Genomic DNA, 57,537 nt, shown 5'->3' with positions numbered 1-57,537 from the left:
CCAGAGGATGAAATGAAATCACGCTGGAGTGAAATTAAAAGTAAACAAGTTAAATACAGTCTAAGTGAAGATGAACTTAAGAACATAATCAAAGTCAATTTCAATAAAGTAGCGAAAGAACTTACACTGCAGCAATTGGTTGGCTTATCAAAACTAATCGATTTAGAGGGCAAGAAAAAGAAAACTTCAGAACCAGAAGAGATTACTTTTGATGATTTAGACGAGTTTTAATCCACAACTTAGAAGGAGGATCATATGGCTGGTTGGATATCACTTCATAGGAAGGTCAGAGACCATTGGCTCTATAAAGAAAAAAGAGTCTTCTCTAAATTCGAAGCGTGGGTTGACCTTCTTATGGAGGTTAACCACCAAGATAATAAAGTTCTCTTAGGGAATGAATTAATCGAGGTAAAACGCGGTCAAACAATCACTTCAATGAGGAAATTATGTGACCGTTGGGGATGGAGTAATACGAAAGTAAAACAGTTTTTAACTCTGTTACAAAATGATGGGATGATTGCCTATAAAAGCGACACAAAAAAGACGGTTATAACCATTGCTAATTATGAGCATTTCCAGAATATGAGTGATGAAAAAACATCACAAAACACTCACGGAAACGACACGAAACAGACACGAAAACATACAAACAATAATGATAATAATGATAACAATGAAAATAAGGATATATCTACTACTACTGGAATTAATCCTGAATACGGAGAATTAATAACTATTTTTGAAAACAACATCGGAATGATTGCAGGAACGATTAATGAAGAAACTTATTATGAATTTTATCAATTGCTCGGAAAAGATTTAGTAGTACATGCCATAAGAAAAGCTACTGAAAGAAATAAAAGAAGTTTTGGATATGTTAAGTCCATATTAAATAGTTGGATAAAAGCTAACTGCAAAACGGTAGCTGATGCTAACGCATTTGATCAACAACATTTTAGTCAAAATAAAAAAGGGGTGAACCGAGTTGGAAAGCCTACAATCGATACTAAAAAATACGACTTCTCAAACATCACCGTCAACACAAGGGAATAGATGTGATGAGTGTGGTAGGAAAGTAAAGATTCAAATAGATGGTGAAGAAAAGTGCTGGTACTGCGAAGTTGTTCTAAGAGAAGACAAGCAAATTGTATCATCGATGAATCTTCAAAACGAGAAACAAAAAATTATTAATCTTTATCGTGGTTTTGAAGACAGCAGTTTTATTAATCCAGAATTAAAGAAAGCAACGTTTAATAACTACAAAGTGGAAACTAAAGACCAAATTAATGCATTAAGGTTCTGTGAATCCTATGTAAGTCGTTTTAAAGGTGATAAACCAGAAAACTTATTTTTATATGGAACTCCTGGTATTGGTAAAAGTCATTTATCTGTATCTATTACGAAAGAATTGATGAAAAAAGGGATCGCAGCTGCATTCATTCCAGCTCCTAAAATATTCACTAAGATTAAAGAAACGTGGTCGAAGAATTCAATTATAAGTGAATCGGAATTTTTAAGGTCGTTAGCAACTATTGATTGTTTAGTAATTGACGATATTGGAACGGAATACAGAAGTAACAAATTGGATGAAGAAGATTCGTGGGCAAAGAAAAAGCTATTTGAAGTAATAGATAGTCGAGTCGGTCGTTCAACAATTTATACAAGTAACTATGATCCTAACAATCTATTAGAAATGTATGGTGAACGGGATTTTAGTCGAATGATTCAGCATACAACGATTTTGGAAATGTATGGTCAAAATAATCGAATGAAAAATATTAAAGAGGGTTAAGGTATGTGCTCAAAAGTAATTGAAGTTTATCCAGGTGTAATTCAATTTCAATCATGTTCGTGTAGTGATTGCTTAGCAAAGAAAGAAGCATCTAAAGAGTTTTATAAAAAATTCGATACTCTTTATGAGCAATTCCAACTTAAAAAAGGAAGCTCCTGATGAGCCAATCAATCAGGAGCTAGGAGTTGCGTGATAAATGCCTCTTGGACAAGGCTTGGTCTAATTATATACAAGAAAACTTTAAAATATACCTAATTTTTCGGAGGAGTTCATGAAAAAGAAGGGCTGGAATGACTTATTCAAAACAGATGAGATAAAAACGGATGAACAAGAAATTGTTCGTCCAGGCATCTGTACAAATTGTGAACATGGTTCTTTCAAATTAAAAATTGTTAAACATCGCTTACTTAGAGGTTGTAAGAAGTGTGGCGAGGTTATAGATCCGGAAAATATGAAGGTACTTAGGAAGGGGAAAATTCAATGATTATTACTACAACTACTGAATTAATTGCTAAATGCTTATCCCGTACAGAAAGTTTTGCAGTAAAAGAATTCTTCAACGCGATTAAAGGTGAAGAAAAAGGAAAAATGAGCATGAGAACCTTATCAGCAACTAATTCAATAACTGTAGCTGCACTTAGAAAATTAGAGATAGTTGGAATTCTTAAGACTCGTAGTTTAGGAGCTAAGGGTACACGTTATCAGATTCTAAACATGTGTGCTCTTAAAGATGTTGTAAGGAATTTAAACATATGAGTAATCAGATTAATTTCACAATATATGGAGAGCCAGTTGCACAGGGTAGACCAAAATTTACTACGTTTGGTGGAAATGTTAGAGCATACGATCCAAAAAAATCAAAGGATTTTAAAGAGTACTGCAAACTAGCTGCAGCTGATTATAGACCAGAACAACTTTTAGAAGGCCCATTAGAGTTAGAAGTTAAAGTTTATAAATCCATTTTAAAAAGTTTTTCTAAGAAAAAAGCAATTGCAGCAGAGCAAGGTATTTTAAGGCCAACAACTAAGCCAGATGTAGACAACTATGTCAAAGGAGTTAAGGATGCTCTTAAATCAATCATCTGGAAAGATGACAGCCAAGTAGTAGAGCTGACAGTTAGTAAATGGTATAGCGAAGTACCGCGCATTGAAGTATCTATTAATCAATTATTCTAGGAGGATTATTTAAATGGCATACGTTGAATTTAATGCATTAGTTAAAAAGGTAAATCTTAAACCAAAGGGTGTAAAAGAAATTGTTTTAGAAATTAACGGTACTGCTTTAGATGGCAAGTTAGACCAGCTCTCAGAAATGATTGACCAAAAAGTCGAAGTGAATTTGGATTCGTTAGTGGTTAATTACAACGTCACTATTAATGCTAAAACAAATAAACCTATCACTGAATACAAGGTTGATGATAAAGGTGTTGTTTCAGAGGTACAGCCTACACATGAACAATTAGAAGCAGATTTGGAACTACCACCTGAAAAGGTTAAAACACGAATTGAAGAAGAGCAATTGGATCGTGAAATTGTAGATAACTTCATATTGAGTGGATTATCACCAAACTACACTGATTTACCATATGATTTTGCAAACATTGTAAAACGAAAAATCGAAGGTGAATCATACTATAAATTGGCCAATGAACTTGGAATTTCTTCTGGAAAGATTGTTGAATTTGTGGACGAGTATCGTAAACGTGTAGCTGCATCTGCTGTTGCATGGCATGAATGGAAAGAAAATCAAGAAACAAGCTCTACAAGTGAAGAAGTAGTCGCTCCAGAAGAACAAGTTTCTGAAACGGTTGAAGAAACTGAAGTGGAATCTTCTGATAAAGAAGGTGATGAAATAGATTTTGAATCATTTGATAACGAAGAATTTTAATTGAACATGCAGGAGGTTTTTCCTCCTGCTTTTATAAAATCGAATTGGGGTGGATTTCGTGTTTAAAAGGCTCATAGAGAAGTTTTTTAATAAGGCAATAGGAAAGTACCCAAAAGCCCAAAATGAATCAAAATCAGTAGAAATCCCAAAGGATTACGAAGAGATTTTCGAAGGTGATCCCCAACTAGGTAATGAGAGCAATCTAATTTATTTCAAGAGGTGAGTTAATTGGAAACTTGCAAATATCCTGGATGTGGATATAAGGCTGATTTTATATCAAAAATCCATTGTCGTATCAATCATGGTATGGAACGTGAAGAGATTGAAAAGGCATTCGGCCAAGGTACGGAAATAAAAAATAATCGCGCAAAGATGAGTTTAATGAAATGGATTCCAACAAAAGCACAAATCAAACGTGCTGCAAAGTATGGAGTTAGCGAATCAAATCTTAAAAACCGAGGTAGTTTAGGCTGGGATCCAGAGAGAGCAATTACTACTCCTATTTATTCGTTGAATGAAGCTGGTCGTAACGGTGCTAAAAAATCTGATTTTAGTTTTAAAGGGAGGTAGAAGAAATGAAAAGACAATTCAAGCCAAATAACCAGGTTAAACACTTTGAAAACAAGGCTAAGAGGTATTTAGCGATTGGTAAATGGCATGAACAAAGATATGATAGCGCCAAGTTAGATTTGAATTTCTTACAAGAACGTTTTGATAGTAAGAACAAAGAGCATGAGCAATTATACAGCCAATTTCATGGGTTAAGAAATGAATACTTTGAGCAAAAAGATGAGCTCATCAAAGTAAACCAAGAGATTCTTCACTATCAAAAGAGAATTGAGGAGCAAATGATCCGTTTTAATAAAAATGAAAGTGAACTTATAAAAGAAGTTATGGATATGGAAAATAGGAAAGCTCTAAAAGATAAACAACTACTTGCAGTTAGTATATGGTTCGTGATTTATGTAGCGTTTGATATCGTTGGATATTTTATTTGAGGAGTGAGGGATATGAAACAAGGTAAACGTCCAACCAGAAGACAAGCTATTTTAATAAAATCATATGGTTTAAAGCATGAGAATTGGCTAATCGTTAAAAACTTACCAGATGAATTGCATATTGCACATAGGGAGACTGGTAGCAAAAAGGTTGTACCAAATACTTAACAACTCCTAAGTTGAAGGAGGTTTAACATGAATACTGAACAGCTTTTATTTATCGATGAAATAGATGAGAAAAAAATTAGAAAAGCAGTTATTAAGCAATTAAAACGATTCAAAGCATTAAGGGTTGCAGTACAAAATAAAGATGAACAATTAGCTGAAGGTGTGGAAAATCCATTTCCAAAAATCTTTGATAATGAAAAGGAAAAGCGATTAAAAGTAAAGCAAATGGAACGGGCTTTAGAATATGCTCTAGATGATATTGAACGTACGATAATAAAAAGAAAATATTTGTCGTCAAACCGAGATAAAGATATTAACATATACATGGACTTAGGTATTAATAAAGATCAATTTTACGAATATAAAAAACAAGCTATTTTTTCTATTGCTGAGGCACTCAATATTGTTTGAGTGCTTTTACTTATGATAAATGTAAATTTAAGGGACTTATTCAACTAAATGACAGATTAGTTTAAGTGAAATTACAAAATGCAAAACGACCTTACATTATCGTAAGGTTTTCTCTATTTTTCGTTTGATAACGTGTTATAATTTAATTGTCTTTTTTACATAGCTAAGGGGGATTAGGTATGGTTATAAACTATGATAAGTTGTGGAAACTTTTGATTGACAAAAAAATGAATAAAACTGAGTTAAAGGATCAGGCTGGAATAACTTACAATATATTAGCTCGCCTTGGAAAATGCCAACCTGTAAATCTAGAAAGCTTGTATAAAATTTGCAAGTGCCTCGACTGCAACATTGGAGACATTATTGAATTTGAAATGGTATAAGCGATATTATGAAAAATAGGGTGAAGGGGTAGTGCTAATGGGAAAGAGAAATTTATCTGAAGAAGATATCAAAGCAAGATATATTACACCGGCAATCACTAATGTGGGCTGGGACATAAATAAGCAAGTTAGACTTGAATACGCCTTTACGGCTGGTAGAATCATACTTCGTGGAAATGTAACTGCCAGAGGAAAAAAGAAAAGAGCGGACTATGTACTTTTTTACAAAAAAAACTTTCCTTTAGCAGTCATAGAAGCAAAAGATAATAATCATCCGGTAGGAGCTGGCTTACAGCAAGGGATCGAATATGCGAAAGCACTGGACATATCCTACGTCTACGCATCAAATGGTGATGGTTTTGTGGAGCAGAACTTGATTACTGGTGAAGTAAAAGAACTAAGACTCGAAGAATTTCCATCACCAGAAGAATTATACCAAAGATATTTAATTGATAAGAATATCAATAAGGCTGAAGAAAAGGTTATCTTAGAGCCCTATTATTATGTTCCTAATTATAAAACACCTAGATATTATCAAAGGGTCGCAATCAATAGAACAGTTGATGCCGTTGCCAAAGGACAAAAACGTGTGCTTTTAGTTAGTGCTACAGGTACCGGTAAAACCTTTATGACCTTCCAAATTATCTATAGGTTGTGGAATTCAGGTTTAAAGAAAAGGATCCTTTTCTTAGCAGACCGTAATGTACTGGTTGACCAGACTATTTCAGGAGACTTCAGGCCTTTTAGTGGGAAGATGACAAAGGTGAAGAATAAAGATCTTGATAGTTCCTACGAGATATATTTAGCTCTTTATCAGCAGCTTACTGGTGACGATGGAGAAGAGACGTTCCGTCAGTTCCAGCCGAACTTCTTTGATTTAATTGTGATAGATGAGTGCCATAGAGGGAGTGCAAAGGAAGAATCAGCATGGAGAAAGGTTCTGGATTATTTTTCATCTGCTACTCACATTGGTTGTACAGCAACACCAATTGAAACAAAAGATGCCTCAAGCCAGACTTACTTTGGTGAGCCCATTTATGAGTACTCTTTAAAACAAGGAATCAATGATGGCTTCTTGGCGCCTTATAAAGTCATTAGAATTGGTCTTGATAAAGATTTAGAAGGTTATCGACCGGAAGCAGGAAAGATTGATAAATATGGCTATGAAATAGAGGATAGAGAGTACAATATAAAAGACTTTGAACGATCTCTTGTGATTGATGATCGCACACGAGTCATAGCATCTAAAATCACTGAGTTCTTAAAGAAAACCGATCGCTTTAGTAAAACAATTGTATTCTGTGTGGACATTGAACACGCCGAACGTATGAGGCAAGCACTTATTAATGAAAATAAAGACTTGTATGCGGAAAATGATAAATACATCATGCGTATTACGGGGGATAATGACGAAGGAAAAGCACAACTAGAATACTTTATTGATGAAGAAAGTGATTATCCTGTTATCGCAGTAACGAGTAAGCTTATGACTACCGGTGTGGATGCGAAAATGTGTAAGTTGATTGTTTTGGAAAATAACATCAATAGCATGACCGAATTTAAGCAGATTATTGGTCGTGGTACAAGACTTCTTGAAGAATATGGTAAGACCTACTTTACCATTATGGACTTTCGTAATTCCAGCCGACTCTTTGCTGACTCTGCCTTTGATGGCAAACCAGAGGTGGTTATTGAACTTGATGGGGATGAACCTGTGGATGAACCAGTCCCTCCGACAGATGGAGGCGAAGAAGGCACGGGAGAAGATACTGGTAATAATGGTGTCAAAGAAGACAATGGTGAGGGTGGAACTGGGGACACACCATCTTTTAATGATGAGGGTGAAGATAAACCTCGCAAATATTATGTAGGGGATGTTACCGTTCGAGTCCTTTCAGAGAGAGTCCAATATGTCGATAAGGATGGAAAGCTCATCACTGAAAGTCTGACTGACTACACAAGGAAAAATATACTAGAGCAATATGCAAGGCTGGATGATTTCTTGAGAACATGGACAGAAGCAGAAAAGAAACAAGCCATCATTGATGAATTACAAGACAGTGGTGTACTGTTAGATGCGGTCAGAGAAGAATTGGGCAAAACGGAGCTAGATGATTTTGATCTCATTTGTCACTTGGCTTACGATAAACCACCGCTAACAAAAAAAGAACGTGCGGAGAATGTGAAGAAACGTCACTATCTGTACAAGTACTCTGATGTTGCTCAGCAAGTCATTGAAGCACTTCTTGATAAGTACGCTAATGATGGCATAAAAGAGATTGAAGATACAAAGGTACTTCAACTAAAGGAATTTGCCAAAATTGGTAGTCCGATGAAAATAGTCAAAGCCTTTGGTGGAAAAGAAGCATATCTTAAGGCAGTAAAAGAACTAGAGAATGAAATTTATTACGCATAAAAAAAACAAACAATAGTAGACGAGGTAGGAATCAGTTATGGCGATTAGTAATTTTGTCAAAAGAATTCAAGATGTTATGCGAAATGACTCAGGTGTTAATGGAGATGCCCAGAGAATTGAGCAAATTGTGTGGATTCTTTTCTTAAAAATATATGATGCAAAGGAAGAAGCATGGGAGCTTTATGATGACAACTTCAAGTCAATTATTCCAGAAGGTTTAAAATGGAGAGATTGGGCAGTTGATCGAAAAGACGGTGAGGCCCTTACAGGAGATGCTTTACTCGATTTTGTAAACAACAAACTGTTTCCTACGCTTAAGAATTTAGAAATTGATGAAGAAACACCGATGAGTCAAATCATTGTAAAATCCGCTTTTGAAGATGCCAACAACTATCAAAAAGACGGTGTTCTCCTACGTCAAGTAATCAATGTTATTGATGAAATTGATTTTACAGAATATAAAGAGCGCCATGAATTCGGTACAATCTATGAATCGTTCCTTAAGGACTTACAGAGTGCAGGAAATGCCGGTGAGTTCTATACACCAAGAGCGGTCACAGACTTTATGGTTGAAGTGGTTAAACCTGAATTAGGAGAAAAAATCGGAGACTTCGCTTGTGGTACTGGGGGCTTCTTGACATCTGCTTTAACAGCACTTGATAAACAAGTTGGAAACTCTCTTGAAAATAGAGAAATCTATAATAAGTCTGTGTATGGAATTGAAAAGAAGGCATTGCCGCATATGCTGTGTGTAACCAATATGCTGATTCATGATATTGATGATCCTAACATCCTTCATGGGAATGCATTAGAAATAGACTACAAAGAGCTACGTAAAATGGAGCCTTTTGATGTAATTCTAATGAATCCGCCTTATGGAGGAAGTGAAAAAGAAAGTGTCAAAGTCAATTTCCCAATGGAGCTAAGAAGTTCTGAAACTGCGGATTTATTCATGAATGTGATTATGTACCGATTAAAGAAAAATGGTAGAGCAGCAGTTATCATTCCAGATGGATTCCTGTTCGGTACAGATAATGCCAAATTTAATATCAAGAAGAAGTTATTCAGTGAATTTAATCTCCACACAGTTGTAAGGATGCCGCATAGTGTGTTTGCTCCGTATACACCTATTAGAACGAATATCTTGTTCTTCGACAATACAGAAACTACAAAAGAAACATGGTTCTATCGTGTGGATATGCCAGAAGGGTATAAAAACTTCTCTAAGACTAGACCGATGAAGCTGGAACACTTCAATGAAGCTCTAGCATGGTGGGATAACAGAGAAGAAATTGAAGTTGATGGCTTTGCTAAAACGAAGAAATATACTATCGATGAAATTATAAATCGAAGCTATAATATCGACCTTTGTGGATTCCCTCATGAGGAAGAAGTAATCTTAGAGCCAATGGACTTGATTCAACAGTATCAAGAAAAACGAGCTTCTCTAAATGCTGAAATCGACCATGTATTAGACCAGATTAGTTCTATGCTTGGAGGTAATTAGGATGCATGGACGAGACTTAAAAAACAGTATTCTTCAACTTGCGATACAGGGAAAACTTGTAGAGCAGCGAGAAGAAGAAGGAACTGCGAAAGAATTATTAGAAAAAATAGAAGCTGAAAAAAAGAGGCTGATCAAAGAAGGAAAGATTAAAAAAGAAAAGAAGCTTTCCGAAATAAAAGAGAATGAAGTATTATTTGATATTCCAGAATCTTGGCAGTGGACTCGGATTTCTAACATAGCTGATATGTATACTGGGAACAGTATTCCTAAAAATGTAAAAGAAAATAAGTATTCAAAAGTTAAAGAAGGATACGATTATATCGGAACAAAAGATGTAGGTTTTGATTATAAAATAGATTATGACAATGGGATAAAGATCCCCTACGAGGAAGAAAAGTTCAGAAATTCTTTTAAAGATTCAATACTGATGTGTATTGAAGGAGGTAGCGCTGGTAGGAAAATAGGAATCTTAGATAAGCAAGTATGCTTCGGTAATAAATTATGTTCATTTAATCTCATATTTGGAGAACCTAAATTTTTATATTATTACCTACAGAGTCCTATGTTTTTTCAAGCTTTTAGAGATGAAATGACAGGCATTATTGGTGGTGTAAGTATAGCTAAACTAAAAAGTATCGTTATGCCTATACCCCCACTCGAAGAACAAAAGCGTATCGTAGAAAAAATCGAAGAACTTATGACTTATGTAAATCAATATGATAAAGCCTATTCAGAAGTAGAGGAACTGAATAAGAAGTTCCCGGAGGATATGCAAAAATCTATTTTGCAATATGCCATCCAAAGTAAGCTTGTTGAACAGCTAGAAGAGGAGGGTACTGCAGAAGAACTGTATCAGCAGATTCAAGAAGAAAAGAAAAACTTAATCAAAGAAGGTAAGATTAAAAAAAACCAAGTATTTTCAGAGATTACAGAGGAAGAGATTCCATTCGACATCCCTGAGAATTGGAAGTGGGTTAGGCTTATTGATATATTACTTGTAAAACCTACAAATGGTTACTCGCCAAAAGGAGTTAGCTATGAAACAAAAGTTAAAAATTTAACTTTAACAGCTACCACATCTGGGACATTTAATAAAACTGCTTATAAGTATGTTGATATTGAAATTAAGGATGATTCACTGTACTGGTTAAAACATAATGATTTACTTATTCAACGTAGTAATTCAAGAGAATATGTAGGTACAAGTTGTATTTATACTGGTGAAGATAATGAGTTCATATATCCTGATTTGATAATGAGGATGAGAGTTCATCCGATAATATTATTGGAGTATATTGATTATGTGCTTAAAGCGCCTTTTAGCAGAAAATATTTTAAAGAAAGTGCCTCTGGAACCTCAGAAAGTATGCCAAAGATTAATCAAAATACAGTAAGTAATGCATTAATTCCACTTCCTCCACTAGAAGAACAAAAACGGATAGTAGAGAAGATAGAAGAACTCTTACCCTTTACAAAACAACTAGTCAAGTAAGATGATTAAAAATACCCTAGGGGTGGTCAAATCTCTACACCTTTCAATATGACGACCGCGTCCGGCCAACACGCGAAAATTGCATAATTCGATAGGGGGTACCCCTAAACCGCTAAAATAAAGCCACATAGCCTTGTAAACCTTGATATTTAAGGGTTTGCGGGTTATGTGGCTATTTTTATTTCGTGCAAAAGATAAGAATAAATGAGGTAGCTTCGTTTTCTATAAAGAATTCAAAGGTATTCATTCATCCGAGGTCAGAATATGAATTAGCGCTACCGTTTGTTTAACAAACAAAACGAAGACTAGGATAAATAGGCTTAAAATAGGAATGACAAAATATTGAAATTCAATTCGAATTAATGATTATTTAGAGTGAGATAAAATTTCTTATGCAACTAACGGAGTGCACTAGTTGTATAAGTAATAATTTAGTCATTCACATCGAGGGTGGCTTTTTTATTTTTTCTTCAACAAAAAACCGACAAAATCTAGATAAAAGTGAGGACAAAATCGGGGATATTTCAGGGGAAGTTTTGAATTACCATAAAAAGTAAACTTTTCTTATCAGCTTAATTAAGTTGATGGGAGAAGCATAACCTCCTGTATCAATTATGTAACTCGATTAATCGATGGTACTAGGTACCTTAGCAGCTAGTCTGCATAGGTTGAGGCGAGGCAGGAGTTAAGAGTACTCCAATGTTTTATTCTTTGTAAACTAGCTCTGTTAGAGAGGTTCCCCCTTCCCCTCATCTTTACTAATGGGTCTAGTTTAGAGTGAATAATTAAAAGGAATGAAGGTGATGGAAAGAAATAGATATTCGTTATAGAATAATATTATTATTAAAAAATTTAGGAGGTTTAACCAATGAATGATCCAGGTGGCGGTGGGCACTAAATCAAATGATAGGGCATTCACTTTTGTGAGTGTCTTTTTACCTTAACAGCCCTTCTAATTGTCCGATTTATATTATGTATTTAAAAGGTGGATTAAAATGAATATAGATGTAATTAATATAGTCGTAACTGGATTGACTGGTTTAATAGGTGCTGGGATAGGTAGTGCGACAACGTATAAAGCAACAAAGGTTAGTATAGATAATCAAAATAAAATGCAAGAACTTGAGAAAAAAGAAAAACAAGAATTTGCATTTGAGATCATTAAAACGTTTTTATCACTAGAGATTGAAGAGAATTTCAAGAAATTAAGGTACTTAGAAGAATATTTGGATAAAGATCTAAGATTTCTTAGTAAGTATCAAATTGGTCTAACTAATGACCTTATTTTTAAGGAGTTTGAAGCAGTAAAATACGATTTATTGAAATATAGTGATGAACTAACAAGGTCAGTTATATACGCATACAACGTATTTAAAGTAATAGATACTAGAACTTATGTATCAGATTTGAAAAAGTATGAGTTTGAGTTAATTAAGTCTATATATAATAATAAGGAAAAATTACTTAACCAAATAAATAATCAAGTCTAAGGCACCAATAAGGTGCTTTTTTTATTTTATATAAGTCATTAGCAAAAGAGGTGTATAGGATGGCATATAAGCCACTTCGACCATGCAACAAACATGGTTGTTCTAATTTAACAAGGACATCTTATTGTGAACAACACCAACATATTCAAGAAGAAATAAATAATAAACGTGCTAAACGATACGATCAAAACAAGCGTGACCAACTAAGTAAATCATTCTATGACTCTACCTTATGGAAGAAGGTAAGAGACTCAGTAATGAGAAGAGACCTTGGCCTATGTCAGCAATGTAAACGAGAAGATAAAATAACCTTGGCTGATGTAGTCCATCATATAGTAGAGATTAAAGTGGATTGGAATAAGAGATTAGATAAGAATAATCTCGAATCATTATGTCATGCTTGTCATAACAAGGTGGACCATAAGAAGCATTAGGATGGCTCGTACCGAAAGGATAGCTTGTCCTGGACAAAATGGTATTCGGACAAGAGGTAGGGGTGTCCAAAAAGCTAGGACTAGTGCCTGTAATACCGTGTATCCAATCGAACGCACAAAAAATTCCCCACGGGGTTTTTCAGAAGGAGGTGAGCATGTGTGGCAGGGCAAAGACAACCTATCGATTTACTTTTGATTAAGGGCAATAAGAATTTAACTAAAAAAGAGATTGAGGAACGGAAAGCAACAGAGGTTAAAGCTCCATCCGATAAGGTCAAACCACCTGCTTACCTTCCGAGTACCTTGAAAAGGGAATTTAAAAAAATAGCTGACGAGTTAATGCAAATCGGGATTATGACAAATCTTGATGTTGATGCATTAGCTCGTTTTTTAATTGCTAAAAATATGTACGTTAAAATTTCAAACCAGTTAATCGATTTGGATCCATTAAGCGAAAAGTTTGAAACACTAATAGCTCACCAGGATAAATTCTTTAAGCAATCTAGACAGTCAGCAATGGACCTAGGATTAACCATTTCTTCCAGATGTAAGTTAGTCATTCCTAAGAACGATGAAGATAAAGAAAAAAATGCTTCTCAAAAGAGATTTGGTGATCGCTTATGACACCAATTGAAAGAGTTTGGGAATATGCAAATAAAATCGTTGAAGGTGAAATAGTAGCTTGTAAAAAGCACATTTGGGCAGCACAACGTTTTATCAAAGATATTAATCGAACACAAGATGATGACTGTCTGTTTATTTTTGATGTAGATATTCTTGAAGATTTTAATGAGTGGGCAAAAGAATTTAAACACTCTGAAGGTGTATTGGCAGGACAACCAATTATCTTAACAGATTTTCAATTGTTTATCGTTGCTAATATATTTTGTTTTATCAATAAGAAAAATGGATCTAGACGATTTCGAAAGGTATACATCCAGCTTGCACGTAAGAATGCTAAATCGCAATTACTTGCTTTGATTGCAACATATGAAACTTTCCTAAGCGACGAGAAGCACAGGGTATATATTACTGGTTGGTCAAAAGAACAATCTGATGAGGTATACAATGCAGTATTGGACCAAATAAGGAATACGGACATTCTGAAAGGTACCTACAAAGACTCTTACGGAAAAGTTACCAGGATAAGAACTAACTCTATTATCCAACCACTTTCAAAAGAAACTAGGAAGTTGGGGGATGGTAAGAACCCATCTGTAGGTATTGTCGATGAGTATCATGCTCATGAAACATCTGAGATATATGATGTTATTTTATCAGGGATGGTTGCTCGTAGAAGTCCTTTAATGGTTGTAATCACGACAGCGGGATTTGATTTATCTAGACCTTGTTTTAAAGAATATCAGTATGTAACTAAAGTGTTAGATCCTGACAATACTGCAGTAGAAAACGATGATTATTTTGCATTAATCTGTGAACTTGATGAAGGGGACGATATTAAAGACGAACGTAATTGGATTAAAGCGAATCCGATTGTAGGTACCTATGAAGAAGGATTAGATTCATTGCGTTCTGATATAAAAGTAGCTTTGGAACAACCGGAAAAAATGCGCGGATTCATGACAAAGAACATGAATATCTGGGTAGACAAGAAAGAAAATGGCTACATGGAATTGAGCAAGTGGAACCTATGTGAAGAGAAATTCGATTTAGAAAACTTTCGAAATACAAAAGTTTTTGTTGGAGTCGATTTATCTGCAAAGGAAGACTTAACCAGTGTTACTTTTATGGGAAGACTAGACGGAAAGTTTGCTGCAGTTCATCACTCTTTTATTCCAGAAGATAAATATAATCAGAGAATGGCAATTCAAGATATTCGTTTTGATTTATTCGTAGAAAATGGCTTCTTAACTATTATTCCAGGTGCAGTAATTGACCAAGAAGATGTTGAGAAGTATATCGAAGAAAAGGTAAAAGAATACAATTTAGATGTAATCGAATTATGTTATGACGAATGGAATGCTTCCCAATTCGCGATAAACATGGGGAAAAAAGGCTATACATGTGTAATTATTCCTCAGTATTTAAAGGTTCTTGCAGAGCCTACTGCAGATTGGAGAATTCAAGTCTACAAAGGGAATGCAGCACATCAAGGTGATGGGTTATTGACTTGGGCAGTATCGAATGCAGTAACAATTACAGATTCGAACGCTAACTTTAAATTAGATAAAAAGCGAAGTGCAGATAAAATCGACCCTATTGCTTCTCTATTAAATGCATATGCTCGAGCAATGAGAGGTTTACCATTACCTAGTGTGTATGAAGAAAGAGGTTTTGTCTCGCTATAAGGTAGGTGAAATCATGGATAAAAATGACTATATTGGGATATTTGGTTTTCTAAGTTTTTCAATCGGTACCTATTTAGTTAGTCCAGCAGTGATGTTTTTATTATGCGGATTGCTTTGCATGGGAATAGCTGTTGTAGGAGCTAGGAAGGGGGTGAATAAAAAATAATGGGCTTCCTTACAAGTTTATTCGAAAAAAGAGATTTACCATTATCACAGGCAACGAGTGGTAGTTGGCTTTATGATCTATGGACTGGAGGGAAAACTGCTTCAGGTCAATCAGTTAATGAGTTTAGGGCAATGCAACAGGCAACTGTTTATGCTTGCCAAAGAATTATAGCTGAAACAATTGCTTCGTTAGAGTGCCGAGTATATAAGAAAAGCACTAACGGTAGTAAAGAATTAGCAGTGAAACATCCCTTATGGTCAGTCGTACACCATAAACCAAATACAGAAATACCTGCTTTTAATTTTTGGGAGACGATGGTTCATCATTTGTTATCTTATGGTAATGCTTATGCTGAAATTGTAAGAGATGGAAACGGAAAGATCGTTGAACTATGGCCACTTTTACCGGACCAAACCACTTTAGAGAGAAATCCAAAAACATTAAAGCTTTGTTATCGGACGATTATTCCTACAACCAACGAGCAAGTAGTCCTTCCTTTCGAAAAGGTGCTGCATATTGCAGGTTTAGGATACGATGGCCGACAAGGTTATAGTCCTATTCAATTAATGAGAGAAACACTTGGATTAACTCTTTCACTTGAAGAATATGGAGCAAGATATTTTGGGAACGGAGCAAAACCTGGTGGAGTCATCGAACATCCTGGGAATCTATCCGAACTAGCACAAAATAACCTTAGAAGCTCTTGGAATGAAATGCATGAAGGATTATCAAATAGTCACAGAATTGCAATTCTAGAAGAAGGAATGAAATACCATCAACTAGGACTTGCTCCAGAAGATAGTCAATTCCTCGAGAGTAGATCATTCCAAAAACGTGAAATAGCTCAGATTTATCGAGTTCCACCTCATATGATCGGTGATTTAGAAAAAGCTTCTTTTGCAAGTATGGAACAACAGTCCTTAGAGTTCGTACAAAACTGTATTAGACCATGGCTCGAAAGAATTGAACAAGCTATTCGTTTTAAATGTCTAGCAGACTTCGAAATGGACAAAATCATTGTTGAATTCAATGTAAACTCCATTCTTCGTGGTGATTCTAAAACGCGTAATGAAGTACTTCAAATTAAACGTCAAAATGGTGTCATTACTGCAAATGAGTGGAGAGAAGCTGAAGGTGATAACCCAAGCGATGACGAAGCTGCAGATAAATTACTGGTGAATAGTGCTATGGTAGCTGTAAATGCAGTAATCAATCCAATTGACCAAGTACCGAAAGGAGGTGAAGGAGAAGGTGGAAAACAAGGAAAAACGAAATCTAACACTAGTACCGGAAATTCGGGCGAAGAATAGTGAAGATGAACCAAGTAAGATTGTCGGCTATGCAGTGAAATGGGGACAACGCTCCAATACAATTGGATATTACTACAAATTTGAGGAGCGCTTCGAAAAAGGCGCTTTTTTTGATGCCATTAAAGGTGATGTAATCGCAGCCTGGAATCATGATTGGAACGAAATTTTAGGTCGTTCTACTTCTGGGACACTCTTATTAGAGGAGGATGACATTGGCTTAAGGTATGAAATTACAATGCCTTTATGGGCTGACAAGTACGTTGAAACCGTCCAACGTGGAGATGTTACTGGTTCATCATTCACTTTTGTTCCAGAAGTTGAAGAATGGGATGAAACAAGTGAAATTGCTTTAAGGACCATTAAAAAAGCAAAACTTTATGAAGTAAGTCCTGTTATTTTCCCAGCATATCCTCAATCGGAAGCTGGAGTAAGGTCAATGGAAGATGTTTTTGAGGCATTCCAACGTTCAAGAAATCCAAACAACGATGATTTTTCAAAAAAGATAGATTTAATGCGTAAGAAACTAAATTTATCAGAAAAACAATAAAAACAGTTAAGGGAGAGTCAAAATGAAGAAAATTATTGAATTAAGACAAAAACGCGCAAAAGTTGTCGCTGAATCAAGACAATTAATTGATGATGCAGAAAAAAGAGGTGGTTTTACTGCAGAAGATGATGTAGCTTATGACCGAATGAATACTGATATTGATAATTTAACGAAAGATATCGAACGTCATGAACGTCAATATCAACTTGAGCAAGAAAATAATGAGTATCGTGATGCTTCTGGTGCAGGTTTAGTAGGTGGCGAACAACGTAATGAATCACAAGAGAATGTACCATTTACTCACCGTGAAGAATACCGTTCAGCATTTAACAAGTTTTTAGTATCTGGTATGGCTGAATTAAATAACGAAGAGCGTTCTATTCTTGGTAAAGGTAGAGCTCAACTTGAAGGTCGTGCACTTTCTGCAGTAACTGGTTCAGCTGGTGGATTCACAGTTCCTCAAGGCTTTTATAATTCATTAATTGAATCATTAAAAGCATTTGGTGGAATGCGTAAAGTAAGATCTACAATTCTTCGTACTGCTACAGGAAATACGTTGCCGATTCCAAAAGTAGATGACACTGCAAACGTGGGGGCAATCGTTGGTGAAAATGCAGCTGCAGGTAATGCGACTGATCCAGTATTCGGTCAATTGAATCTAGGAGCTTATAAATATACTTCAAAAGTATTCTTAATTCCTATTGAACTATTACAAGATTCAGCGTTTGATATCGAAGCTTACATTCGTAAAATTATTGCAACTCGTATTGGTCGTATTACAAATACACATTTCACAGTAGGTACTGGTTCTGGTCAACCTACAGGTGTATTAACAAATGCAACAATAGGTAAAACAGGAACTACTGGTCAAACAACTTCAATCGTTTATGATGATTTAATCGATTTAATTCATTCTGTGGATCCAGCTTACCGTGAGTCAGGATTATGCGAATTCATGCTAAATGACAACTCGTTAAAAGCGATTCGAAAACTAAAAGATTCTCAAGGAAATCCATTATGGCAGCCTGGATTAGTCCAAGGTCAACCAGATAAAATCCTTAACTTCACTTACACGATTAACCAAGATATGCCTACTATGGCTGCAAACGCTAAGTCTCTTCTTTTCGGTGACTTATCTACTTTCATTATTCGTGATGTAATGGACCTTTCTATCTTCCGTATGGGTGAGAAATACATTGATTCTGGACAAGTAGGATTTGTAGCATTCAGCCGACATGACTCAGTTTTAACTGATACTGCAGCTGTAAAATACTATGCAAACTCTGCTACTTAATATGTATTTTTTTTAGAGCGTCCTAGTGGCGTTCTTTTATTTTATTTAGGAGGGGTTATCATTGCCAAAAGTAAAAATGAAAGTTAGTATGGCCGGAAGTGAATTTTCGTATGTTCCTGGCGATATCATCGAGGTAAGAGATGATGTAGCTGAAGCATGGGTTATTAATGATATTGCGGAAAAGTTTGTTCCACCAGAAGAAAAAGCTATCGTTCATAAAGAGGAAACTCTAGTAGAAGAGAAAGAAAAAAGCAATGAAGAAGCGAAGCCTAAAACATCACCTAAAAAGAAGGTGAAAAAAGATGCTGACACTGAATGAGGCGAAATCTTTCTTAAAAATTGATTTTGACGATGATGATTCAGATATAAATAGTTTAGTACTTGCTGCTGATCTATTTGTAGTTGGAGCATCAAGTCAAAATGTCGATAAAGAAAGTGAACTTTATAATTTAGCTTGTAAATTACTAGTGAATCACTGGTATTTAAACCGTGAAGTTGTCGGAAAGGCCGATAAACTCGCATTTTCATTAAAAGAAATTCTATTTCAATTGAAATATACTACGGTAGCGCCATGAGGGTAGGCCGTATGAACAATAAAATTACAATTCAATCTCCTCCATCGGGAAGAGATTCTACAGGTCAATCTGTTAAAGTATGGAATAATGTCCGTACAGTATGGGCATCTAAAGATTCTCTGATTGGTAAAGAGTTTTATGCTGCTAATCAGACTCAAAATAGTGTCGAAGTAAAATTTCGCACCTATTTCTATTCAGGAATGAATAATGCCATGAGAATAGTTCATGGGAATAACACTTATGAAGTAATAAATGTAAGTGATCCGGATGATTTGAAAAAAGAATTACTTTGGTACTGCAAGAAGGTGAAGAAGTAATGGTGGAAATCGAAGGATATAGGCAATTACAACAAACAATTGATCAATTGGGGAAAATACCTCAAACAATAGTTACAAAAGCAGCTCGAAAAGGTGCTAGGGTTGTTTTGCCAGAAGCGAAGAAGAAAGCTCCGGTGGAAATAGGAAATCTTAAAAGGGGAATTATTCTAAGACCAGAAAAAACAACAACTAAAGGCAAAAAAGTATTTCAAGTAGTAATGGATCGAGCTTTTAACCGTTTTTTCGTAAAAGAAAGTAAAGATGGTAAAAGAGCATATTATCCAGCTTCTCAAGAATATGGGTTCTTTAGTCGTGGTCCAAATGGTTCTAGAGGAAAATACATTCCAGGTTACAACTATTTACGTGGTGCTAATGCTTCAAAACATAACAAAGCCCAACAAATCATAATTAGAACAATGCTATCAGAGGTGGATAAATACTTATGACATTTGAAGAAGCGTTGTATTTTGAATTGAGTAGTATTCCAGAATTAAACGGTAACATTTACCCAATTCACGCTATAGAAGGTGAAGAAGGACCGTTTATGACATATTACAAGGATGATGTGAATTATCCAATCAATCTTAATGGACCATCAAATATTGTAGAAGGAACGTATGTATTAGACATCTTGCATACTTCATACAAAGAGGTTCAAACATTATTTAAATTAGTAAAAGATAAACTTATTACCTTTCTAGGGAGAAATATCGGACAAAATGGTCCATTAATTCAAATGATTAAAATTAATAATGTTAGAGATTTATATGAACAAGAATTAGATTACAATCGTTTGAATTTTAATATTGAACTTAAATACAAGGAGGTATAAAGAATGGCTACAGCTGCAATGGGTACCAAATTACAAATTGGTGCAAATAGTATTTCAGAGCTTAATTCAATTGGTGGAATGGAATTATCAGCAGACACCTTAGAAACTACCAATTTAGATAGTAATGGATGGAAAACCTTCATCCAAGGTCTAAAAGATGGTGGAGAAGTAAATATTGCTGGTTCTTTTAACCCTGCTGATACAAATGGGCAAATCGCAATTTATAATGCATTTAATTCAGGTGTTTTAACACCGTTTGTAATTTTATTCCCATCTACATTAGGGGCAAGCTGGAACTTTAGCGGAATTGTAACGAATGTAAAAACTGATGTTCAAAAAGAGGATGTTATTCCATTTGAAGCAACTATTAAAGTTAGTGGGCAACCTTCACTTGGATTAACACCATCTGGAGGGTTAACAGGATTATCATTAGCTGGTACAGGTGGAGCTTTAACACCTTCATTTAATAATGGTATTTACACATATTCATATAGTGGAGTTACTGCAACTTCTGTTACGGTTACTGCTACTGCTGCAAACCATGTATTACAGTTGTTTATTGACGGAGTATTCTCACAAGTATTAACTAGTGGATCTGCTTCTGCATCAATCCCGATGAGTGCAATTGGTTCTAAAATGCTAACAATCTTAGCAAACGAACCTGGAAAAACTCAAAAGGTTTACGAAGTCGCTGTAGTTAAAACAGCATAATTTAGGCTAGGGGCTTCCCTAGTCTTTTATTTTTTATTAGGAGGATATATCTATGAGTAAAAATAGTGAACCAGTAATTATTAAACTTGATAAACCTCGTGTTCTTCGATTTGGTCATAAAGCATTAAAACAATTAAAAGCAATGACAGGTAAAACACTTATTCAAATTGATGAAACAATTGAAAATTTAGATCCAGAAGAAATTGAAGTTTATATGTATTGTGGACTTTTAGTTGATGCAAAAAGCAATAATGAAGATTTAACTTTGGAAAAGGTTGAAGACATCTTAGAGCAAGCTGATAATTACAGATATATCATCGAAAAACTTGCAGAAGCTGTTGGTAGATCGTTTGGCGCAGATGGTGAAGAAGTAAAAAACATGATAGCGATGGACAAACAGAAGAAGTAAAAGAGTATGATTTTGATGAAACTTTGTCTATCGCTATTGAAATAGGAATTAGGGTTCAAGACTATGAAGAAATGACTCCATATGAGTTAGGGCTTCATGTGAAATCCTACAATAAACGTTTAGAAACTGAACATAAAGATAAACTCACTTTAACTTGGTTAGGTGCAGTATGGCAGAGAGCTGAAAAAATGCCTAGCTTAGAAGAAGTGATTGGTAAACAACCTTCTAAACAAGAAAAAATGCCTGCTGAACATATGCTTAACATGGTTAAAGTAATGAAAAAAGCTCAAGATACACTAAGTGGATTTCAAACTGGAATTAAAGGGATTGTAGGGAAAATAGCAGGTACTCTAGCTACTATTGGACTTGGTGCAATCGTTAAAGATGCTGCTTCTGATGCAATGAAATTTGAAGCTATGATGGGAACACTTAGTCAAACTTTAGGTTCTAGCACAAAAGATTTTGTTAAGTGGCAAGAAACAGTAGGTCGTTCACTAGGTTATTCAAAGTTACAAAGTGCTGAACTAGCTAATACACTTTCATTAAACTTTAAGACAATAGCAACAAGCCAACAAGATTTAGTTAATAAAACAACTAAAATGATGGAAACTGCCGCTATTATTGCTAATAAACGTGGTATGGCTATGAGTGAAGTTTCTGATCGTATTCGTTCTGCAATGAACCAAGAAGCCGATGGTGCAGATGAATTAGGTGTAAACGTTCGAGCTTCTGCTATCGTACAAGGTGAAGCTTATAAACAAATGGCTAATGGTACACCTTGGGCTAATCTTAGTTCTAACCAACAAAAAGCGATTCTTTACCAACATATCTTAAATTCTGTAAGTCAGAACTTAGGGGATACATTACAGAATAATACAGCTATGAAAATGTCTATGTTTACTGCTGCTTTATTAGATGCAAGGCTCGCTTTAGGTCAAGCTTTTCTGCCTATTCTTAATGCAGCTTTACCTTATCTAACAGCTTTTGCAAATAGTGTTACAAGGGCTTTAGGTGCAGTAGCTTCATTTATGAATGCTTTGTTTGGTAATAAAAATAAAGTTAAAGATGCAACGAAAACATTTAAAGTACAAACTGCAACTACGAATAAACAAACAAACTCAGTTGGTAAATTAGGTGATCAATTTACTAAAACAGGTAAAAAGGTCAAAAAAGCAGTAGATACAATGAAAAGCACTTTAGCTGGATTCGATGCTTTAAACATTCTTTCTTTTGGCATATCTAATACAACTGATCCTTCAACTGGTGGTGGAGGTTCTACTGGTGGCGGTGGTGGTGTAATTGATCCTGGTACTGGTGGTGTTGATACTGGAAGTGGTGAAGGTGCTCCACCAGATACTGGCGGTAAATGGGAAGAGTGGGCTAATAAAATAAAAGCTGCCTTAGCATCCTTGAAGCCAGAATGGGAGAACTTGAAAGAAGGTGCTGCTAAGTTCTGGCAAGGTTTAGTGGATATATGGAATACTCCTTTTATCCAAAACTTGGTTAGTGGATTGATTGAAGATACTTGGAATATTTTTAAAGCTGCTATAGATCTAGTTGCTAATTCTTTAGATATTATTGGTGACACTTTCAGTATTATAGCTGATATTCTAAATGGTAATTGGGGCAAAGCTTGGAAAGATACGAAAACATTGATCTCTGATGTTTATGATCTATTTGGTGATTTCATAGTTGATTTAGCTGGATCTAAGTTTGGTAAGTTGTTACAAGATCAATTCAATACCTTCAAAGATACATGGTCTGGCATTACAAAGAGTATTGAACAATTCGCAAAGGATGTTTTCTCTGGTAAAGTCGCTGAAAACTTAAAAACAAGCTTCACTGCTTGGTGGGATTCATTAAAAACAATTGATGTTAAAAAATGGTTTACGGATAACGTAACACCTAAAATCAGTAGTGCTTTTGATGGAATGACTGATTTAGGAAATCGAATTTGGAACAATGTAACATATGCCTTTACAACTGGTAAAGTTGGAGATATGACAAAATGGTTTAAAGATAACGTTTTAACTAAAATTTCTGATGGGTTTACTGGTACTGGAATTGGTTCAAAAGTTTGGGAGAATATTAAAGGATATTTTTTAACATTGGATGAAACGAAATGGTTTCAAGGTGTTAAGGATAATATAATGAAAGCCTTTAGTGGTACTGGCATCGGTTGGACAATCTGGCAAAATATGAAGAATTATTTCTTATCACTGGATGAAACAAGTTGGTTTAGAGGTGTGAAAGACAATGTAGCAAAAGCTTTTGGCGGTAATGGAATTGGTTCTACAATTTGGTCAAACATTAAAAGTGGGATTAGTAGTGTTGGTTCAAAAAGTATTACTAGTTGGTTTTCATCAAATGTTGCTAGTCCTATTAGAAAAGCATTTTCTAGTATTACAAACGGTTTAGGTGGATCAATCACAAGTGGTTTTAAAACTGTTTACAACAAAGCTGTTGGATTTATTAACAGTATGATTGAAGCTGTAAACAAAATGGTTAAGAAGTTAAATAAAATTCCTGGAGTTTCTGGTATTCCTACAATTGGTAAAATTCCTAAGTTAGCTAAAGGTGGTATTACTACAGGTTCAACTATTGCTAATATTGGTGAAGCTGGTCGTGAAGCAGTTTTACCATTAGAGAATAACACAGGTTGGATGGATACTTTAGCAAGCAAACTGGCTAGTTCTATGGGTGGAGGTCGCAGTGGTGACATTGTAGTTCAAGTCGGTGGTAGAGATTTGGGAAGAATTGCTCTTGGTCATATAAACGACCTTCGCAGACAATCTGGAAGACCTATTCTAAAAATATAGGAGGTTGATTTTATGGCATTCCTAGAAATCGGATCATCGGCAGGGGCAACATCCCCTGTCAAAACACCTAGTGAATTCCAAGTTACAATATTAGATTTAGATTCAGAAAAATCTACTCGAAATGCCAATGGTACTTTAGTTAGGACACGAATAGCTATTAAACGAAAAATATCTGTTACGTTTCCTCCTACTACAATTGCAGAAATGCAAACAATACTAAACGCAATCGACAATAACGGAGCAACTAGTTTTTATTGTAAGTATTTGGATCCAAAAGATGGCATCCAAACAAAACAATTTTACGTTGGTGATCGTGTCGCTCCTTTGTACAACAACGTTCTAGGCAGATGGGACAAAATATCTATGGAATTCATAGAACTGTAGGAGGGTAGTATGATAACTGCATCAAACCTCTTTAACGGTAATATGATGGCTAAATCAAGAGTAGTAGATTCTTATATTGTGGTAAATGGTACTACAACATATGACTCCAGTAAAATTGTAAATTGGGAATTTCATGATACTGTTTCTCTTTCAGATGTGTTTGAGATAGGAACAGCAATTTCCAATACGTTTACGGTAGTATTACAAAACATAACTCCTAACATTTCTCTAGACAATACTGTAATAGAGCCTTTTATTGGGGTAAATGTTGGGGGTTCTACTTATGAGTATATCTCTTTAGGTAAATTTATAATTGATGGGATTGATTATGATTCTGTTGTAAAAAGATACACAATAACAAGTTCTGATTTTATGAGAAAACTAGATATTGAATATACTTGGGTAGCTGGTACTACAGACACTATTGCGAATGTCATGTCTAGAATCTCAACTTTATCTGGAGTTTCATTAACAGGTACTTATCCAACTACTACTATAAAAAAGGTTACAGGCTTTACTTGTAGAGAAATGTTAGGATTTATGGCTGGATTAATGGCTGGATGGGGAGTAATCAACAGAACAGGATCAATAGCTGTAAAAGTTCCAAGAAGTACAGATCCAAATATAAATCCAATCTATGTTGGACCTGGAGGTTCTGGTGGACCAATTACATTTGATACAAATATATCAAACTATGTAAAAGGTAATTCGTACACAATGACTGTAAGCTCGGCAAGTAGAGCTACTTGGGATACTTTAGGAGTGAAAATTGGAGATTATATCACTAATGGAGGAACTCTTGGCGGAGGAGGTATATGGAGAGGGTTAGGTACAATAACCCAAATAAACGGTTATACCGTAACTATCCGATGTGAACAAGATGTAACAGACAGCTCTCCAGCTACTTTCCAAGACTTTATAGCAAGAAGAACTGTAGCTGATATAGTTGTAACTGACGACAATTTTTTCGATTTCCAATCAGTTAGCGACACTTACATTATTGAACAAATTACAGGTACAGACTTTAACGGCAATAAATTCACTAATGGAACTAGAGTCAATAATATGGAGTTGAGGGTCAAGAACCCATTTATAACTCAAGCTTATGTAGATAGTATTGCTGCTGTTCTATTAAATAGGGTATTCGCTCCATACGTAATGGATTGGCAAGGAAACCCAGTAGTTGAGGCAGGAGATAATTTACGGATAGACAGATTGAATACTGGCGATTACCCTTGGACAGTTGTAGTAACTGATACTGTTTGGCAGTACCCAGATTTCTCAGCTATCTCTCAACAAATATCAGAAGGAAGAGCAGTTAACTTTGCTCCAGATGATGATACAGGAGACACTATAAACGGTGGAGATATTATAAACTCTAATATCTATGGTGGATTACTGGTAAAAACAAATAGTGGAGGTTCTGGTGGACCATCCTTCGGTAATGGATATTTCGGTATTCATATGAAAAACCAAGATATGCTAGGATGTAATACATTTGCCTTTAGTGATACATCTGATTCCCAAGGAGAAGGGTTTTTATGGCTTAAATCAACAGGAGCTTCAGAAAGTACTGATGTGAATGATTATTATAATATGCGTATGGATGGTAGTGGAAATTTAAGGATTGATAATAACATAATTTTCGCAACAACTCCTACATTTACAAACTTAACATTGCAAAATGGAGCAACCATTAATAACTCACGAACACCAAAATTCACTAAATTAAATGGAATTGTGTATTTAGAAGGTGAGATTTCAGCAGGATTAGCAAATGGAACGATTGTTGCAACTTTACCTGTTGGTTATAGACCGGCAGCTTATTCATTAAATATTTTAGGTGGTCACGCTTCTAGTGCTACAACTGCTAGTTGTCTATGGTCAATAAACTTAGCTGGTCAAATAACACTTATAGTGTCTAATGGAACACATGGTGTATGTTTAAACAATATCCAATTTGTGGCTGAACAATAGGGGGCAAAAGGATGAAACAAGTCTATAAACATGATGAAAATGGAAATTACATCGAACCTGTACTAATTGGAGTAGATGAACCAATTCCATCCGATTGTACAGATGTAGAACTTCCTCAACCGAATTACAAACCTGTTTTTTTAGATGGTGTATGGGTTGAAACAATCACAGATGAAGAAATTGAGGAATTGAAAAATAAACCAGGGTCTAAATCAGAGCTTGAGACTATGAAGGAAGAAAACGCAGAATTAAAGCAGCAAATACTTCAACAAAATGAGGACATGCAAGCATTCATGGATTATATTCTAAGCACAATTGGATATTAGGAGGAAATAACGTGACAGTATATTCATTTCGTATAGGACCTTATGCAAGAGACATTTATTTATACGGTAAACAAAGTTTAGACACTATTCCTGCTGAGTACTATACACCGGCTGAAAACTACGCAGCAAAAAACTTTACAAGAGATCAAATTTCAAGAGCTTTAACTAAAGGATACATTAGTCAACTGCAATACGAAGAGACAATAGCTTTAATAACTGAAGAAGTAGTATTACCGATGTCTGCACCTGTAAACGATTAATTCTAAGGTGTATTTTTTATGCCCTGTTTTTACAGGGCTATTTTAATGGGGAGAAGGTAGATTATGGGGATAAATGTAATTGCGATATTGCCAAAGTTAATTCAAACAACTTTAATGTTTTATTTTCTTGTTAAGTTCTTAGATTTTGTAACTGGTTTACTAAAGACCTGGAAAGGTGTTTCAAAATACCAATCTAGAGTAATGCGTGATGGAATTATCAGATGGATTGGGGAATTAGTCGGGATCGTGTTTGTGTTGGCTCTCGATATTGTATTGGGTCTTAACTTCTATTTAACAGGCTTTACACTTGCTTTATTTATCTATAAAGAAGGTGGAAGTATTGTTGAAAATTTAAGAGCAATTGGTGTAGTACTTCCTGCACAAGTAGAAGAAAAATTAAAATCATTTGATAAAGGAGGGATTCAAAATGACTTGGAGAAATGAGTTTATTCCAAAGAACAAATATACAAGACCTGGTACTTTGTTAAAAGAGGTTAGAAAGATAGTTTTACATTGGACTGCTAATCCTGGCGCTCCTGCTAAAAATCATGTGAAATATTTTGGTGTTACTTTACCAGCTCAAAGTAAAGCATTAGAGCAACAAGGAAAAAAATATACTGCTGCTTCTGCTCATATCTTTGTTGATCGTAATGAATCAGTTTGTATTATTCCATTAAATGAAGTAGCTTATCATGCAAATGATGTTCATAAACGTAATGATGATGGCTCTGCTTATCGAGGGGTTAAAGAAATCGCTCCTAATGCTAACTTATATTCTTTAGGTTATGAAACGTGTGTAGAAGAAGATGGTACTATTCATCAAGATACTATTAATCGTGCAATTGCTGATATTGCAGCACTTTGTATTACTTATAAATTAACAGAAGAAGATATCGTTAGACACTTCGATGTAACAGCTAAAGATTGTCCTTCACCATTTATTAAAGAACCTGTTAAATTCGAGGACTTTAAAAAACAAGTTGGTTTAATCCTTAATCCACCTAAACCAGAAGAAAAACCAGAAGAAAGACCAGAAGAAAGACCAGAGGTAAAGCCTGTTGTTACACCTAAACCACCTGTTTATCCAGGTAAATTAATCCGGAAAGGTGACAGAAACAGTAATGTTAAACTAATTCAAGCCAAATTAGGCATTAAAGATGATGGCATTTTCGGTGCAATTACTGATAAAACAGTACGTGATTTCCAAAAGAAAAACAAACTTACTGTAGATGGAAAAGTCGGTCCTAAAACGTGGACTAAGTTATTTAACTAAAGGAGGGTTTATTAATGGCAGATTTAACAAAATTTTCTAATGCAATGTAAGAAGATCTTGAAGTAAAATATATTAAAATAACATAGATAATTCATAAAGGATATTCTTTGAAAATGTAGAACAATTTATAATATAATTCAGTGGAATTTTAAAAAGTATGATATACTTTGTCACAAAAATGATGATTTGTGTTATTATTCTTTAGAAAATAATTTAAATATAATCTAGGGGAATTAATGATGCAGGTGATCAATTGAACCAATTTAAACTTCCTTCATATAATATGGTTAAATACGAGCGTGAAATGGGTAATGGAATTACTAATCCATTACTGATGAAAACTACTGATGGACCTTATGTTGTTAAGTACTTAGGCAATGAGCACGGTACACGAATATTAATAAATGAATATATTTGTTATAAATTAGCAAAGCTAATGGAGATTCCAATTCCGGATGCCGCACTAATAACTATTGATGAAGAAACTTTGAAACGTGAGGATTCATTAGTTAAACTAGGAGTGCAATCAGGAGTTCATTTTGGTAGTAAATTGGTACAAAGGGCTGAACCTTCTATTCAGCTTCCATTATTAAGATTAGTCAAAAATAAGGAGGATATACCCTCCATTATTTTATTTGATCAATTCATTTATAATGATGATAGGACCAGGAACAAAGGAAATCTATTGGTCGATATTAAAGAAAAAAGGTTATTAGCAATTGATCATAGTCATACATTTAAATTAGGTACTTTATGGGATGAATTAGAGTTAAAAAAAATTCTCGATGAAGAGTTGTGTTTAGTTAAAGAGTTTCACGCGCATAATTATAAAGTACTATTAAAGTTTGTGAACGGAAATAACCCTTTTAATAAAATTATTAAAACAATACAGGGCATCCAAAAAAGTGATATCAATTTGTGTTTTGAAGGATTACCAACTCAATGGGAATTAAGTAAAAAAGACGAAGATGCATTGAAAAATTTTATTTGGTACAGAATAGAAAATACACCAAGGTTTTTAACATTATTAAAAGAACAGTGTCATGATTGGAAAGGAGGCGATGAATTTGAATTCTAAAGTAATTTTCTATGCAGTTTGTAGATATGTACCTGATATCCTAAGGGACGAATTTATTAACGTTGGAGTTGTAACGTATATTCCTCAACTAGGAGAATCGAAATTCTTTAAAGCTAAAAACTTAACTCGTGTGAAAAATTTTGATGATGAATTGGAAATGGAAGTACTTAAAGCTCTATTAGAATCGCTTGAAATTCAATTTAATAATCGTCTCCAACCATTAAAGGTGCCAAATGATACAATACTTAAAAATGAACTCGTTTATTTCGTAAATCAGATTCAATTTAGTCCTATAAGGGCTTTAAACAGTTCATCTGTTGAAGAGGACCTTAGAGATCTTTGTGATATGTACCTATATTATGATCAAAAAAAATCGAATAGAATAAATGCGGATAGAGTTAGAAGATTAGTGTCCAAGCTATTTACTCAAAACCAGAATTTAAATGTAGATAGGCATCCTAATCAACAAAATGAATTTAAGCAAAAACCCTTTGATTTCTCAATAGACTTAGAGGGTCATCAAACATTAATTAAAACTTTGAGTTTCGATTACAATAATGAAAATAGATTTTATAACGAAATAAAATCTATTTTATATGATTTAGATCATTTTCTAAATTTAGGTGAAAATATAAAAATTGTTATTAATAACACTGATATAGAGAAAGAATTCGAAAAATTAGCTTATAATCTTTTAAGGAAAAAAACGGATGTACTCACGGTTCAACAATTTGCTGAACTCATAAACAATTCTAGCTATAAAATTGAACAACTAAACTTATTTCATGAGGTAAATTAATAAAGTAAAACCCTGTTACCATTTGGTAGCAGGGTTATTTATTTATAACTATTTAAGTAAATAAATTTGTGAATCCTTTTACTAGGGGAGAAATCCCATTTACTACTGATTGAACAGTGTCGATTTTTTCCAGTAGTGATTTCTTATTTTCTTCAGTTGGAGCCTCTTGTAATTGTGAGAATGCTTTTTCTAATGAATCAACCTTATTTTTAAGCTCTGAAATTTGATCAGCAATGTTTTCTTTGTTTATTATTGTCGTATTCTCATCAAAATGGGATTCTCCCAAGGCAGTAATTTTTGCCCTTTTCATTTTTCCTGATTCAGTCCGATGCAATTCGATAAAATTGTTTTTTTCAAGAACAGCTAAATCAACTTCAATATGAGACCTATCTTTATTAACTTTAGAAGCCAATCTATTTAAATTAACTCCGTCTTCTCTTTTTTCTTCTTTTATCCTGTATAGTAAATCCCTTTGTAACTTATTCAAATTAATCACTCCTATTTAACTTCAGGAACACTAATAGCTGACTCCTTCACAACTCCATTTTCAATCCTCAATGCAATTGTTCCTAACCATCTTTCCATATTCGGTTTCATTTCCATAGTGCAGCTGAAGAATCTAACATGAACAGATTCCTTAGTATCTTTAGTAATTACAGGGCAAGCAAGTAAATTCCCCAAACGTTTTACTGCAGCTTCTTTCTTCATTCCGACTATTTCTTTCTTGATGAACGATTCATAGTAGTTTTTTAGTGGAAACATAAATCACCTTTAAATATTTATTTCATATCTTTGAATGCTTTAATAAGATCATCGTTTTTATTATATACCACTAATAAAAATTTCCCATTACGAACAATAGTTGTATCTGGAAAAGTCGTTTCTGGTGCATCTGATTTAAATTCGTATATTTCTATTTCATTTCCATTAGCAGTTGTATATCCGTATCCGTTAATAGCTTGGATCATTTGATACATTTGTTGGTCCTTATTTGTTAATTTAAATCCCTTTTCGTTAAGGTATTTTTCTACTGCAGCTAGATCGTTAATTTGTGTTGTTTCTTGTTTTGGTTCTTGCTTTGTTTCTTGTTTAACTTCTTTCTTAGGTTCTTTAGTTGCTGCTTCTTGCGAGCTGCAAGCACCTAGTAAAGTTGTTAATGCGATTAATCCACTGATTAATACTTTATTCATTTTGCCTATTTCCCCTTTTGGTTTATTTTTCCAAAGTATACATTTCATCTACAGAACAATTCAATAATTTAGCTAATTTAAATAATTTATCTGCTGGTGGATAAAGTTCTCCTTTGATCCACTTACTAAAATGTTGTGGTGTTACTCCAATTTCTTTTGCAATAAAACCTTTCTTAAATCCCTTTTCCGTTATGATCTTTTCTAAGTTACATTTCATATATATCACCAGTTATATAATTCTAGTACAATTCATCATTTCCTTTATTAATCTTTTTCTTACAAAAAATGAATTTATTTCTTCATGGACAGACAATATTAGACGAATACCTACATATGATTCTAAATATACGGTAAGTGAAAAAATCGAAACACACTTACAGCGTACAACAAAGTTGTTATTACTGTAAGGTTTGTAGCAACTTTTATCTATTCGTTTGAAGTGCAACTATTACTTACAGTAATAAAAGGAGGGGTGGCGAATGATCTTTGAATTGCTGACCACAACTAGCGCTTTAGGTGTAAGTGCTTTAGCAACTTATTACAAAAAGAATTTTAGTAAAGATGGAGATAAGATTTTAAAAATTGCAGAAAATTGTGGTTTGTACAAAAAAGATGATCGTTTGAGATTATTCAGACGAACTTACAACAAAAAAGAAAAATATACCGAATATGTTTTTAAAATTCCATTAGGACTAGAATTGAAAGATTTCACAGATAAGTATGGAAAGTTCAAAGATGGCTTAAACAACAAAAGTATGAATGTAGTGAGTTTAAATGATTTTAAGAATCTAAAATTTGATAAAACAATTATCCAACAAATACAGGATATTTTTAATAAGCGTATCCACTTAGTTAAAGAGATTACTATGAGTTATGACGGAATGTTAATAATGAAGGTGTTTGATGAAGGATTAAAAGAGTTTTATCCAATCTCACAGCCGATTATGAAAAAGTGTAAACCTTGGACTATTAAACTAGGTAAAGGACTTGGAAAAGAAATTACTCATAATTTTGAAGAAAGTCCTCATGTATTAGTTGGTGGAGCTACAGATATGGGTAAAAGTAATATTTTGAATCTAATCATTTCTACATTGCTCTTAAATCATGAAGATGATGTTGAATTTACTTTAATTGATTTAAAAGGCGGTTTAGAGTTTTCAACTTATGAATGTATTAAGCAGACTATGAATTTCGCTACAAATGCTGAAGAATCTTATGTTGCTTTAAATAATGTTGTAGTGGATATGGAAGCAACGTTCCAGGAACTAAGAAGAAAAGGGAAAAAGAATGTAAAAGAATTAGAATCTAAAAAAAGACACTTTGTAATTATAGATGAAGCAGCAGAATTATCTTCTGCTGGTGAACAAGATAAAGAAGAAAAAGCTTTAAAGATTGAATGTGAAAATCTAATAAAAGATATAGCTAGACGAGGTAGAGCAAGCGGTATTCGTTTAATCTATGCTACTCAATATCCAACTACTGAAATTGTAAGCAGCCAGGTTAAACGTAATTTATTAACTCGCATTAGTTTAGCAGTAGATACAGGAACAGCAAGTACAGTTATTTTAGATGAAACTGGAGCAGAAGAATTACCTTTGATAAAAGGAAGATCCATTTACAAACGAACAAAAAAGGAAACTATGCAATCTTATTTTATTGATAACAATACCATTGATGAAATTGTATCTAAGCAACCTAAGAGAAAGTTTTCTAAAGAGGGGGTTATCTTTGATGCACCATTCCAAAGTCAAGCGACTCCAGAGAGAGGAGGGTATATTACAGAGTTTGAAGAGGTTGGATTATCTGACAACAAGCCAAATACAAATATTACACAATCTAAAAAGCGAACGTAATGCACAAAGAGTTCTAAAGCAAATGAGTGACTATGTAAATGTTGTTAAACAAGGACAATATATATATTTTCTAAATGCAAAGGGTAGAGGAATAGTAGATTGTAAGAAAGTAAGGAAGTCTACAGGGAACTTTTTACACTTTGTAATGCGAAATGCTTTATATATCGCTTATGGTATGCCCACAAGCTGGAAGAATGAAATAAAGATTAGCAGTAAAGGAGCAACTAAAAAAGACACAGTAGTAAATATAGCCGATGCACTTTTTAAATATCAAGACACTTATCATATTGTAGAAGTGGATAATGAGCAAAGTATGGCTAACAACCGTAAGAAAATTGATAAATACAATCAACTAATAAATAGAAAAGCATTCGGTGAATATCCTCCAGTTATGATTTGGATTACTACAACTGAATTAAGGAGAAAACAATTAACTGATCTATGCACTAAGTATGGTATTACATCACAAGTTTTTACAGCTAATGACTTTATCTAAAGGGGAGATTAAGTATGTTTAGAAAAAAAGAAACTTATACAATTAAAGAATTTATGAATAGATGGAAAGAACCAAAAGTAGAAGTAGTACCATTAACCGAGTGGGAACTTAAAAAAGCTAAAGAAGCAGGTGTTATTGCAGGTTTTACTTTACCTTTATTATTTACAGGGGCATTGAAAAGTACAAAAGTATTAGCAGCTTCAACTTATTCAGATCCAGCAGGAGCAGTAGAAGTAGCTGGAAAAGTGGATATGTATCATAAAATGATTGTTGCATTTGATCCTTTAATCGGATTAGTTCAAGCTTTAGCTTATCCAGTATGTATGGTAGTTGTTTTAGGTGGTGCATTATTTATTATGATCGGTAATAAAGAAAAAGGATTCGCAATGATGCAAGGAGCTGGATTAGGTTACGTATTGGTCCAAATGACCCCAATTATTTTAAATATCTTAGTAGATGCAATGAAAGCTGTTGTTTGATATGAAAGTTAATATTACTTGTCGATATGGTGAGATAAGTAAATCCCATCCTCATGGACATACAGGAATTGATTTCAGTTTTCCAGAAGGTTCACCAATACATGCAATTAAAAGTGGTGTAGCTCATGTTGTAGACTATGGAAATAAAAACATTGGAAAAGGAGTTATCATTAAACATTCTGATGGCAGCAAAGATATATATGGGCATTTAAGCGAAATAGGCGTAAAAGAAGGTCAACATATTTATGCTGGTGATGAATTAGGTTTAACAGGTGGTACATTAGGAACACCAGGAGCAGGGCATAGCACAGGCGCACATCTTCATTTTGGTATGAAAGATGCTCAAGGTCATTATATTGATCCTAGTCATCATATACACGGTATTCTAAACCAAGCGAAAGAACATCATTGGTATGACTTTTTAACAACTGTAAAAGGTGTTTTATATAATTTTGCTGTAGATCCGAAAGGGTGGTTTTATGAGCAAGTCGTTAAATTTATTGAAGGTGCTTGGATTGACATTTTGCAAAATTGCATTAGTGCATTACCTTTCTGTGCCATTGTGGGCGGTAGTGTGTATATACTTGTTAATCTCTTTAGTAAAAAACTGGCGAAAGCGAGCTTCATTAGCACAGTAATTTATGGAATGATTATGTCTAATATGGGGTGATTTAATGAAAAATGAAACTGAAGTTGTTAAGAAGAAATTTACCTATCGTAGAAATCCTAAACATCCGATTATTGTTACTGGCACATATGGCTTTTACACTTACAAAGCTAAATTGTTAAATGATCCAATAAAAGAAGGAATTGCAAATGGCCGTATAATTCAATTAAAAGTGTTGAGCAATGGTTTAGAGTTAGTTTTCTATGATGAAGGTTGGTTCTATGGCAAAGACTTTTTAAGTATTTATGTACCAATCGTGAAGAAGTTAGAACGGATTAAAAAGAAAGAGGGTGTAAAACGGTGAATAACAGGCTCCCAATAGCGTAAAATCAACGTTTATATTATTTAGGTCTATTACTATGCGTAGAGGTAGGCGTGAAGGAACGAAACAAATGATTTCCATCACTCATAAACCACCAATAGCAATCAGCTCAATGAATCAAATTTTCTTTTTCCCCACTTCATCTTCTTTAAAAGTAGAATGTTCTTGGATCTCCTACAATCATGTTGCTAATTTCAGAGGCGGTAAATACAATCGTTCAGTCGTTGAATTTTTCAATGGTGTTGAACTTCCATTAGAAATATCTCGTGGTTCATTTGAAAACCAATTATACCGAACTGCACATTTAAGAGCTATTTATGAAGACCGACTAAATCCTGAAAATACCCAACAGAAATCTTATAAATTAATCCCTGATAACGAAATTACCTCCTATATAAAAGGAATTTCAATACACGAAAAATAAAAATGAAAGATTAAAATTTTGACTACTTAACATTTTAGTAAAGTAGTTTTTTTATGGGGATTATTTGTAAAATATGTAGAAGAAAAGATTATTGAGAAGTTCAGAAATTTAGTCCTTTTGATTCTTAATTAGAAGGAGCTTTTAAAGTAGATTGTTGATTTCTTATTCAACTAGCTGGCAGTTTAGTTGAATAAATATGATAAAATAATGTGAAAAAGAGGGAATCATAGAGGAGTCAACATGACTATTTTTATGTATATTTTTGCTGTTTTTTCATTTTTTGGTTTGATATTTTTTTCATTTAAAAATAAAGAGTTTTATCAAAATGAAAGTATCGATGTAGGCACTTCAGATGTTTTAGGAGATATATTATTAAATATCATTGATTTCTTACCTTGGTATTTAAAAAAGCTATTTATTATGCTTCTTTTCTTGGGATTATGCATATTTTGTATTTGTTATTTTATTTTTTCGTAATGGATTGTTTATTCAACTAACGATTCATTAGTTATATAAGAATTTCTACTACTTTTAATTAAATTTCTATAAACACTTATATCACTTCTTATTCAAAAAAGGGCAAACAGGAAAAATAGGAGCCTCATTGACTCCCATGTGTTATGAAATTACTATTGATCCAAAGTTTAGGCTGGATATCCTCCGGTTGGTGGTGGCCAAGCGCTAAATAATCTGCGTATTAGTACGATTTCACCTAAATGATAGGAGTTGTGAGATGCAATATTGCGTAGCACACCACCTGGTGATTCGCCTGGCCATTTCTCCAATGATTTGTCTAATTGAACAGTTTGGGCAATCGAACATGCCTGTTCTATCCCTTGAAGAAAATGCTGAATAACTTGTTTCCACTCTTCCTCATTACTTGGCCCCTCTTCAATAGGCCAGCTTTCTTTTACATCGGAAGGTAATTCTGGTTTCTCCCCTTGTGCGAATAATAAGAGAAATTCTTGCCAGTATGTCATGTGTTTGACTAATTGATAAATAGTATAAGGTAACTCTTCTATTCTTTTCCCTGCAAGATCCATGTTTATATCCAACAAAGCATTCTTGATAGGAAGATGACCACGTTCTCCTCTTAATGATTTTATTAATGTGTCACTAAACGCTTTATTTGATTGCTCCATAAAACCGACTCCCAACATTCTAGTTCAAATTCACTGAATTTTTTTTTACTTTCTATTATCGAAAAAATCACTGTTCACATTAGTCAACTCTAATTTTTCATCTAAATCATTTGAAGATAAAGCAACCAATCTTTAACTGATTACAGTACATCTTCATTTTTTTTAATTATACTGATTAGAGTAAACTCTAAGTCAATAGATAAATGAATGATTAAAAGCTCTTACTTCTTCTTTAACTACTCTGCCAAATAATCCAATATAAAAAGCCAGTTAAGAGACTTGTACTCTGATTCAACTAACGCATTGCGTTAGGACTATAAAGAATTAACAACTACTAAACCAAAAAATAAATTTAAAATGATTACATTTCTTTTTTTTGTTTAATGCTCTCTGTAGAGTCAATTATTATAACTGTTTTAGCAAGCTAAATTCTTATATAGTATTGGTTCCGGTCAAAAAAAAAACTCAGACAAAGGAAAAAACACCCCAAAAGTCGTATAAATAATTATCGACAATTTGGAGGTGCAAAATGAAAAGAGAGAATGAAATGAATAAAGAAGACCTACTAAATAAAGGATATCGGAAATATTCAGGAGAAGAGATTGAAGTTTATTTCAGCAAAGATATCTGTACACATTCAGGTAATTGTGTAAGGACAATGCCGACAGTGTTTGATACAAAAAGAAAGCCATGGATTCTTGCTGATAATGGAGAAGTAGATTCAGCTATGAAAACGATCGATTTATGTCCAAGTGGCGCACTACAATATATTTATAAAAAGGATGAAAAATAATATGAATATTGAAAAGACAGAGAAAAAACACTTCATTGAGAATGAAGAAGGGAAAATCGTCGCTGAAATTACATTTGTACATGCTGGAGTATCAAGAGTGATCATTGATCATACTTTTGTCGATGAATCCTTGCGAGGACAAAAAATTGCCAGTAAACTTGTTGCTTCTGTTGTAGAAGAGATGAGAGAACAAGACAAAAAGATTGTGCCACTTTGTCCATTTGCTAAGGCTGAATTCGAACGCAAAAAGGAATATCAAGATATGCTTGCGTAAATATACACATTATTAAATGGTGGTAACAATCGACCCTTTTTACATTTTTTTCTATCCATCATGTTAACATCATTACATATGAGTATCAAAAAGGGATGTATAGAAAAGTCAGGGGAGTTAAAATGATTAATGATAGAATAAATTAGATGGACATTTAAGCATTATAATTTGGGATTCACAGCTTGGGCGTGGCTTATAGAAAGATATAAGCTATACAATGGAGCTATTAGTTTTTGCAGAATTTATTAAATATCCTTGTTCAATAACAATGCATTAGTTGTACAAAAAGAGTTGCTTCGGCAACTCTTTTTTATTGCACTAAATGTCAGGTTAGTTCAATAAGTTTTTACTTTTAATTTGTATCTTAATTAAATTAATCACAGTCAACATTCTACTTCAACTTGAAATCGAATAACATTTTATTGATAGTTATTTTTTGCAAGGAGGGGGATATCTTTGATTCAAAAATTACTTCTTTCAAAGGATCAAATGATATACATAATTCAAAATGGTTTGCAAAAAACTAATTCACCAAAACATGTAACTATTATAGGGGCAGGAATATCTGGCTTAGTAGCTGCCTCACTCTTAAAAGAAGCTGGACATCAAGTTACTATTATAGAAGCAAATAACAGAATAGGGGGGAGAATTTACACAAAAAGGGAACCTTTTATTAATCATGAATATATAGATCTTGGTGCAATGCGGATACCTTCTTTTCACTATTTAGTTTTTGAATATATAAAAAAATTCAATTTACAAGTAAATGAATTTATTAATAGTACTCCTAATGATCTAATTTTCATTAATAATGTATTAACAGATGAAAAAAATTATAAAACAAATCCAGACCAATTAAAGTTTAATGTCTCCCCAAGTGAAAAAGGAAAAACAGCAACAGAGTTACTATTATTAGCAGTTGGTCCAGTAATTGATTTTATAAATCAAAATCCTGAAAAAAATTGGGAAATAGTTATTAATATGTATGATCATTATTCAATGTATAACTTTTTAAAATATAATCCTGTTGGTGAATCATTATCAATTGAAGCAATCAACTTTATAGAAACAATGGTTGGATTAGAAGGGTTTGTTGAACTTGCATTTACTGCAATATTAAGAGAAGTTTTAGTACTTCTAACAAAGGATTTAAAACTTTATGAAATTACAGGAGGCACAGATTATCTTATTAATGGGTTTTTACCACAACTAAAAGATAATATTATTTCGAATCAAAGAGTGAAAAAAATTATACAAAATGAATCAAACGTAACGATCTATTCAGAAAATTATATACTTAATACTGAGCATCGCCTTACAAGCGATTTTGTAATTTCAACAATTCCTTACACTTTATTGAATTTCGTAGAGTTACTTCCCTATGAGTCTGTTTCATATAATAAGCGGAAAGTCATAAGACAGATACATTATGCAAATTCAACTAAAATAGGTCTTCAGTTTAAAACGAGATTTTGGGAAAAATATGGATTAAATGGTGGGAAAATAACTACTGATCTACCAATCAAGTTTGCGTATTTTCCTAGTCATGGTCAAGAAGCGTCAGACAACACAGGGATCATATTAGCTAGCTACACATGGGAAGACGATTCTAGTATCTGGGATAATATGACACAAGCAGAACGGATTAAAATTGCTTTGAATGATCTCTCACAAATATTTGGAAATGTGGTGTTTTCAGAGTTTTTAATTGGATATTCACATAATTGGTCTCAATTTCCTTTTTCTGGAGGAGCTTTTGTCATGTATAAACCCGACCAATTAAAAGAATTTGGTCAATATATTGGTACACCAGAAGGGAGAATTCATTTCGCGGGATCACATTCTTCTACTACACCAGGTTGGATTCAAGGTGCGATTGAAGCAGGAGTTAGAACAGCTTATGAAGTTAATAATAGGTAAATTTTTTAAACATTAAAGGATGATTTCCCCTAAAAGGTTATCTTTTATTTACTTTTAGTGGAATTATTTTTAAAAAAATTACCAATATTTAATCATCATTATTCAACTACCATGGGAGTACGAAATAAACTACCATTCACTGTTGTGAATCTGAGGATTCATGGATGGCTAACGCAGTGCGTTAGTTCAATAAACAAATCAGAAGTTTTTCCTTTTTATTTTGAAATTACCACAAAATAGAAAAAAATAGTTTCAAAATCATACATGATACTGTAATATCGATAAGGGCACCTTAAAAAAAGAAAGGGTGCATAAAAGTGTATGGTATTATTCATTTCGAAGTATTTTTAATAACAGGAATTTTGTTAAATTTAATTCCAGGTGCAGATACGATGTATATCGTAGGTCGAAGTATTTCTCAAGGGAGAAAAGCAGGAGTATTTTCCGTTTTAGGAATCATTTCAGGCTCATTAATTCATACGCTTTTGGTTGCGTTTGGATTATCCCTTATACTATTAAAATCTGTTTTCTTATTTAATACGATTAAGATTTTAGGTGTTATCTATTTGGTATACTTAGGGATACGTATGCTACTAGATAAATCAAATGCTGCGTTTCGAACAGCCGAAGTTGATAAATTAAATATATCCAAAGTATATGTGCAAGGTATTTTAACGAGCCTAACAAATCCCAAAGTATCTTTATTTTTTCTTTCGTTCCTTCCACAATTCATCGATACAAAGGCTTCTGGTCCGATTCCTTTTCTGATCTTAGGACTGACTTTTACAGCAACAGGGTTGTTATGGTGTTTATTTGTTGCTTATTTTTCTTCTTATGTAACAAAGAAACTAAGAGGAAACCAGAAAATTGGAAGGGTTTTAAACAAAGTAACTGGAATAATCTTTATTGGCATGGGGATTAAGCTACTTCAAATAAAAGCTCCTAACTAAACTTATTAAATACCTGATGCCCCCTAAAATATATGAGTTTATGTCGAATAAAAATATAAAGAATTCCTTCAGAAACGATATCTGAAGGAATTTTTTCATATTTGTTATGCAACTAGATGGCTGCTTCGGTAGCCTATTTATTTTACCAACTGGTAGTTTAGTTCTCAATATTAAAAGGATTTCTAGGTGATTAATTGAATATATATTTATTATTAACCAATTTTTGGAAGATAAGATTTACTGTATTACTGTATATCAAGTAAAAGATTACTTCGTTGTAAGAATATGTTGTAATACCGGATATACCTGGCATGCATTTTCGAGAGGGGAAATTATATGAATCCTATTTTATTAGATGTTCCGTTACAAATAGAAACAGACAGATTAATTCTTCGAGCACCACTTCAGGCTGGTGAAGGGAATGTAGTAAACCAAGCTATTAAGGATTCAATTAGCGAGTTAAAGCAATGGTTGCAATTATTCCAGTCAATTCCTACTGTTGAAGAAACGGAAATTCTCCTTAGAAATGCCCATATAGATTTTTTGAAAAGAGAAAGCTTTCGCTATCTTATCTATCATAAGGATACTAACGATTTTATTGGAACTGCTAGTCTTCACGGAATTAATTGGAAGGTTTCTAAATGTGAAATTGGATACTGGATTAACACGCAATTTAGTGGCAATGGGTATATGACAGAAGTAGTAAGTGAGTTAATAAACCTTGGTTTTCAACTATTCAAATTTAGAAGGGTTGAAATACGATGTGAATCTAAAAACACTAAAAGTCGTTCGATCCCTGAAAAACTAGGTTTTGAGCTTGAAGGGATATTACGTAATGAAGATCTTTCAGCTGACGGTAAAAATCTAGTTGATACTTGTATCTATGCAAAGGTAAATTAGACTTAATTTTTAAAATCCCCTGCACAACTATTACAGCGATATTTAGATAAGAGTTCCTAGAGGTTGTCTATTTGATAGCCTTTTTTAATTTCAAAAATCAACATTTTAATTTAACAGAGCCAATAAGAAAAATAATTAATGATGAAATTATCATTTTTCTGGATGATCTTTTCATGGTTTTAAATGTTAATATGTTCGAGCAATTTTATGATTCCAATAACACTAGACATGTTTTTTTCAGAAGTTAAAAAATTATGAGCTTAATCTTAGAAAAACAAATTCATTTGATTAATTTAGTTTAATGTTCGATATTAATTGAACTACAAACTGATTAATAAAAACTGCTAGATTACTCTAAGTAAAGGCTATTTGATTAGGATTTATTGCATACTTTTTTTGATGAAAAAGTTGATTGGAATGGAGGGGTGCTCGACTCCTATTGGATTAGCGGGAAGGCTAAAGAATCTCGCCCCATGGAAAGTGAGCATCCTGTAATGGAAATCAACATCACTCTACTCCTTTTACGAAAATTTGGTAATTTAATTGACAAAGTTGTTTTTCAACAGCGTGAAACTACTTTTCAATTTAGTGAAGTAGTTTTTTTATTTATTCAAAGATAGTTTATTAGAATTTCATTAAGCATCATTAGGAACAAATTAGTAAAAAAAAATTATAAGATAATCAGTCAAATTATTACAAAAAATACTAGTTAGAATCATTTATTATTATTGAATAAATAGTTATATGTGATAATGTTAACAGTAAGGATATCTATTTAGAAATACGGCTTAAGGAGAGATTCATATTTAAATGAACGTTTTTGACTTAAAGGCTTTTTTTACAGAAGAACATTTTTTACATCTCATTCAACAATACAAAGATTATGGTCCATTAGTTGGAATATCAATCCCTTTTATTGAAGCAATTTGTCCAATTTTACCTTTGGTCATTTTTGTATTTGCTAATGCTGCAGCATTTGGTCCTTTATTAGGCTTTTTATATTCATGGATTGGTTCTTGCTTAGGTTCCATTTTACTATTCTATGTTGTTAGAAAATTTGGTCAGAAACGATTTTTTTCATTTGTAAGTAAGCATAAGAAAGTAGAATCATCAATAGGGTGGATTGAAAAAAGAGGATTTGGTCCAATTTTTATTATGTTTGCATTTCCGTTTTCACCATCTTTTTTAATAAATATAGTAGCAGGTTTGTCACGTATTAAAATATCGCAATTCCTAATCGCATTAGTACTTGGAAAGTTTACTATGATCGCGATGATTAGTTATTTAGGGAAAGATTTAACTTCAGTGTTTCAAAAACCGATAAAAGCATTGTACATAGGAATTTTTATATTCGTATTATGGATTGTTGGAAAAGTGATTGAGAAACGTATGGACATCAAAGAAAAAACAACAGAGAAAAAGAGTTCGTCTCAATCATCTGATGAGCAATAGATCATTTGACTCAGGGAGGGTGAGAGCAACTTTATGCTAAGAAAAGAAGTATTTGACTGGGGAAAAGCGATCATTATTGGGATCGCAATTGCTTTTATTGTAAGAACGTTCTTATTTTCTACATATGTAGTTGATGGAGAATCTATGATGCCAACTTTAAAGGATGGAAACTTACTAGTTATAAATAAATTTGGATATGAAATTGGTGATATTAACAGATTTGACGTAATTGTATTCCATGCAAATAAGCAAGAAGATTATGTTAAACGTGTCATAGGTTTACCTGGAGATTCAATTGAATATAAAGATGATCAGCTTTATATTAACGATAAAAAATGGAATGAACCATATTTAAATGATTACAAGAGTTCTTTAAAAGGAACACCTTTTACAGCTGATTTTAATTTAAACGAAGTTACAGGTAAAACGAAAGTTCCACCAGGCTATGTTTTTGTTGAAGGGGACAATCGACCAAAAAGTTATGACAGTCGTTTGTTTGGATTTGTAAAAATTGATAAAATTGTAGGGAAGGTCGACCTACTTTATTGGCCACTTTCAAGTTTGAATACGAATTTTAACAAATAAGCTCCTTATGGGGGCTTTTCTTATTAGGTACACATTTAACCATTATTTACTAAATAATAACCATTATTCTAATACATTAAGGAGGAGGATATATGTCGTTTCAATTTATATTAGGGCGTGCAGGAAGTGGAAAAACGCATCACATTTTAAATGAAATTACGGATAGATTAAAGAATGAAACAAAAAATATCATCTTTATTGTACCTGACCAAATGACCTTTCAAATGGAATATGAATTAGTTAAAAGGCAGGAAAAAAAAGCAATTATTAATTCCCAAGTTTTTAGTTTTACTCGATTAGCTTGGAAGGTTTTACAAGAAACAGGTGGAATCAGTCGGATTCATATTGGCGAAATTGGAATTTCTATGATTCTTCGAAAGATTATTGAGGAAAAGAAAGAAGAATTGAAAGTTTTTCATCACGTTGCTGATCGACAAGGATTCTATAAGGAACTAACGGGCCTTATTGCAGAGTTTAAAGGTTTTCAAGTTTCTTCAGATGAATTATCATCCGTTATTTTACAAATGGAGCAAGATTCCTCAAAGGATCATATCTTTATTCAACAAAAGATAAATGATATTCAAATAGTGTTTGATGCTTTTAATACATATATGAAAGATAAGTATCTTGATTCAGAAGACTATTTAAATTTGTTGATTCAAGAATTACCTAAAAGTGATTATATAAAAGACAGTATTATATATATTGATGGATATTATGACTTGGCACCTCAAGAGCGAAATGTAGTTGAGGAGCTAATGAGATATTGTAGTGAGGTAAATTTCTCTCTAACAATCGACCGGCCATATGATGATTTTTTACCGCATGAATTAAATTTATTTTATAAACCAGCGCTTTTATATCAACAAATTAAAGAGATTGCTTTAAATACGAAGCAAACAATAGAGCAACCTGTTATTTGTCATCATAATTTTAGAAATCAATCGAATGATTTGAAGTATTTCGAAACGAATTTTGATAGCAGACCAGTTAAGCCTTCGTTTGAATCTGATGGAATTAAGATTATGTCGGCATCTAATCGTCGAGCCGAAGTAAATGGGATTGCGAAAGATATTATTAATAAGGTGCGTGATCAAGGATATCGATATCGAGATATAGCCATTTTCTTAAGAAATGGAGATTCATATTCACATTTGATTTCAACTATTTTTCATGCGTACCAAATACCCATTTTCATAGAAGAAAAGCGTTCAATGCTAACGCATCCATTATTTACGTTTTTACAAGCTACTTTTGATATCATTCAAAAGAATTGGAGATATGAATCGGTTTTCAATGCTTATAAAACGGAGCTAGTTTATCCATTTGAAAGCAATCGTGATAAGAATCGTGAACAGCTCGAGTTATTTGAGAATTATTGCATAGCGTATGGTAAGCAAGGAAAAAGGTGGACGATTGAAGAGCCATGGAAGTATCGAAAGTATCGCTCAACTGAAGGTATTGATCGAGGAATCACAAATGAGGAGTTAGAGTTCGAAGCATTAATCAATTCAGTAAGAGATTTATTAGTAAAGCCAATTCTTACATTTCAAAGCAATCTGAAGCAAGCTAAAAATGCGAGAGAAATGTGTGTAGCCTTGTTTGAATTTGTTGAATCGCTAGATATTTCAAGGAAGCTTCAACGTTTAAAGGATGATGCTGAAAATCGATCCAATTTAATTGAAAGCAAAGATCATGAGCAAGTTTGGAAAGGGTTTATTCAGCTTTTAGATGAATGCGTTGAATTAATTGGAGAAGAAAAACTGTCACGTAAAACATTTTTTGAAATTCTTCAAACTGGTTTTCAATCACTTGAATTTGCGAATGTTCCGGCATCATTAGATCAAGTTAACATAGCTGATTTTGATCATTCAAGACTACAAAATGTAAAGTGTGCTTATATCATTGGTGTAAATGAAGGGGTTATTCCAAGGAAGGCTAGTGAAGACGGACTATTAGGCGATACTGCCCGAGAGTTTTTACAATCATTTGGTGTGGAAGTAGCACCAACAAGTAAGCACCAATTATTTGTTGAAAATTTTAATATCTATACTGGAATTAATCGTGCAAGTCATGAGTTAATCATTAGTTATCCATTAACAAGTGATGATGGAAAAAGTCTTGCCCCATCAAGTCTCATTCAAAGGATAAAATCGATTTTTCCAAATATACATCAAAGATTTGAAAGTGGAGACTTAACTTTTAGTTCTGTAGAAGAACAGTTAACATCTATTACAAATTATGGTACAGCTTTAACGAATTTAGTATCTCAGCTTCAAGTTTGGTCGACTAGGGAAACTGAAACGAATATGGATTTATGGTGGACGCTTTATAATGTTTTAAGAGAAAACTCTGATTCAAAAGATAAACTGTATAAAGTAATAAGTAGCGTAATGTATAACAATGTCGCGAAAGATCTTGGAGAAGATTTAAGTACAGAATTATATGGGGAAGAATTGAGTGGATCGGTATCACGAATTGAGCTTTTCCATCAATGCGCATATGCCCATTTTGCACGATATGGTCTTAAGCTTCAAGAACGTGAAATTTATAAGTTTGAATCATTTGATATGGGTCAATTATTCCACAGTGCTTTAACAATTATTGGAGAGAATCTTTTACAGACCGGTAAAAGCTGGAGTAGTTTAACGAATTCAGAATGTGATGAATTAGCAGCAAAAGTAGTTGATGAAATCTCTCCAAAGTTTCAACGTGAGATTTTGCTAAGTACGAATCGATATATGTTTTTAAAGAAAAAAATGAAGGATGTTATTGCGAAAGTATCCTCAATTTTAAGTCAACAAGAGCATGCAGGTAAATTCGTTCCTATTGCTTTAGAAGTACCATTTGGTATGGGGAAACAGTTAAATTCTTATGAACTTCCGATTGATGGGAAGAGAAGAATGGTATTAAATGGCCGAATTGACCGAATTGATAAAGCAACAAGTGAAAAAGGCGATTACTTACGAATTTTGGATTATAAATCAACGAAAAAGGAATTAAAATTATCAGATGTATACTACGGACTTGCTTTACAGTTACTAACATATTTAGATATAGCTGTAGCAAATTCAACAACATTACTTGGAAAACACGCGGACCCGGCTGGTATTCTTTATTTCCATGTTCAAAATCCGATTGTTAAAGTGAAAAATAATATCGAATTTGATGAAATTCAGGATGAAATCTTTAAAAAGTTTAAAATGAATGGATTACTTTTAGAAGATCGTGAAAGTAATACGTTAATGGATGAAGCATTAATTCAAGACGGAAGCACTTCAAAAATTGTGCCGATTAGGCTTAAAAAAACCGGAGAATACATGGCAAAGTATTCAAAAACGGTAAAGCCTGAACAATACCCAATGATGACGAATTATATAAAGCAAAAATTTACTGAAGCTGGTCAGAAAATATACAACGGTTTTGTAGAAGCAAATCCATATCAGCAAAAGGATAAAATACCATGTACATATTGCTCGTACCAATCAGTATGTCAATTTGATGCGAATGTAAAAGGAAATGAATATCGTGTTCTACCTCCTTTAGAAGATAGCGAAGCATTACAAAAAATGATCGAGGTGGTGAATAAAGATGAGTAAAGAAGAAAATAACGCAAGTAAAACAACATGGACAGTCGACCAGCAAAAAGCGATTGATTTCGAAGGGTCAGATATTCTTGTAGCCGCTGCTGCTGGTTCTGGAAAGACGGCTGTTCTTGTTGAACGGATTATTCAAAAAATCATTCGTGATGAAAATCCAATAAATGTCGATGAATTACTTGTTGTTACTTTTACAAAAGCAAGTGCCCAGGAAATGAAAGAAAGGATTGGGATTGCATTAGAGAAACAACTTGTAAATAATCCTGAATCTGATCATTTAAGGAAACAAGCTTCTTTGTTAAATAAGGCTTCAATCTCAACTATTCACTCTTTTTGTACTGAAGTCATTCGATCAAATTACTATATGGTAGAGTTGGATCCAAACTTCCGTACTGCAGAAGAAATTGAGATTCAATTACTGATGGATGAAGTGTTAGAAGAGTTGATGGAGTCAGAATACAGTGATGAATCTAATTTAGTCTTCTTTGATTTAGTTGATCGATATACTAGTGATCGAGATGATAATGATTTACCGAAATTAATATTAAAGCTATATCGTCATGCAATTTCGAACCCAAACCCTAGTGAGTTTTTAAATGCATTCATTCACCAATATAATGTAGTCGGTAAACCAGTTGATGAGATCCCTTTTATTCAAGAACTTAAGAAATTTATTCAAGATGATTTGTTTGCTTGTATTAACACTTATAAACAAGCATTGGATATAATAGATAGCCCTGATGGCCCAATTAAATATGTTGATGTTTTTAAAGAGGAGTATGGTAATTTAGAATGTTTATTCCATGCCTCAGAAAAATCATGGGAAGAAATTAATGTTGGTCTACAAAAAATAGTATTTAATCGATTGCCCACTATTAAAAAGACAGAGGGTGATCAACAGAAAAAGGAACTAGTAGCGAATTTCCGAAAAGATGTTAAAAAGAAGATTGATGATATAAGAGACAAGTATTTTAATCGAAGCATTGACGTTCAATTAAAACAAATAAGTGAATTAAAGCCCCTAGTTGAAAAGTTAATTGAACTTGTTAATCGTTTCATCGTATTATTTAAAGAAGCAAAATTAGAAAATGGAATTTTAGATTTCAATGATTTAGAACACTATGCACTTGAAATTTTAAAGGAAAAAGACGAAAAAGAATTAGTACCTTCATCGGTTGCAAGAGTTTATCAAGAAAAGTTTAACGAAGTGTTAGTAGATGAATACCAAGATACGAACTATGTACAAGAATCGATTTTAAGATTAATCACAAAAGGTACGGGAGTTTCTGGTAATCTTTTTATGGTTGGTGATGTTAAGCAATCAATCTATCGCTTTCGATTAGCAGAACCACAACTATTTATTAATAAATACAATTTATATGAAAAAGAGAAAAATGAAAGAACTGGTTTAAGAGTTGATCTTTCTAAAAACTTTAGAAGTAGAGCGGAAGTATTAGATGCAACCAATTTTATTTTTCAACAAATTATGGGAAGAGAAATTGGTGGAATTGAGTATGATGAAGATGCGATGTTAAAGCTAGGTGCGAGCTATCCTGAATACTCAGATTGCGCTGCTGAATTAATCTTATTAACGAATTCGGATGAAGAAGAAAATGAGCCTGAGTTCAGTGAACAAGAAGATGATGATCTTGTAGAAGAAAAGCTTGAACAAATTGAGGCAAGGTACGTAGCGAGAAGAATTAAGGATTTAGTTGAAAGTGAATATTTAGTAACGGAAAAGACTGGAGAAATGAGACCAGTAAAATATAATGATATTGCTATTTTAGGTCGTTCATTATCGAATGCTGATTTGTATATAGAAGAATGCAAAGCGTTAGGTATACCGCTATATGCTGAGAAATCTAAGGACTTATTTCAAACAATTGAAGTGGCCGTCTTTTTAAACTTATTAAAGCTAATCGATAATACGATTCAAGATATTCCACTTGCATCTGTCCTACGTTCTCCTATTGTAGGACTTTCGGAACCGGAATTAACGATGATTAGACTTAATCATAAAAATGGTTCATTTTACGATGCATGTCAAGATTATCTAAATAATTATGAAAACCGTCATAAACAGCTTTCAATTAAATTAGTAAATTTCTTTGAACAAATAAAGGAATGGAAACGACTCGTTAAAAGGGAGACACTTTCAATCTTTATTTGGAAGGTATTAAAGGAATCTACATACTATGACTTTGTCGGAGGTTTACCAGGTGGTAAACAAAGGCAAGCAAATTTAATTACGATATTTGATCGTGCTAAAGCATTAGAAGAATCAAATTATAGAAGTCTATTTCAGTTTTTAAGATTTTTAGATCGTATGCAAGAAAGAGAAGAAAAGCTAGATGAGGTTCGTATTTTAAGTGATCAAGAAAATGTCGTTCAAATGATGACAATCCATAAAAGTAAGGGATTAGAGTTTCCTGTCGTGTTTGTCGTGAATACATCTAAGCAATTTAATATGCAGGATTTAAGAGCAAAATTCATTTTACAAAAGGAATTAGGTTTGGGTATGAATTTTGTACATCCTGCTTATCGTACGACTAATACAACCCTTTTGAAGGAAACAATCAAGCGCAAGGAACATGAAGAGTTAATTTCCGAAGAGTTACGAATTCTTTATGTTGCATTAACTCGTGCAAGAGAAAAACTTATTTTAGTAGGTAAAGTAAATGATGCACAAAAAATGATTGAAAGTTGGAAGAAAGTTGAAAACCATAAAGAATGGCTACTGCCATTAAACATGATTAGTGGTGCTAAAAGTTATCTTGATTGGATTGGTCCTTCGATCATTCGGCACGATTCTAGTAATGCAATTAGACTCGAAGATGATTTGTGGCACACAGAAAATGAAATTCAGTTTTACCCATGTCGCTGGAATTATTCTATTGTAGATGCTTCTACAATTCAATCATTGGAAGCTGAAGAAGTAGAAAATGATAAAGTAGAAGTATTTCAAGCTTTCCAGTCAAAGGAACCGATTCAAATTAAAAATGGTGAGCTTCATGAAAAACTAGAAAATCAATTAAACTGGCAATATCATCATACACAATCAACTCTATACCGACCAAAACAATCTGTTACAGAATTAAAAAGAAAAATGCAAGAGGAAGATCCATATAGTCAAAGTTTTACAGCGACTAAAACAAAAGATTTTCCACTTGAAAGACCGAAATTTATGTCAGAACAAAAAATGAACTCAGCTGAAAAAGGAACTGCTACCCATGCTGTTATGCAAAATTTAGATTATCAATTTGTCTCATCTCATGAAGACATCATAGATCAGATAAATAGTATGGTTTTAAAAGAATTAATTACCCAAGAGCAAGGGAAAGCTGTAAATAGCTTGGAGATTTTTGAATTCTGTCAATCACAGCTTGGTCAATTAGTGGTAAACTCAAATCAAAATCTTCGAGAAGTACCATTTAGTTATGGTGTTTCAACAAATGAAATTTATAAAGATTGGGAAGATGAAGAGGAAGTTGTATTAATCCAAGGGATCATTGACTTACTTTTAATTGATGGAGAAGAGGTTATATTAATTGATTATAAAACCGATCGAACTGGTGCATTTGCAACAAAAGATGCCTTGAAGCAAGAAGCAATTAGAAGATATGGTGTTCAACTCGATCTTTATTCAAAGGCAATTGAAGCGGGGATGGATAAAATGGTTAAAGCTAAATATCTCTACTTTTTCGATGGTGGTCATATTATAGAGTTATAGGAAAAAGCGATGCATCTGCATCGCTTTTTTTGTGATTTATAGAGTCGCTACTTCATTTTGATCTACTAAATCAGCATCTAACGTATTAGTTGCACTTGCACCGTTTATTGTTGCCGGTAGAAACCCAGTATTACCTGAGCCCGAGCCAAAATATGATTTTGTTTGCGTTTTTGGTGAGATATTATTAAGATCTCCTGTATTTATATTTCCTTCATTGCTTGTGATGACAATTGCTCCAAGAAATGTTGGCATGAAATATTCTCCTTTCTTAATCGTTAATTTTTGGTTCTGATATTTCTTCTTTTTGTCTTGTTACTACAGGTACTGAAGGCACGCTTGGTACTACTGTGTGTACTGGAACTACAGGTGCTACAGGGACTACAGTGTGTGGCGTTACAACTGGCGAAACTGGTTGAACAAGTACATCCTGATGAAGGGGTTGCATAGGCTGCGTCATCATTGGCTGTATTAGTTGAGAAAAAGTCGGTTGGGCATGAAAGCCTGGAGTTTGGTAATGTATTGTAGGTGTTGAAATAAAATGTCGTATTTGATGTACTCGGGATAACATTGTGGCATCATGAACTGAGCCGATAACGGAAGCGCTGGCTGAGCTTATACCATTATAATTGATTGAACCAACTTGGATTGTTGGATTAAGATTTACTCGATTTAAATTTACAGTAGGAACATCTAGAAGATGTTTTGGAGTGATTTTAAAAATTGGATATATTTCAAAAATATCTCTGTTAAAATCAGCAAACACATTTCCTTCTTCTTGAAGTGCAAGAGCGTTTGACTCTGCATTCATTGAAAATACATCCCCAAACTGTAAAATGCTCGAAAATAGTACAGTATTTACATCATATCTTTCTACTGCGGCTAAACGAAATCTTGGATCAATTTTAAACATTAACTTACAGATAAAGGTACAAATGGTCCAATAATTAATGATTCTGGTGGTGTGTCAAAAATAGAAGATAGTGAAATATTATGAGCATCACCAACCAAAAATAATGATGAAGATGAAATGGCTGTAAATTTTATTTCATCAACCTGTAAATTGCAATTTGTTACATTTAAATTCATCCTTTATTCTCCTTTCCAATATTATGTGGTAAGTTTTGTAAAAAGGCACTATAGGCAGTTCGAATATCTCTTAACATGTGTAAAACGACTTCTTCAGAATATCGTAGTGGATTATCAGCGAAGTTTGGTTTATTTTTATATAAATCAATATAGTAAGGAATCCTAATATCCATTTGATTTCGTATATCATCAATCATCATTTGACGATAATAATCATCTACAGCAACTCTAAGCTCTGTTTCTAATTGGAGGATCGTTTCTAATGCTTCTTCCTTTAAATGGAAGTTAATTCTTTCTTCTATATATGATTTCAAAGCTTTCATATTATTGTCTGGTTTAATATCAATTTGCTGGTTTTCTACAGTTAAATCATCAAATGTAGGGGCTTGAAGTGGATTCAGCCCTATTGTTAAGGTGCCATTTAAATTTTCAACTTTTAATTGGTCAAATTTATATTCAATTTTATCAATTTTTGTCTCAGGTCTTTTAGAAAGTTCAAGAACAGTAGCCTCAAGCTGAACTACTTTCGCTTTTAATTGTTCTATTATTTGGGACTGCTCATATAGTAATTGCTCAATTTGAGTCTGTCTTATTTCTAGTTGATTCATAGAATTCCCTCGCTTTCAATTTGCTACAGGAATAAAATTATGTTTGTTGCGAGGTGTGAACGATTTGACCTGGTTCAGTAATTGGTGGTGCTGCCTCTAAATAATCTCCAGTATTATTCGTTATCGTTTTTGCATTTATATTTCCTGTTGTTCCAATTTGAAAAACAGATGAGTTTACGATCCCACCGGTTTTAAGCTGATTAATAATAATAGTTTGATGTATATATATATTCAAACGACACCCTCCTTTACATGTTGCCAACCATTGGTTGATCGACTTGGTCTTGATCATATACGGTCGAAATACTTTTATTGTTATAAACTGTTACATTATCACCAGTATTAAACGAACCAGCACCGGCGTACGTTTGAGCACTACTTTTAGGTATGATATTATATGCATCACCCACGTTAACTACAGCGCTACTACCGATACTGACGATATTTATTACTCCAACATAAGCAGGCATGACTGTACACCCTTTGTTCTTTTTATGATTATGTATTATATGGCCATTTAACCTAAAACGTGATTGTAGACTATGTATTGTTAAGAAGTATTAATTTTTATAATAGGAAGAAAAGGGTGAAAGGGAAAATAAAAGAGATGAGATATCTATTTCTATAACCCAAAAAAAATACTAGCAGCAATTAGCATAAACTAATCGCAAGCTAGCTATTAGGCTCTCCTTTTAGAAGAGGTAAAGGTCGAGATCATATTCATTAGCCTGTCCAATTCCTGGCTACATAAAACTGTTTTCTTGTTCGTAAAGCCATATCGTCCCGCATAATATACCATTCGGGCCCTTTTTTTCTCTATAACATGAAGCAGCAATTTAGTCACCAACTTTGTTCAAGAATAGGGAATTATGTCTAGGTCTCACGATGTATGTAATGCTATTATACAAAATCATTTTCATATGAGAAGACATTCGCTAAAAGAAGTGTAAAACTTACAAAATACTACAATATTCATCTGCATTCCATCTTGGAATAGTGGAAATTGAAAGGTTTTTGTAGGATAAACTATACGGAGTGTCGAATTGTAAGGAGCTATAGATGATATTGAATTTATTTTCGACAGTAGATTACAATCCTAGATTAATATAATTTATGATTTTTAAAAATGAATATTAAGTCATGCTTTCGAAAACGGTTAATGGGTATAAAATCACAGCTTATATTTTGAACAATTTGTGAATTTTTTAAAATCTTTTCCATTTCCATTTCATCTACATTTTTCCTTATTCAAGCACTTATGTTATGATTATTTAGAATATATAATTGGGAGGAAATGAAATGATTCACTTACATATTACATCGTGGGTAATCGCTATTATTTTAGCTTTAACTGTTGGGCACGGATACAAAAATGGTTGGAATGTGAAAGTTGCCCATATGATTTTACGTCTTTTATACTTTGTTATTTTAGGAACTGGACTGTATTTATTTATTCACATTTCAAATAAAGAAAATATGCCGTCTAATATGATGATGCTTTATAACGTAAAAATGACACTTGGTATTCTTATGTTAGGTGTGTTTGAATATTTCACAGTGTCTTCTAAGAAACACCGTAAAATGGTTGTTCCTGCAACTATTTTTATAGTATTTATTTTAGCTTTATTATATTTAGGATTTAGATTACCACAAGGTTTTCACTTCTTTGCTTAATAAAAAACTGTCACAAATTTCTTGTGACAGTTTTTTTGTATTTATGAAAGTTGAGTTAATAGGTAGCGATTACCTGTTGCTTTCGTAAGTTCAAATCGATGGTTTTGTTCTTCAGATGAAATTCTAAATTGGTGATATACTGAACAAACAAGTTCTCCATTATCAAATACGATGAAATTTACTCCTTCTGAAGGTGAACCTTCAGGCTGAAATGAAAGGAAGTTGTGACAGTACAAGCAATCGTATAAGGAAAAACTATGCGTATTTAGTAGGTACGCTAAAGTATAAAATGATTCATCGGTCAAATTTTTTAATAGTGAATCGAAGCTATATAAAAGCTTTCTTTGAATACGAAGGATATCGCCATTTTGTAATTTTTTCTTTCTGGAATACTGAATAAGAAAATTACCATTTTTTAAAGAAGCAGGAACCCACTCTTCATTTATAGAAACTTCAAAATCTTCATCGATAAGATCCTCAAGTAAAAATGCCTCATCAGTTTCATCATCGAAAAAGACCCATTCATCATTTATCTCTTCAATTGCTCCAATAGTAAAAGCGCGAGGTTGCTTTTGAAATAATTGTGATCGGTGCTTAAATTGCATTAAGTAACCTCCAGTTACAAGCGTTCTGCTGTTCATTGTTAAATTACATAGGTTCAAGTGAAAAGTAGTGATTCGGACATTTTATTGAATCATAAAATTAAGTATCTAATAGAATCTTTTTTCGTTCGAACCTTTTTTTGAATCTCGAATATTGTTTAAATGGATTAAAAATTTTACTCTATTTTCCGACCGGTATTAGGATTTATAAATCATAATAGCTGCGTTTATTTCGATTTTAATAAAGCTGCTACTTTTTTCATTTATTGACATAACTTAACTATTTTATAACTATGCAAAAATTAAAAAAACGTATGGACAAATATTGATAAGTTACAAACTTTTTTTGAGGATTAACGCACCTATTTTTAAAAACAATAATACGATATAGAATTAACTTTAGTTTTATAGGGAAATAGCCCAGAAAGGAGAAAAAAACATGTGCGGTATAACTGGGTGGGCAGATTTTCAAAAGGACTTATCCAATGTAAATTCAATGACAAAAAAAATGGCTGAAACATTGTCTAAACGAGGTCCAGATGATACGAATATTTGGACGTCGAATCATTGTAGTTTTGGCCACAAAAGATTAGTTGTAGTTGATCCAGTAGGTGGAAAACAACCGATGCGTAAAACGAAAGGTAACTTCACGTATACGCTTTGCTACAATGGCGAGTTATATAATACTGAAGATATTAGAAAAGAACTTTTAAAGAGAGGCTACACGTTCCAAGGGCATTCAGATACTGAGGTTCTACTAACAAGCTATATTGAGTGGAAGGAAGCATGTGTAGACAAATTTAATGGAATATTTGCCTTTGCAATCTGGGATGAAGAAAAGGAAAGTCTATTCATTGCAAGAGACCGTTTAGGAGTTAAACCTTTATTTTATAAAGAGGACTATAAAAGATTATTATTCGCTTCAGAAGTAAAGGCAATTTTAGCAAATCCTGGGGTAAAGGCTGAATTAACTGAAGAAGGGCTCTCAGAAGTATTTGGACTTGGTCCATCCCGTACGCCTGGAAATGGTGTTTTTGATGGAATTAAAGAACTCCGTGGTGGTCATGCTATGACATTCTCAAGAAATGGACTTAAAATATGGAAATATTGGGATGTTAAAAGCGATATACACACAGATTCAGTTGATGAAACGATTGAAAAAGTACGTTTTTATGTTGAAGATGCAATCGTAAGGCAATTAGTTTCCGATGTGCCTTTATGTACGTTTTTATCAGGTGGAGTGGATTCTAGTACGATTACAGCAATCGCTGCTAATCATTACGCTAAAGAAGGAAAAGGACAATTAACCACATATTCAATCGATTATGAGGAAAATGATAAATATTTTACTTCAAGTGTATTCCAACCAAATTCAGATGCACCTTGGATTGAGTTAATGTCCTCAACATTTAACACAAATCATCAAAGATGTGTTATTACAAACGAAGAACTGGTTCAATATTTAGATGAGGCTACAGAGTGTCGTGATCTTCCAGGAATGGCGGATGTCGATTCTTCATTATTATGGTTTTGTCAAAAAATTAAACAGAACTTTGTAGTAGGTTTATCAGGAGAATGTGCTGATGAAATTTTTGGTGGATATCCTTGGTTTCACCGAGAAGATGACTTGAATAGACCAGCGTTTCCTTGGATGAGATCAACAGAACTCCGTCAAAAGCTTTTAAAAGACGAATGGAGTAAGAAGTTGAATTTAGCTCAGTACGTTCAAGATCGATACAACGAGACTGTAAAAGAAACGCCAATCCTTGAAGGAGAAAGTCCATTAGAAGCTAAAAGAAGACAACTGTTTTATTTAAATCGTCAATGGTTTATGTCGCAACTGTTAGATCGAAAAGATCGGATGAGTATGGGAGCGAGCCTTGAAGTGCGTGTTCCTTTTGCAGATCACCGACTTGTGGAATATGTATGGAATATCCCTTGGGAGCTTAAAATGTATGGGGATCGCGAAAAAGGTATCCTAAGAAAATCACTTGAAGGTTTGTTACCAGATGATATCTTATACCGCAAAAAAAGCCCTTATCCAAAAACGCATAACCCGGTATATACAAAATTAGTGGTTCAAAAATTAAAAGAAGCTTTAAAAGATAAAAGCTCAGCTCTTTATGAGTTTCTTGATAAAGAGCAATTAAATGCTTTAGTTGAAAGTGAAGGAAAAGCATTTCAAGTTCCATGGTACGGACAATTAATGTCTGGACCTCAGCTATTAGCTCATTTATATCAAATTCATGTTTGGTTTAAAAAATTCAATATTAATGTGAAAGCTTAAATTATTGGGGTGATCTTTTTCACCTCTTTTTTGTATGTTTAAATAAAGTAGCTAGAGGAGAGGGGGAACTGCAAATAAATCGGAGTTAAAACCATGCAATCGCAAATAAAAGATGGGAATCGCAAATAAAATCTTGGAAT

Annotated in this window: 71 protein-coding genes (1 of these 71 running past the window's edge); 58 read left to right on the top strand and 13 right to left on the bottom strand. The window is 33.4% G+C overall.

Annotation, left to right across the window (positions count from 1 at the left end; all coding sequences use genetic code 11):
* The 40 genes from BM319_RS18750 to BM319_RS18570 form a co-directional block, all read left to right on the top strand.
* Positions 1 to 231, top strand: partial view of a RecT family recombinase gene (locus BM319_RS18750; protein WP_091024129.1) — the final stretch only. The gene continues 648 nt to the left of window position 1, outside the view; only the last 231 of its 879 coding nucleotides appear in the window; the start codon falls outside the window, past its left edge; it ends in the stop codon at positions 229 to 231.
* Positions 232 to 255: 24 nt separating this feature from the next.
* Entirely contained in the window at positions 256 to 1,053 is a 798-nt protein-coding gene (locus tag BM319_RS18745) for a DnaD domain-containing protein (protein ID WP_091024127.1), read from the top strand.
* Entirely contained in the window at positions 986 to 1,792 is an 807-nt protein-coding gene (locus BM319_RS18740; RefSeq protein ID WP_091024125.1) for an ATP-binding protein, read from the top strand. The genes BM319_RS18745 and BM319_RS18740 overlap by 68 nt, the downstream gene beginning before the upstream one ends.
* 3 nt (positions 1,793 to 1,795) lie before the next feature.
* Positions 1,796 to 1,951 carry a hypothetical protein gene (locus BM319_RS24815; protein ID WP_175495647.1) on the top strand — a complete coding sequence of 52 codons (156 nt, stop codon included), beginning with the start codon at positions 1,796 to 1,798 and terminating at the stop codon, positions 1,949 to 1,951.
* A gap of 112 nt (positions 1,952 to 2,063) precedes the next feature.
* Positions 2,064 to 2,276, top strand: coding sequence for a DUF8096 family protein (locus BM319_RS18735; protein ID WP_091024123.1), 213 nt, complete (start codon positions 2,064 to 2,066; stop codon positions 2,274 to 2,276).
* Positions 2,273 to 2,548 (top strand): hypothetical protein, encoded by a 276-nt coding sequence (locus tag BM319_RS18730; RefSeq protein ID WP_091024121.1) that lies wholly within the window; start codon positions 2,273 to 2,275, stop codon positions 2,546 to 2,548. Before BM319_RS18735 ends, BM319_RS18730 begins: the two co-directional genes overlap by 4 nt.
* The gene (locus BM319_RS18725) at positions 2,545 to 2,967 is read left to right on the top strand and encodes a RusA family crossover junction endodeoxyribonuclease (RefSeq protein ID WP_091024119.1); all 423 of its coding nucleotides are present in this window, start codon (positions 2,545 to 2,547) and stop codon (positions 2,965 to 2,967) included. Before BM319_RS18730 ends, BM319_RS18725 begins: the two co-directional genes overlap by 4 nt.
* Before the next feature lie 13 nt (positions 2,968 to 2,980).
* The gene (locus BM319_RS18720; protein WP_175495646.1) at positions 2,981 to 3,679 is read left to right on the top strand and encodes a 2-methylcitrate dehydratase; all 699 of its coding nucleotides are present in this window, start codon (positions 2,981 to 2,983) and stop codon (positions 3,677 to 3,679) included.
* 228 nt (positions 3,680 to 3,907) lie between these two features.
* A complete protein-coding gene (locus tag BM319_RS18715) occupies positions 3,908 to 4,249 on the top strand; it encodes a hypothetical protein (RefSeq protein WP_091024118.1) in 342 nt (113 codons plus the stop codon).
* Between the two features lie 5 nt (positions 4,250 to 4,254).
* Positions 4,255 to 4,677 carry a hypothetical protein gene (locus BM319_RS18710; protein WP_091024117.1) on the top strand — a complete coding sequence of 141 codons (423 nt, stop codon included), beginning with the start codon at positions 4,255 to 4,257 and terminating at the stop codon, positions 4,675 to 4,677.
* A 12-nt stretch (positions 4,678 to 4,689) separates the two neighbouring features.
* A complete protein-coding gene (locus tag BM319_RS24810; RefSeq protein WP_175495645.1) occupies positions 4,690 to 4,845 on the top strand; it encodes a DUF6906 family protein in 156 nt (51 codons plus the stop codon).
* A 27-nt stretch (positions 4,846 to 4,872) separates the two neighbouring features.
* Positions 4,873 to 5,256 (top strand): ArpU family phage packaging/lysis transcriptional regulator, encoded by a 384-nt coding sequence (locus BM319_RS18705; RefSeq protein ID WP_091024116.1) that lies wholly within the window; start codon positions 4,873 to 4,875, stop codon positions 5,254 to 5,256.
* Between the two features lie 179 nt (positions 5,257 to 5,435).
* Entirely contained in the window at positions 5,436 to 5,639 is a 204-nt protein-coding gene (locus BM319_RS18700) for a helix-turn-helix domain-containing protein (protein ID WP_091024115.1), read from the top strand.
* Between the two features lie 37 nt (positions 5,640 to 5,676).
* Positions 5,677 to 8,055, top strand: a complete 2,379-nt coding sequence (gene hsdR / locus BM319_RS18695; protein ID WP_091024114.1) for an EcoAI/FtnUII family type I restriction enzme subunit R — start codon at positions 5,677 to 5,679, stop codon at positions 8,053 to 8,055.
* A 37-nt stretch (positions 8,056 to 8,092) separates the two neighbouring features.
* Complete coding sequence (locus tag BM319_RS18690) at positions 8,093 to 9,562, top strand: class I SAM-dependent DNA methyltransferase (protein WP_091024113.1); 1,470 nt, start codon at positions 8,093 to 8,095, stop codon at positions 9,560 to 9,562.
* Position 9,563: 1 nt separating this feature from the next.
* Positions 9,564 to 11,054: a restriction endonuclease subunit S gene (locus BM319_RS18685; RefSeq protein ID WP_091024112.1), complete on the top strand. Its 1,491-nt coding sequence runs from the start codon at positions 9,564 to 9,566 to the stop codon at positions 11,052 to 11,054.
* A gap of 995 nt (positions 11,055 to 12,049) precedes the next feature.
* A complete protein-coding gene (locus BM319_RS18680; RefSeq protein ID WP_091024111.1) occupies positions 12,050 to 12,544 on the top strand; it encodes a hypothetical protein in 495 nt (164 codons plus the stop codon).
* A 59-nt stretch (positions 12,545 to 12,603) separates the two neighbouring features.
* Complete coding sequence (locus BM319_RS18675; protein ID WP_091024110.1) at positions 12,604 to 12,978, top strand: HNH endonuclease; 375 nt, start codon at positions 12,604 to 12,606, stop codon at positions 12,976 to 12,978.
* Positions 12,979 to 13,137: 159 nt separating this feature from the next.
* The gene (locus BM319_RS18670; protein ID WP_091024108.1) at positions 13,138 to 13,602 is read left to right on the top strand and encodes a phage terminase small subunit P27 family; all 465 of its coding nucleotides are present in this window, start codon (positions 13,138 to 13,140) and stop codon (positions 13,600 to 13,602) included.
* A complete protein-coding gene (locus tag BM319_RS18665) occupies positions 13,599 to 15,287 on the top strand; it encodes a terminase large subunit (RefSeq protein ID WP_091024106.1) in 1,689 nt (562 codons plus the stop codon). Before BM319_RS18670 ends, BM319_RS18665 begins: the two co-directional genes overlap by 4 nt.
* Positions 15,288 to 15,300: 13 nt before the next feature.
* Positions 15,301 to 15,453, top strand: coding sequence for a hypothetical protein (locus tag BM319_RS24805; protein WP_175495644.1), 153 nt, complete (start codon positions 15,301 to 15,303; stop codon positions 15,451 to 15,453).
* Complete coding sequence (locus tag BM319_RS18660) at positions 15,453 to 16,763, top strand: phage portal protein (protein WP_091024104.1); 1,311 nt, start codon at positions 15,453 to 15,455, stop codon at positions 16,761 to 16,763. The genes BM319_RS24805 and BM319_RS18660 overlap by 1 nt, the downstream gene beginning before the upstream one ends.
* The gene (locus BM319_RS18655) at positions 16,705 to 17,310 is read left to right on the top strand and encodes an HK97 family phage prohead protease (RefSeq protein ID WP_175495643.1); all 606 of its coding nucleotides are present in this window, start codon (positions 16,705 to 16,707) and stop codon (positions 17,308 to 17,310) included. Before BM319_RS18660 ends, BM319_RS18655 begins: the two co-directional genes overlap by 59 nt.
* Positions 17,311 to 17,332: 22 nt before the next feature.
* Positions 17,333 to 18,604: a phage major capsid protein gene (locus BM319_RS18650; protein ID WP_091024100.1), complete on the top strand. Its 1,272-nt coding sequence runs from the start codon at positions 17,333 to 17,335 to the stop codon at positions 18,602 to 18,604.
* Positions 18,605 to 18,665: 61 nt separating this feature from the next.
* A complete protein-coding gene (locus tag BM319_RS18645) occupies positions 18,666 to 18,923 on the top strand; it encodes a hypothetical protein (protein WP_091024098.1) in 258 nt (85 codons plus the stop codon).
* On the top strand, positions 18,907 to 19,179 hold the full coding sequence (locus tag BM319_RS18640; RefSeq protein WP_091024096.1) for a head-tail connector protein: 273 nt from the start codon (positions 18,907 to 18,909) through the stop codon (positions 19,177 to 19,179). Before BM319_RS18645 ends, BM319_RS18640 begins: the two co-directional genes overlap by 17 nt.
* 11 nt (positions 19,180 to 19,190) lie before the next feature.
* Positions 19,191 to 19,496 (top strand): phage head closure protein, encoded by a 306-nt coding sequence (locus BM319_RS18635; protein ID WP_175495642.1) that lies wholly within the window; start codon positions 19,191 to 19,193, stop codon positions 19,494 to 19,496.
* Positions 19,496 to 19,942 carry an HK97 gp10 family phage protein gene (locus tag BM319_RS18630; RefSeq protein ID WP_091024092.1) on the top strand — a complete coding sequence of 149 codons (447 nt, stop codon included), beginning with the start codon at positions 19,496 to 19,498 and terminating at the stop codon, positions 19,940 to 19,942. Before BM319_RS18635 ends, BM319_RS18630 begins: the two co-directional genes overlap by 1 nt.
* A complete protein-coding gene (locus BM319_RS18625) occupies positions 19,939 to 20,328 on the top strand; it encodes a hypothetical protein (RefSeq protein WP_091024090.1) in 390 nt (129 codons plus the stop codon). The genes BM319_RS18630 and BM319_RS18625 overlap by 4 nt, the downstream gene beginning before the upstream one ends.
* A 3-nt stretch (positions 20,329 to 20,331) precedes the next feature.
* Positions 20,332 to 21,039, top strand: a complete 708-nt coding sequence (locus tag BM319_RS18620) for a phage tail tube protein (protein ID WP_091024088.1) — start codon at positions 20,332 to 20,334, stop codon at positions 21,037 to 21,039.
* A gap of 52 nt (positions 21,040 to 21,091) precedes the next feature.
* Positions 21,092 to 21,448, top strand: coding sequence for a hypothetical protein (locus BM319_RS18615; protein ID WP_091024086.1), 357 nt, complete (start codon positions 21,092 to 21,094; stop codon positions 21,446 to 21,448).
* 23 nt (positions 21,449 to 21,471) lie between these two features.
* The gene (locus BM319_RS24800) at positions 21,472 to 24,267 is read left to right on the top strand and encodes a phage tail protein (protein ID WP_091024084.1); all 2,796 of its coding nucleotides are present in this window, start codon (positions 21,472 to 21,474) and stop codon (positions 24,265 to 24,267) included.
* A 12-nt stretch (positions 24,268 to 24,279) separates the two neighbouring features.
* The gene (locus BM319_RS18605) at positions 24,280 to 24,651 is read left to right on the top strand and encodes a DUF6711 family protein (RefSeq protein WP_217648354.1); all 372 of its coding nucleotides are present in this window, start codon (positions 24,280 to 24,282) and stop codon (positions 24,649 to 24,651) included.
* Positions 24,652 to 24,660: 9 nt separating this feature from the next.
* Entirely contained in the window at positions 24,661 to 26,628 is a 1,968-nt protein-coding gene (locus BM319_RS18600) for a hypothetical protein (protein ID WP_091024082.1), read from the top strand.
* Positions 26,629 to 26,639: 11 nt separating this feature from the next.
* Positions 26,640 to 26,954 (top strand): YomQ N-terminal domain-containing protein, encoded by a 315-nt coding sequence (locus BM319_RS18595; RefSeq protein ID WP_091024080.1) that lies wholly within the window; start codon positions 26,640 to 26,642, stop codon positions 26,952 to 26,954.
* Positions 26,955 to 26,965: 11 nt separating this feature from the next.
* Positions 26,966 to 27,214, top strand: coding sequence for a hypothetical protein (locus tag BM319_RS18590; protein ID WP_091024078.1), 249 nt, complete (start codon positions 26,966 to 26,968; stop codon positions 27,212 to 27,214).
* Between the two features lie 63 nt (positions 27,215 to 27,277).
* Positions 27,278 to 27,658: a phage holin family protein gene (locus BM319_RS18585; protein ID WP_091024076.1), complete on the top strand. Its 381-nt coding sequence runs from the start codon at positions 27,278 to 27,280 to the stop codon at positions 27,656 to 27,658.
* Positions 27,642 to 28,487: a peptidoglycan recognition protein family protein gene (locus tag BM319_RS18580; protein WP_091024074.1), complete on the top strand. Its 846-nt coding sequence runs from the start codon at positions 27,642 to 27,644 to the stop codon at positions 28,485 to 28,487. Before BM319_RS18585 ends, BM319_RS18580 begins: the two co-directional genes overlap by 17 nt.
* Positions 28,488 to 28,740: 253 nt before the next feature.
* A complete protein-coding gene (locus tag BM319_RS18575; RefSeq protein ID WP_091024072.1) occupies positions 28,741 to 29,565 on the top strand; it encodes a HipA family kinase in 825 nt (274 codons plus the stop codon).
* Positions 29,555 to 30,364, top strand: a complete 810-nt coding sequence (locus BM319_RS18570) for a DUF3037 domain-containing protein (RefSeq protein ID WP_175495641.1) — start codon at positions 29,555 to 29,557, stop codon at positions 30,362 to 30,364. Before BM319_RS18575 ends, BM319_RS18570 begins: the two co-directional genes overlap by 11 nt.
* A 52-nt stretch (positions 30,365 to 30,416) precedes the next feature.
* On the opposite strand, the gene BM319_RS18565 is transcribed toward BM319_RS18570, so the two are convergent.
* Genes BM319_RS18565 through BM319_RS18550 form a run of 4 tightly spaced genes read right to left on the bottom strand, consistent with a single transcriptional unit; the run spans position 30,417 to position 31,771 of the window.
* On the bottom strand, positions 30,417 to 30,851 hold the full coding sequence (locus tag BM319_RS18565) for a hypothetical protein (RefSeq protein ID WP_091024068.1): 435 nt from the start codon (positions 30,849 to 30,851) through the stop codon (positions 30,417 to 30,419).
* An 11-nt stretch (positions 30,852 to 30,862) separates the two neighbouring features.
* Entirely contained in the window at positions 30,863 to 31,126 is a 264-nt protein-coding gene (locus BM319_RS18560; RefSeq protein WP_091024066.1) for a hypothetical protein, read from the bottom strand.
* Positions 31,127 to 31,143: 17 nt separating this feature from the next.
* On the bottom strand, positions 31,144 to 31,554 hold the full coding sequence (locus tag BM319_RS18555) for a hypothetical protein (RefSeq protein ID WP_091024064.1): 411 nt from the start codon (positions 31,552 to 31,554) through the stop codon (positions 31,144 to 31,146).
* Positions 31,555 to 31,576: 22 nt separating this feature from the next.
* Positions 31,577 to 31,771: a helix-turn-helix transcriptional regulator gene (locus BM319_RS18550; RefSeq protein ID WP_091024062.1), complete on the bottom strand. Its 195-nt coding sequence runs from the start codon at positions 31,769 to 31,771 to the stop codon at positions 31,577 to 31,579.
* 262 nt (positions 31,772 to 32,033) lie between these two features.
* Here BM319_RS18550 and BM319_RS25145 point away from each other — a divergent pair, with 262 nt between their 5' ends.
* From BM319_RS25145 to BM319_RS18515, 7 genes are all read left to right on the top strand, one after another.
* On the top strand, positions 32,034 to 33,407 hold the full coding sequence (locus tag BM319_RS25145; RefSeq protein ID WP_091024060.1) for an FtsK/SpoIIIE domain-containing protein: 1,374 nt from the start codon (positions 32,034 to 32,036) through the stop codon (positions 33,405 to 33,407).
* Positions 33,340 to 33,903 (top strand): replication-relaxation family protein, encoded by a 564-nt coding sequence (locus BM319_RS18540; protein ID WP_286143820.1) that lies wholly within the window; start codon positions 33,340 to 33,342, stop codon positions 33,901 to 33,903. Before BM319_RS25145 ends, BM319_RS18540 begins: the two co-directional genes overlap by 68 nt.
* Positions 33,904 to 33,917: 14 nt before the next feature.
* Complete coding sequence (locus BM319_RS18535) at positions 33,918 to 34,382, top strand: hypothetical protein (protein ID WP_091024056.1); 465 nt, start codon at positions 33,918 to 33,920, stop codon at positions 34,380 to 34,382.
* Position 34,383: 1 nt separating this feature from the next.
* Complete coding sequence (locus BM319_RS18530) at positions 34,384 to 35,052, top strand: M23 family metallopeptidase (protein ID WP_091024054.1); 669 nt, start codon at positions 34,384 to 34,386, stop codon at positions 35,050 to 35,052.
* A 4-nt stretch (positions 35,053 to 35,056) separates the two neighbouring features.
* Complete coding sequence (locus BM319_RS18525; protein ID WP_091024053.1) at positions 35,057 to 35,353, top strand: DUF7678 domain-containing protein; 297 nt, start codon at positions 35,057 to 35,059, stop codon at positions 35,351 to 35,353.
* Between the two features lie 55 nt (positions 35,354 to 35,408).
* Positions 35,409 to 35,795, top strand: coding sequence for a competence protein ComK (locus BM319_RS18520; protein ID WP_091024051.1), 387 nt, complete (start codon positions 35,409 to 35,411; stop codon positions 35,793 to 35,795).
* Between the two features lie 240 nt (positions 35,796 to 36,035).
* Positions 36,036 to 36,272 (top strand): hypothetical protein, encoded by a 237-nt coding sequence (locus tag BM319_RS18515; RefSeq protein WP_069032943.1) that lies wholly within the window; start codon positions 36,036 to 36,038, stop codon positions 36,270 to 36,272.
* Between the two features lie 167 nt (positions 36,273 to 36,439).
* Here BM319_RS18515 and BM319_RS18510 read toward each other — a convergent pair whose 3' ends face one another.
* A complete protein-coding gene (locus tag BM319_RS18510; RefSeq protein WP_091024049.1) occupies positions 36,440 to 36,937 on the bottom strand; it encodes a DinB family protein in 498 nt (165 codons plus the stop codon).
* 547 nt (positions 36,938 to 37,484) lie between these two features.
* On the opposite strand from BM319_RS18510, the gene BM319_RS18505 reads away from it, so the two are divergent.
* The 9 genes from BM319_RS18505 to addA all read left to right on the top strand — a co-directional run bounded on the left by BM319_RS18505 (position 37,485) and on the right by addA (position 51,140).
* Positions 37,485 to 37,730, top strand: a complete 246-nt coding sequence (locus BM319_RS18505) for a (4Fe-4S)-binding protein (RefSeq protein ID WP_091024203.1) — start codon at positions 37,485 to 37,487, stop codon at positions 37,728 to 37,730.
* Position 37,731: 1 nt separating this feature from the next.
* Positions 37,732 to 38,004 carry a GNAT family N-acetyltransferase gene (locus BM319_RS18500; RefSeq protein WP_069032946.1) on the top strand — a complete coding sequence of 91 codons (273 nt, stop codon included), beginning with the start codon at positions 37,732 to 37,734 and terminating at the stop codon, positions 38,002 to 38,004.
* A 456-nt stretch (positions 38,005 to 38,460) separates the two neighbouring features.
* A complete protein-coding gene (locus BM319_RS18495; RefSeq protein WP_353615547.1) occupies positions 38,461 to 39,924 on the top strand; it encodes a flavin monoamine oxidase family protein in 1,464 nt (487 codons plus the stop codon).
* A gap of 317 nt (positions 39,925 to 40,241) precedes the next feature.
* Complete coding sequence (locus BM319_RS18490) at positions 40,242 to 40,874, top strand: LysE family translocator (protein WP_069032947.1); 633 nt, start codon at positions 40,242 to 40,244, stop codon at positions 40,872 to 40,874.
* A 336-nt stretch (positions 40,875 to 41,210) separates the two neighbouring features.
* Positions 41,211 to 41,774 (top strand): GNAT family N-acetyltransferase, encoded by a 564-nt coding sequence (locus BM319_RS18485; protein WP_091024045.1) that lies wholly within the window; start codon positions 41,211 to 41,213, stop codon positions 41,772 to 41,774.
* 810 nt (positions 41,775 to 42,584) lie between these two features.
* Positions 42,585 to 43,226, top strand: a complete 642-nt coding sequence (locus tag BM319_RS18475) for a TVP38/TMEM64 family protein (RefSeq protein ID WP_069032950.1) — start codon at positions 42,585 to 42,587, stop codon at positions 43,224 to 43,226.
* A 33-nt stretch (positions 43,227 to 43,259) separates the two neighbouring features.
* The gene (gene lepB, locus BM319_RS18470; RefSeq protein WP_069032951.1) at positions 43,260 to 43,811 is read left to right on the top strand and encodes a signal peptidase I; all 552 of its coding nucleotides are present in this window, start codon (positions 43,260 to 43,262) and stop codon (positions 43,809 to 43,811) included.
* Between the two features lie 92 nt (positions 43,812 to 43,903).
* Entirely contained in the window at positions 43,904 to 47,410 is a 3,507-nt protein-coding gene (gene addB, locus BM319_RS18465; protein WP_091024043.1) for a helicase-exonuclease AddAB subunit AddB, read from the top strand.
* Positions 47,403 to 51,140 carry a helicase-exonuclease AddAB subunit AddA gene (gene addA / locus BM319_RS18460; protein WP_091024041.1) on the top strand — a complete coding sequence of 1,246 codons (3,738 nt, stop codon included), beginning with the start codon at positions 47,403 to 47,405 and terminating at the stop codon, positions 51,138 to 51,140. The genes addB and addA overlap by 8 nt, the downstream gene beginning before the upstream one ends.
* Before the next feature lie 36 nt (positions 51,141 to 51,176).
* Here the strand turns inward: addA and BM319_RS18455 are convergent, their stop codons facing one another.
* The 7 genes from BM319_RS18455 to BM319_RS18425 form a co-directional block, all read right to left on the bottom strand.
* Positions 51,177 to 51,392, bottom strand: coding sequence for a spore germination protein (locus tag BM319_RS18455; protein WP_069032954.1), 216 nt, complete (start codon positions 51,390 to 51,392; stop codon positions 51,177 to 51,179).
* 16 nt (positions 51,393 to 51,408) lie between these two features.
* Positions 51,409 to 52,050, bottom strand: a complete 642-nt coding sequence (locus tag BM319_RS18450; protein ID WP_091024039.1) for a spore germination protein GerPE — start codon at positions 52,048 to 52,050, stop codon at positions 51,409 to 51,411.
* Positions 52,050 to 52,226: a spore germination protein GerPD gene (locus BM319_RS18445; protein ID WP_069032956.1), complete on the bottom strand. Its 177-nt coding sequence runs from the start codon at positions 52,224 to 52,226 to the stop codon at positions 52,050 to 52,052. The genes BM319_RS18450 and BM319_RS18445 overlap by 1 nt, the downstream gene beginning before the upstream one ends.
* A complete protein-coding gene (gene gerPC / locus BM319_RS18440) occupies positions 52,223 to 52,834 on the bottom strand; it encodes a spore germination protein GerPC (protein ID WP_069032957.1) in 612 nt (203 codons plus the stop codon). Before gerPC ends, BM319_RS18445 begins: the two co-directional genes overlap by 4 nt.
* 37 nt (positions 52,835 to 52,871) lie before the next feature.
* Positions 52,872 to 53,069: a spore germination protein GerPB gene (locus BM319_RS18435; RefSeq protein ID WP_069032958.1), complete on the bottom strand. Its 198-nt coding sequence runs from the start codon at positions 53,067 to 53,069 to the stop codon at positions 52,872 to 52,874.
* Between the two features lie 13 nt (positions 53,070 to 53,082).
* The gene (locus BM319_RS18430; RefSeq protein ID WP_069032959.1) at positions 53,083 to 53,304 is read right to left on the bottom strand and encodes a spore germination protein; all 222 of its coding nucleotides are present in this window, start codon (positions 53,302 to 53,304) and stop codon (positions 53,083 to 53,085) included.
* A gap of 209 nt (positions 53,305 to 53,513) precedes the next feature.
* Positions 53,514 to 53,669: an aspartyl-phosphate phosphatase Spo0E family protein gene (locus tag BM319_RS18425; RefSeq protein WP_088012099.1), complete on the bottom strand. Its 156-nt coding sequence runs from the start codon at positions 53,667 to 53,669 to the stop codon at positions 53,514 to 53,516.
* 464 nt (positions 53,670 to 54,133) lie between these two features.
* Between BM319_RS18425 and BM319_RS18420 the strand changes: the two genes are divergently transcribed.
* Positions 54,134 to 54,508, top strand: coding sequence for a DUF1516 family protein (locus BM319_RS18420; protein ID WP_091024037.1), 375 nt, complete (start codon positions 54,134 to 54,136; stop codon positions 54,506 to 54,508).
* A gap of 41 nt (positions 54,509 to 54,549) precedes the next feature.
* Here BM319_RS18420 and BM319_RS18415 read toward each other — a convergent pair whose 3' ends face one another.
* Complete coding sequence (locus tag BM319_RS18415) at positions 54,550 to 55,113, bottom strand: DUF2777 family protein (protein WP_069032961.1); 564 nt, start codon at positions 55,111 to 55,113, stop codon at positions 54,550 to 54,552.
* Between the two features lie 436 nt (positions 55,114 to 55,549).
* Between BM319_RS18415 and asnB the strand changes: the two genes are divergently transcribed.
* Entirely contained in the window at positions 55,550 to 57,397 is a 1,848-nt protein-coding gene (gene asnB, locus BM319_RS18410) for an asparagine synthase (glutamine-hydrolyzing) (RefSeq protein ID WP_069032962.1), read from the top strand.
* Positions 57,398 to 57,537: the final 140 nt, after the last annotated feature.

The organism is Bacillus sp. UNCCL81 (assembly GCF_900112535.1).
Taxonomy (GTDB): Bacteria; Bacillota; Bacilli; order Bacillales; family Bacillaceae_G; genus Gottfriedia; species Gottfriedia luciferensis_B.
The sequence above is the reverse complement of the archived record's forward strand: the minus strand, read 5'-3'. Positions and strand labels throughout refer to the sequence as shown.

Coding starts and splice junctions, on each gene's coding strand:
- BM319_RS18745 (WP_091024127.1), top strand. CDS start 256: ATGGCTGGTTGGATATCACTTCATAGGAAGGTCAGAGACCATTGGCTC.
- BM319_RS24815 (WP_175495647.1), top strand. CDS start 1,796: ATGTGCTCAAAAGTAATTGAAGTTTATCCAGGTGTAATTCAATTTCAA.
- BM319_RS18735 (WP_091024123.1), top strand. CDS start 2,064: ATGAAAAAGAAGGGCTGGAATGACTTATTCAAAACAGATGAGATAAAA.
- BM319_RS18730 (WP_091024121.1), top strand. CDS start 2,273: ATGATTATTACTACAACTACTGAATTAATTGCTAAATGCTTATCCCGT.
- BM319_RS18725 (WP_091024119.1), top strand. CDS start 2,545: ATGAGTAATCAGATTAATTTCACAATATATGGAGAGCCAGTTGCACAG.
- BM319_RS18720 (WP_175495646.1), top strand. CDS start 2,981: ATGGCATACGTTGAATTTAATGCATTAGTTAAAAAGGTAAATCTTAAA.
- BM319_RS18710 (WP_091024117.1), top strand. CDS start 4,255: ATGAAAAGACAATTCAAGCCAAATAACCAGGTTAAACACTTTGAAAAC.
- BM319_RS24810 (WP_175495645.1), top strand. CDS start 4,690: ATGAAACAAGGTAAACGTCCAACCAGAAGACAAGCTATTTTAATAAAA.
- BM319_RS18705 (WP_091024116.1), top strand. CDS start 4,873: ATGAATACTGAACAGCTTTTATTTATCGATGAAATAGATGAGAAAAAA.
- BM319_RS18700 (WP_091024115.1), top strand. CDS start 5,436: ATGGTTATAAACTATGATAAGTTGTGGAAACTTTTGATTGACAAAAAA.
- hsdR (WP_091024114.1), top strand. CDS start 5,677: ATGGGAAAGAGAAATTTATCTGAAGAAGATATCAAAGCAAGATATATT.
- BM319_RS18690 (WP_091024113.1), top strand. CDS start 8,093: ATGGCGATTAGTAATTTTGTCAAAAGAATTCAAGATGTTATGCGAAAT.
- BM319_RS18685 (WP_091024112.1), top strand. CDS start 9,564: ATGCATGGACGAGACTTAAAAAACAGTATTCTTCAACTTGCGATACAG.
- BM319_RS18680 (WP_091024111.1), top strand. CDS start 12,050: ATGAATATAGATGTAATTAATATAGTCGTAACTGGATTGACTGGTTTA.
- BM319_RS18675 (WP_091024110.1), top strand. CDS start 12,604: ATGGCATATAAGCCACTTCGACCATGCAACAAACATGGTTGTTCTAAT.
- BM319_RS18665 (WP_091024106.1), top strand. CDS start 13,599: ATGACACCAATTGAAAGAGTTTGGGAATATGCAAATAAAATCGTTGAA.
- BM319_RS24805 (WP_175495644.1), top strand. CDS start 15,301: ATGGATAAAAATGACTATATTGGGATATTTGGTTTTCTAAGTTTTTCA.
- BM319_RS18660 (WP_091024104.1), top strand. CDS start 15,453: ATGGGCTTCCTTACAAGTTTATTCGAAAAAAGAGATTTACCATTATCA.
- BM319_RS18650 (WP_091024100.1), top strand. CDS start 17,333: ATGAAGAAAATTATTGAATTAAGACAAAAACGCGCAAAAGTTGTCGCT.
- BM319_RS18640 (WP_091024096.1), top strand. CDS start 18,907: ATGCTGACACTGAATGAGGCGAAATCTTTCTTAAAAATTGATTTTGAC.
- BM319_RS18635 (WP_175495642.1), top strand. CDS start 19,191: ATGAACAATAAAATTACAATTCAATCTCCTCCATCGGGAAGAGATTCT.
- BM319_RS18630 (WP_091024092.1), top strand. CDS start 19,496: ATGGTGGAAATCGAAGGATATAGGCAATTACAACAAACAATTGATCAA.
- BM319_RS18625 (WP_091024090.1), top strand. CDS start 19,939: ATGACATTTGAAGAAGCGTTGTATTTTGAATTGAGTAGTATTCCAGAA.
- BM319_RS18620 (WP_091024088.1), top strand. CDS start 20,332: ATGGCTACAGCTGCAATGGGTACCAAATTACAAATTGGTGCAAATAGT.
- BM319_RS18615 (WP_091024086.1), top strand. CDS start 21,092: ATGAGTAAAAATAGTGAACCAGTAATTATTAAACTTGATAAACCTCGT.
- BM319_RS18605 (WP_217648354.1), top strand. CDS start 24,280: ATGGCATTCCTAGAAATCGGATCATCGGCAGGGGCAACATCCCCTGTC.
- BM319_RS18600 (WP_091024082.1), top strand. CDS start 24,661: ATGATAACTGCATCAAACCTCTTTAACGGTAATATGATGGCTAAATCA.
- BM319_RS18595 (WP_091024080.1), top strand. CDS start 26,640: ATGAAACAAGTCTATAAACATGATGAAAATGGAAATTACATCGAACCT.
- BM319_RS18585 (WP_091024076.1), top strand. CDS start 27,278: ATGGGGATAAATGTAATTGCGATATTGCCAAAGTTAATTCAAACAACT.
- BM319_RS18580 (WP_091024074.1), top strand. CDS start 27,642: ATGACTTGGAGAAATGAGTTTATTCCAAAGAACAAATATACAAGACCT.
- BM319_RS18560 (WP_091024066.1), bottom strand. CDS start 31,126: ATGTTTCCACTAAAAAACTACTATGAATCGTTCATCAAGAAAGAAATA.
- BM319_RS18555 (WP_091024064.1), bottom strand. CDS start 31,554: ATGAATAAAGTATTAATCAGTGGATTAATCGCATTAACAACTTTACTA.
- BM319_RS18550 (WP_091024062.1), bottom strand. CDS start 31,771: ATGAAATGTAACTTAGAAAAGATCATAACGGAAAAGGGATTTAAGAAA.
- BM319_RS25145 (WP_091024060.1), top strand. CDS start 32,034: ATGATCTTTGAATTGCTGACCACAACTAGCGCTTTAGGTGTAAGTGCT.
- BM319_RS18535 (WP_091024056.1), top strand. CDS start 33,918: ATGTTTAGAAAAAAAGAAACTTATACAATTAAAGAATTTATGAATAGA.
- BM319_RS18530 (WP_091024054.1), top strand. CDS start 34,384: ATGAAAGTTAATATTACTTGTCGATATGGTGAGATAAGTAAATCCCAT.
- BM319_RS18525 (WP_091024053.1), top strand. CDS start 35,057: ATGAAAAATGAAACTGAAGTTGTTAAGAAGAAATTTACCTATCGTAGA.
- BM319_RS18520 (WP_091024051.1), top strand. CDS start 35,409: ATGCGTAGAGGTAGGCGTGAAGGAACGAAACAAATGATTTCCATCACT.
- BM319_RS18515 (WP_069032943.1), top strand. CDS start 36,036: ATGACTATTTTTATGTATATTTTTGCTGTTTTTTCATTTTTTGGTTTG.
- BM319_RS18510 (WP_091024049.1), bottom strand. CDS start 36,937: ATGGAGCAATCAAATAAAGCGTTTAGTGACACATTAATAAAATCATTA.
- BM319_RS18505 (WP_091024203.1), top strand. CDS start 37,485: ATGAATAAAGAAGACCTACTAAATAAAGGATATCGGAAATATTCAGGA.
- BM319_RS18500 (WP_069032946.1), top strand. CDS start 37,732: ATGAATATTGAAAAGACAGAGAAAAAACACTTCATTGAGAATGAAGAA.
- BM319_RS18485 (WP_091024045.1), top strand. CDS start 41,211: ATGAATCCTATTTTATTAGATGTTCCGTTACAAATAGAAACAGACAGA.
- BM319_RS18475 (WP_069032950.1), top strand. CDS start 42,585: ATGAACGTTTTTGACTTAAAGGCTTTTTTTACAGAAGAACATTTTTTA.
- lepB (WP_069032951.1), top strand. CDS start 43,260: ATGCTAAGAAAAGAAGTATTTGACTGGGGAAAAGCGATCATTATTGGG.
- addB (WP_091024043.1), top strand. CDS start 43,904: ATGTCGTTTCAATTTATATTAGGGCGTGCAGGAAGTGGAAAAACGCAT.
- addA (WP_091024041.1), top strand. CDS start 47,403: ATGAGTAAAGAAGAAAATAACGCAAGTAAAACAACATGGACAGTCGAC.
- BM319_RS18455 (WP_069032954.1), bottom strand. CDS start 51,392: ATGCCAACATTTCTTGGAGCAATTGTCATCACAAGCAATGAAGGAAAT.
- BM319_RS18450 (WP_091024039.1), bottom strand. CDS start 52,050: ATGTTTAAAATTGATCCAAGATTTCGTTTAGCCGCAGTAGAAAGATAT.
- BM319_RS18445 (WP_069032956.1), bottom strand. CDS start 52,226: ATGAATTTAAATGTAACAAATTGCAATTTACAGGTTGATGAAATAAAA.
- gerPC (WP_069032957.1), bottom strand. CDS start 52,834: ATGAATCAACTAGAAATAAGACAGACTCAAATTGAGCAATTACTATAT.
- BM319_RS18430 (WP_069032959.1), bottom strand. CDS start 53,304: ATGCCTGCTTATGTTGGAGTAATAAATATCGTCAGTATCGGTAGTAGC.
- BM319_RS18420 (WP_091024037.1), top strand. CDS start 54,134: ATGATTCACTTACATATTACATCGTGGGTAATCGCTATTATTTTAGCT.
- BM319_RS18415 (WP_069032961.1), bottom strand. CDS start 55,113: ATGCAATTTAAGCACCGATCACAATTATTTCAAAAGCAACCTCGCGCT.
- asnB (WP_069032962.1), top strand. CDS start 55,550: ATGTGCGGTATAACTGGGTGGGCAGATTTTCAAAAGGACTTATCCAAT.